Annotated in this window: 54 protein-coding genes, 2 tRNA genes and 2 pseudogenes (2 of these 58 running past the window's edge); 37 read left to right on the top strand and 21 right to left on the bottom strand. The window is 58.3% G+C overall.

All coding sequences use genetic code 11. From position 1 onward, the window contains the following. Together glnL and ntrC are read left to right on the top strand one after the other, a co-directional pair. Nucleotides 1-1026: the 3' portion of a nitrogen regulation protein NR(II) gene (glnL, locus tag PSH96_RS01770; protein WP_056860661.1), read on the top strand. It extends 60 nt beyond the left edge of the window; 1026 of the gene's 1086 nt are visible here — the last part of the coding sequence; its start codon lies beyond the left edge, outside the window; it ends in the stop codon at nt 1024-1026. Continuing rightward, on the top strand, nt 1023-2459 hold the full coding sequence (gene ntrC / locus PSH96_RS01765; RefSeq protein WP_017138632.1) for a nitrogen regulation protein NR(I): 1437 nt from the start codon (nt 1023-1025) through the stop codon (nt 2457-2459). Before glnL ends, ntrC begins: the two co-directional genes overlap by 4 nt. Before the next feature lie 617 nt (nt 2460-3076). Here ntrC and PSH96_RS01760 read toward each other — a convergent pair. After that, entirely contained in the window at nt 3077-3517 is a 441-nt protein-coding gene (locus tag PSH96_RS01760) for a hypothetical protein (RefSeq protein WP_305457094.1), read from the bottom strand. Between PSH96_RS01760 and PSH96_RS01755 the strand changes: the two genes are divergently transcribed. Next, nucleotides 3516-3971 carry a tRNA (cytidine(34)-2'-O)-methyltransferase gene (locus tag PSH96_RS01755; protein WP_065930799.1) on the top strand — a complete coding sequence of 152 codons (456 nt, stop codon included), beginning with the start codon at nt 3516-3518 and terminating at the stop codon, nt 3969-3971. The two genes, PSH96_RS01760 and PSH96_RS01755, sit on opposite strands and share 2 nt — an antisense overlap. A gap of 149 nt (nt 3972-4120) precedes the next feature. On the opposite strand, the gene secB is transcribed toward PSH96_RS01755, so the two are convergent. Genes secB through PSH96_RS01740 form a run of 3 tightly spaced genes read right to left on the bottom strand, consistent with a single transcriptional unit; the run spans nt 4121 to nt 5312 of the window. Beyond that, nucleotides 4121-4600 carry a protein-export chaperone SecB gene (gene secB, locus PSH96_RS01750; RefSeq protein ID WP_012721755.1) on the bottom strand — a complete coding sequence of 160 codons (480 nt, stop codon included), beginning with the start codon at nt 4598-4600 and terminating at the stop codon, nt 4121-4123. Between the two features lie 42 nt (nt 4601-4642). Further along, nucleotides 4643-4897, bottom strand: a complete 255-nt coding sequence (grxC, locus tag PSH96_RS01745; protein WP_056860663.1) for a glutaredoxin 3 — start codon at nt 4895-4897, stop codon at nt 4643-4645. Between the two features lies 1 nt (nt 4898). Next, complete coding sequence (locus PSH96_RS01740) at nt 4899-5312, bottom strand: rhodanese-like domain-containing protein (RefSeq protein WP_017138635.1); 414 nt, start codon at nt 5310-5312, stop codon at nt 4899-4901. A 151-nt stretch (nt 5313-5463) separates the two neighbouring features. Between PSH96_RS01740 and gpmI the strand changes: the two genes are divergently transcribed. Then, complete coding sequence (gene gpmI, locus PSH96_RS01735) at nt 5464-6990, top strand: 2,3-bisphosphoglycerate-independent phosphoglycerate mutase (protein WP_305457093.1); 1527 nt, start codon at nt 5464-5466, stop codon at nt 6988-6990. Nucleotides 6991-7206: 216 nt separating this feature from the next. Here gpmI and PSH96_RS01730 read toward each other — a convergent pair whose 3' ends face one another. Continuing rightward, a complete protein-coding gene (locus tag PSH96_RS01730; RefSeq protein WP_305457092.1) occupies nt 7207-7503 on the bottom strand; it encodes a PBECR2 nuclease fold domain-containing protein in 297 nt (98 codons plus the stop codon). 458 nt (nt 7504-7961) lie between these two features. Here PSH96_RS01730 and PSH96_RS01725 point away from each other — a divergent pair, with 458 nt between their 5' ends. From PSH96_RS01725 to PSH96_RS01710, 4 genes are all read left to right on the top strand, one after another. Further along, complete coding sequence (locus PSH96_RS01725) at nt 7962-9257, top strand: murein hydrolase activator EnvC (protein ID WP_065930802.1); 1296 nt, start codon at nt 7962-7964, stop codon at nt 9255-9257. Nucleotides 9258-9287: 30 nt separating this feature from the next. Beyond that, the gene (locus PSH96_RS01720; RefSeq protein ID WP_305457091.1) at nt 9288-10595 is read left to right on the top strand and encodes a S41 family peptidase; all 1308 of its coding nucleotides are present in this window, start codon (nt 9288-9290) and stop codon (nt 10593-10595) included. 1 nt (nt 10596) lies between these two features. Beyond that, nucleotides 10597-11382: a divergent polysaccharide deacetylase family protein gene (locus PSH96_RS01715; RefSeq protein ID WP_305457090.1), complete on the top strand. Its 786-nt coding sequence runs from the start codon at nt 10597-10599 to the stop codon at nt 11380-11382. Between the two features lie 63 nt (nt 11383-11445). Continuing rightward, a complete protein-coding gene (locus tag PSH96_RS01710; RefSeq protein WP_305457089.1) occupies nt 11446-12735 on the top strand; it encodes a Vps62-related protein in 1290 nt (429 codons plus the stop codon). Here PSH96_RS01710 and PSH96_RS01705 read toward each other — a convergent pair. The 6 genes from PSH96_RS01705 to hisB all read right to left on the bottom strand — a co-directional run bounded on the left by PSH96_RS01705 (nt 12688) and on the right by hisB (nt 16555). Then, a complete protein-coding gene (locus PSH96_RS01705; protein ID WP_305457088.1) occupies nt 12688-13443 on the bottom strand; it encodes an ABC transporter substrate-binding protein in 756 nt (251 codons plus the stop codon). The genes PSH96_RS01710 and PSH96_RS01705 overlap by 48 nt on opposite strands. Before the next feature lie 66 nt (nt 13444-13509). Beyond that, nucleotides 13510-14280 (bottom strand): imidazole glycerol phosphate synthase subunit HisF, encoded by a 771-nt coding sequence (hisF, locus tag PSH96_RS01700; RefSeq protein WP_017138643.1) that lies wholly within the window; start codon nt 14278-14280, stop codon nt 13510-13512. Between the two features lie 9 nt (nt 14281-14289). Continuing rightward, nucleotides 14290-15027 (bottom strand): 1-(5-phosphoribosyl)-5-[(5-phosphoribosylamino)methylideneamino]imidazole-4-carboxamide isomerase, encoded by a 738-nt coding sequence (gene hisA / locus PSH96_RS01695; protein ID WP_008435688.1) that lies wholly within the window; start codon nt 15025-15027, stop codon nt 14290-14292. 39 nt (nt 15028-15066) lie between these two features. After that, nucleotides 15067-15324, bottom strand: a complete 258-nt coding sequence (locus PSH96_RS01690) for a DUF2164 domain-containing protein (RefSeq protein ID WP_305457087.1) — start codon at nt 15322-15324, stop codon at nt 15067-15069. Further along, complete coding sequence (gene hisH, locus PSH96_RS01685; RefSeq protein ID WP_069786763.1) at nt 15324-15962, bottom strand: imidazole glycerol phosphate synthase subunit HisH; 639 nt, start codon at nt 15960-15962, stop codon at nt 15324-15326. Before hisH ends, PSH96_RS01690 begins: the two co-directional genes overlap by 1 nt. Next, on the bottom strand, nt 15962-16555 hold the full coding sequence (hisB, locus tag PSH96_RS01680) for an imidazoleglycerol-phosphate dehydratase HisB (protein ID WP_017138645.1): 594 nt from the start codon (nt 16553-16555) through the stop codon (nt 15962-15964). The genes hisH and hisB overlap by 1 nt, the downstream gene beginning before the upstream one ends. A gap of 220 nt (nt 16556-16775) precedes the next feature. Here hisB and PSH96_RS01675 point away from each other — a divergent pair, with 220 nt between their 5' ends. Then, complete coding sequence (locus PSH96_RS01675; protein ID WP_305457086.1) at nt 16776-18032, top strand: MASE1 domain-containing protein; 1257 nt, start codon at nt 16776-16778, stop codon at nt 18030-18032. A gap of 43 nt (nt 18033-18075) precedes the next feature. After that, the gene (locus PSH96_RS01670; protein ID WP_305457085.1) at nt 18076-19416 is read left to right on the top strand and encodes an HdeD family acid-resistance protein; all 1341 of its coding nucleotides are present in this window, start codon (nt 18076-18078) and stop codon (nt 19414-19416) included. Nucleotides 19417-19467: 51 nt separating this feature from the next. On the opposite strand, the gene PSH96_RS01665 is transcribed toward PSH96_RS01670, so the two are convergent. Next, nucleotides 19468-21129: an OFA family MFS transporter gene (locus PSH96_RS01665; protein WP_065930809.1), complete on the bottom strand. Its 1662-nt coding sequence runs from the start codon at nt 21127-21129 to the stop codon at nt 19468-19470. A gap of 326 nt (nt 21130-21455) precedes the next feature. Here PSH96_RS01665 and PSH96_RS01660 point away from each other — a divergent pair, with 326 nt between their 5' ends. From PSH96_RS01660 to PSH96_RS01640, 5 genes are all read left to right on the top strand, one after another. Then, on the top strand, nt 21456-23672 hold the full coding sequence (locus PSH96_RS01660) for an AsmA family protein (RefSeq protein ID WP_305457084.1): 2217 nt from the start codon (nt 21456-21458) through the stop codon (nt 23670-23672). Then, nucleotides 23669-24736, top strand: coding sequence for an A/G-specific adenine glycosylase (mutY, locus tag PSH96_RS01655; RefSeq protein ID WP_056860675.1), 1068 nt, complete (start codon nt 23669-23671; stop codon nt 24734-24736). Before PSH96_RS01660 ends, mutY begins: the two co-directional genes overlap by 4 nt. Continuing rightward, nucleotides 24733-25005 (top strand): oxidative damage protection protein, encoded by a 273-nt coding sequence (locus PSH96_RS01650; RefSeq protein WP_305457083.1) that lies wholly within the window; start codon nt 24733-24735, stop codon nt 25003-25005. The genes mutY and PSH96_RS01650 overlap by 4 nt, the downstream gene beginning before the upstream one ends. A gap of 103 nt (nt 25006-25108) precedes the next feature. Then, a tRNA-Phe gene (locus PSH96_RS01645) sits at nt 25109-25184 on the top strand. 166 nt (nt 25185-25350) lie between these two features. Further along, nucleotides 25351-26025, top strand: coding sequence for a hypothetical protein (locus tag PSH96_RS01640; RefSeq protein WP_305457082.1), 675 nt, complete (start codon nt 25351-25353; stop codon nt 26023-26025). Nucleotides 26026-26033: 8 nt separating this feature from the next. Here the strand turns inward: PSH96_RS01640 and PSH96_RS01635 are convergent, their stop codons facing one another. Next, on the bottom strand, nt 26034-27641 hold the full coding sequence (locus PSH96_RS01635; protein WP_305457081.1) for a glycosyltransferase family 39 protein: 1608 nt from the start codon (nt 27639-27641) through the stop codon (nt 26034-26036). An 88-nt stretch (nt 27642-27729) separates the two neighbouring features. After that, nucleotides 27730-28695: an arsenic resistance protein gene (locus PSH96_RS01630; RefSeq protein WP_305457080.1), complete on the bottom strand. Its 966-nt coding sequence runs from the start codon at nt 28693-28695 to the stop codon at nt 27730-27732. A gap of 169 nt (nt 28696-28864) precedes the next feature. Between PSH96_RS01630 and PSH96_RS01625 the strand changes: the two genes are divergently transcribed. The 3 genes from PSH96_RS01625 (at nt 28865) to PSH96_RS01615 (ending at nt 31421) form a co-directional block, all read left to right on the top strand. Next, nucleotides 28865-29779: an alpha/beta fold hydrolase gene (locus tag PSH96_RS01625; RefSeq protein WP_305457079.1), complete on the top strand. Its 915-nt coding sequence runs from the start codon at nt 28865-28867 to the stop codon at nt 29777-29779. Between the two features lie 109 nt (nt 29780-29888). Then, nucleotides 29889-30986, top strand: a complete 1098-nt coding sequence (locus tag PSH96_RS01620) for a YhcG family protein (protein ID WP_305457078.1) — start codon at nt 29889-29891, stop codon at nt 30984-30986. Nucleotides 30987-31007: 21 nt separating this feature from the next. Next, on the top strand, nt 31008-31421 hold the full coding sequence (locus PSH96_RS01615) for a hypothetical protein (RefSeq protein WP_138817268.1): 414 nt from the start codon (nt 31008-31010) through the stop codon (nt 31419-31421). Between the two features lie 689 nt (nt 31422-32110). Here PSH96_RS01615 and gabP read toward each other — a convergent pair. After that, on the bottom strand, nt 32111-33502 hold the full coding sequence (gene gabP, locus PSH96_RS01610; RefSeq protein ID WP_056860683.1) for a GABA permease: 1392 nt from the start codon (nt 33500-33502) through the stop codon (nt 32111-32113). Nucleotides 33503-34056: 554 nt separating this feature from the next. On the opposite strand from gabP, the gene PSH96_RS01605 reads away from it, so the two are divergent. From PSH96_RS01605 to PSH96_RS01585, 5 genes are all read left to right on the top strand, one after another. Continuing rightward, nucleotides 34057-34830, top strand: a complete 774-nt coding sequence (locus PSH96_RS01605; RefSeq protein WP_017138656.1) for an ABC transporter ATP-binding protein — start codon at nt 34057-34059, stop codon at nt 34828-34830. Nucleotides 34831-34843: 13 nt separating this feature from the next. Further along, a complete protein-coding gene (locus PSH96_RS01600; protein ID WP_305457077.1) occupies nt 34844-35596 on the top strand; it encodes an ABC transporter substrate-binding protein in 753 nt (250 codons plus the stop codon). A gap of 81 nt (nt 35597-35677) precedes the next feature. After that, complete coding sequence (locus tag PSH96_RS01595) at nt 35678-36373, top strand: ABC transporter permease (protein ID WP_053253867.1); 696 nt, start codon at nt 35678-35680, stop codon at nt 36371-36373. A gap of 38 nt (nt 36374-36411) precedes the next feature. Further along, nucleotides 36412-37101, top strand: coding sequence for an ABC transporter permease (locus PSH96_RS01590; protein ID WP_026013808.1), 690 nt, complete (start codon nt 36412-36414; stop codon nt 37099-37101). Then, entirely contained in the window at nt 37082-38269 is a 1188-nt protein-coding gene (locus PSH96_RS01585; protein WP_305457076.1) for a methyltransferase, read from the top strand. Before PSH96_RS01590 ends, PSH96_RS01585 begins: the two co-directional genes overlap by 20 nt. 241 nt (nt 38270-38510) lie before the next feature. On the opposite strand, the gene bcsQ (PSH96_RS01580) is transcribed toward PSH96_RS01585, so the two are convergent. Further along, complete coding sequence (gene bcsQ, locus PSH96_RS01580; protein WP_305457075.1) at nt 38511-39410, bottom strand: cellulose biosynthesis protein BcsQ; 900 nt, start codon at nt 39408-39410, stop codon at nt 38511-38513. A 167-nt stretch (nt 39411-39577) separates the two neighbouring features. Beyond that, nucleotides 39578-40525: a cellulose biosynthesis protein BcsQ gene (gene bcsQ, locus PSH96_RS01575; RefSeq protein WP_305457074.1), complete on the bottom strand. Its 948-nt coding sequence runs from the start codon at nt 40523-40525 to the stop codon at nt 39578-39580. A 342-nt stretch (nt 40526-40867) separates the two neighbouring features. Here bcsQ (PSH96_RS01575) and PSH96_RS01570 point away from each other — a divergent pair, with 342 nt between their 5' ends. The 5 genes and pseudogenes from PSH96_RS01570 (at nt 40868) to PSH96_RS01550 (ending at nt 44955) form a co-directional block, all read left to right on the top strand. Then, on the top strand, nt 40868-41101 hold the full coding sequence (locus tag PSH96_RS01570; protein WP_305457073.1) for a DUF2790 domain-containing protein: 234 nt from the start codon (nt 40868-40870) through the stop codon (nt 41099-41101). A 127-nt stretch (nt 41102-41228) separates the two neighbouring features. Next, nucleotides 41229-41304, top strand: a tRNA-Thr gene (locus PSH96_RS01565). Nucleotides 41305-41468: 164 nt separating this feature from the next. After that, nucleotides 41469-42796, top strand: a pseudogene (locus PSH96_RS01560) (tyrosine-type recombinase/integrase). 906 nt (nt 42797-43702) lie between these two features. Beyond that, the gene (locus PSH96_RS01555; RefSeq protein WP_305457071.1) at nt 43703-44683 is read left to right on the top strand and encodes an integrase domain-containing protein; all 981 of its coding nucleotides are present in this window, start codon (nt 43703-43705) and stop codon (nt 44681-44683) included. After that, the gene (locus PSH96_RS01550; protein WP_223511008.1) at nt 44680-44955 is read left to right on the top strand and encodes a hypothetical protein; all 276 of its coding nucleotides are present in this window, start codon (nt 44680-44682) and stop codon (nt 44953-44955) included. Before PSH96_RS01555 ends, PSH96_RS01550 begins: the two co-directional genes overlap by 4 nt. On the opposite strand, the gene PSH96_RS01545 is transcribed toward PSH96_RS01550, so the two are convergent. Beyond that, the gene (locus tag PSH96_RS01545) at nt 44952-45254 is read right to left on the bottom strand and encodes a hypothetical protein (RefSeq protein ID WP_305457069.1); all 303 of its coding nucleotides are present in this window, start codon (nt 45252-45254) and stop codon (nt 44952-44954) included. The two genes, PSH96_RS01550 and PSH96_RS01545, sit on opposite strands and share 4 nt — an antisense overlap. A 491-nt stretch (nt 45255-45745) precedes the next feature. On the opposite strand from PSH96_RS01545, the gene PSH96_RS01540 reads away from it, so the two are divergent. The 7 genes from PSH96_RS01540 to PSH96_RS01510 all read left to right on the top strand — a co-directional run bounded on the left by PSH96_RS01540 (nt 45746) and on the right by PSH96_RS01510 (nt 54504). Continuing rightward, nucleotides 45746-47554 (top strand): hypothetical protein, encoded by a 1809-nt coding sequence (locus PSH96_RS01540; RefSeq protein ID WP_305457068.1) that lies wholly within the window; start codon nt 45746-45748, stop codon nt 47552-47554. A gap of 235 nt (nt 47555-47789) precedes the next feature. Then, a complete protein-coding gene (locus PSH96_RS01535) occupies nt 47790-49172 on the top strand; it encodes a radical SAM protein (protein ID WP_305457066.1) in 1383 nt (460 codons plus the stop codon). Further along, a complete protein-coding gene (locus PSH96_RS01530; protein ID WP_169857496.1) occupies nt 49169-49774 on the top strand; it encodes a 3'-5' exonuclease in 606 nt (201 codons plus the stop codon). Before PSH96_RS01535 ends, PSH96_RS01530 begins: the two co-directional genes overlap by 4 nt. Beyond that, the gene (locus PSH96_RS01525) at nt 49774-50343 is read left to right on the top strand and encodes an AAA family ATPase (protein WP_305457064.1); all 570 of its coding nucleotides are present in this window, start codon (nt 49774-49776) and stop codon (nt 50341-50343) included. The genes PSH96_RS01530 and PSH96_RS01525 overlap by 1 nt, the downstream gene beginning before the upstream one ends. 1233 nt (nt 50344-51576) lie before the next feature. Further along, nucleotides 51577-52011: a hypothetical protein gene (locus PSH96_RS01520; RefSeq protein ID WP_305457063.1), complete on the top strand. Its 435-nt coding sequence runs from the start codon at nt 51577-51579 to the stop codon at nt 52009-52011. Next, nucleotides 52008-53468, top strand: coding sequence for an ATPase domain-containing protein (locus tag PSH96_RS01515; protein WP_305457062.1), 1461 nt, complete (start codon nt 52008-52010; stop codon nt 53466-53468). The genes PSH96_RS01520 and PSH96_RS01515 overlap by 4 nt, the downstream gene beginning before the upstream one ends. A gap of 10 nt (nt 53469-53478) precedes the next feature. Next, entirely contained in the window at nt 53479-54504 is a 1026-nt protein-coding gene (locus tag PSH96_RS01510) for a HAMP domain-containing sensor histidine kinase (protein ID WP_305457061.1), read from the top strand. A gap of 310 nt (nt 54505-54814) precedes the next feature. Here PSH96_RS01510 and PSH96_RS01505 read toward each other — a convergent pair. After that, nucleotides 54815-55068 (bottom strand): annotated as a pseudogene (locus tag PSH96_RS01505) (transposase); the annotation flags it as partial. A 21-nt stretch (nt 55069-55089) separates the two neighbouring features. On the opposite strand from PSH96_RS01505, the gene PSH96_RS01500 reads away from it, so the two are divergent. Beyond that, nucleotides 55090-55728, top strand: coding sequence for a cupin domain-containing protein (locus PSH96_RS01500; RefSeq protein WP_305457060.1), 639 nt, complete (start codon nt 55090-55092; stop codon nt 55726-55728). Between the two features lie 75 nt (nt 55729-55803). Continuing rightward, nucleotides 55804-55938 carry a hypothetical protein gene (locus PSH96_RS01495; protein WP_305457059.1) on the top strand — a complete coding sequence of 45 codons (135 nt, stop codon included), beginning with the start codon at nt 55804-55806 and terminating at the stop codon, nt 55936-55938. Nucleotides 55939-55956: 18 nt separating this feature from the next. On the opposite strand, the gene PSH96_RS01490 is transcribed toward PSH96_RS01495, so the two are convergent. Continuing rightward, on the bottom strand, nt 55957-56658 hold the full coding sequence (locus PSH96_RS01490) for an SDR family NAD(P)-dependent oxidoreductase (RefSeq protein WP_305457058.1): 702 nt from the start codon (nt 56656-56658) through the stop codon (nt 55957-55959). After that, a protein-coding gene (locus tag PSH96_RS01485) for a 4-oxalocrotonate tautomerase family protein (protein WP_056860696.1) crosses the window boundary here: on the bottom strand, nt 56655-56776 show its 3' portion. The gene runs 100 nt beyond the window's last position; 122 of the gene's 222 nt are visible here — the last part of the coding sequence; its start codon lies beyond the right edge, outside the window — the gene reads right to left on this strand; the stop codon is at nt 56655-56657. The genes PSH96_RS01490 and PSH96_RS01485 overlap by 4 nt, the downstream gene beginning before the upstream one ends.

Below are 56776 nucleotides of genomic sequence, written 5' to 3'. Positions count from 1 at the left end.
CTGCTCAATGACGACTTGCGTCTTGAGTACATGAACCCGGCGGCGGAGATGCTCCTGGCCATCAGTGGTCAGCGCAGCCATGGGCAGTTCATCAGCGAATTGTTCACCGAGTCGGCCGAGGCCTTGAGTTCGTTGCGCCAGGCCGTGGAGCAGGCGCACCCGTTCACCAAGCGCGAAGCGATGCTCACCGCCCTCACCGGCCAGACCCTGACCGTCGACTACGCCGTGACCCCGATCCTGAGCAACGGCGCGACCCTGCTGTTGCTCGAAGTGCACCCGCGTGACCGCCTGCTGCGCATCACCAAAGAAGAAGCGCAGCTGTCGAAACAGGAAACCAGCAAAATGCTAGTGCGCGGCCTGGCCCACGAGATCAAAAACCCCCTCGGCGGCATTCGCGGCGCGGCGCAGTTGCTGGCCCGCGAGCTGCCGGAGGAGCACCTCAAGGACTACACCAACGTCATCATCGAGGAGGCCGACCGCCTGCGTAACCTGGTGGACCGCATGCTCGGCTCCAACAAGTTGCCGTCCCTGGCGATGACCAACGTGCACGAGGTGCTGGAGCGCGTGTGCCAGCTGGTCGAGGCCGAAAGCCAGGGCTGCATCACCCTGGTGCGCGACTACGACCCAAGCATTCCCGACGTATTGATCGACCGCGAGCAGATGATTCAGGCGGTGCTCAATATCGTGCGCAACGCCATGCAGGCCATCAGCAGCCAGAACGAGCTGCGCCTGGGCCGCATCAGCCTGCGCACCCGCGCCCTGCGCCAGTTCACCATCGGCCATGTGCGCCATCGCCTGGTCACCAAGGTCGAGATCATCGACAACGGCCCGGGCATCCCTGCGGAACTGCAGGAAACCATCTTCTTTCCCATGGTCAGCGGCCGCCCGGACGGTACCGGGCTGGGCCTGGCCATTACTCAGAACATCATCAGCCAGCACCAGGGTCTGATCGAATGTGAAAGCCATCCCGGCCACACCACGTTCTCGATCTTTCTGCCTCTGGAACAAGGAGCCCCATCGACATGAGCCGTAGTGAAACTGTCTGGATCGTCGATGACGACCGTTCTATCCGCTGGGTCCTCGAGAAAGCCTTGCAACAGGAAGGCATGACCACCCAGAGCTTCGACAGCGCCGACGGGGTGATGAGCCGCCTGGCCCGCCAGCAGCCGGACGTGATCATCTCCGACATTCGCATGCCGGGCGCCAGTGGCCTGGACTTGCTGGCGCGCATCCGTGAGCAGCACCCGCGCTTGCCGGTGATCATCATGACCGCGCACTCGGACCTGGACAGCGCTGTCGCGTCTTATCAGGGCGGCGCCTTTGAATACCTGCCCAAGCCGTTCGATGTGGACGAGGCGGTGGCGCTGGTCAAGCGCGCCAACCAGCACGCCCAGGAACAACAAAGCCAGGAAGCCCCGCCGGCCCTGACCCGCACCCCGGAAATCATCGGTGAAGCACCGGCGATGCAGGAAGTGTTTCGCGCCATCGGGCGTTTGAGCCACTCCAACATCACCGTATTGATCAACGGCGAGTCGGGCACCGGTAAAGAGTTGGTGGCCCACGCGCTGCACCGTCACAGCCCACGGGCGGCTTCGCCGTTTATCGCGCTGAACATGGCGGCGATTCCGAAGGACCTGATGGAGTCCGAGCTGTTCGGCCATGAGAAAGGCGCGTTCACCGGCGCGGCCAACCTGCGTCGCGGGCGCTTTGAACAGGCTGACGGCGGCACGCTGTTCCTGGATGAAATCGGCGATATGCCGGCTGACACTCAGACGCGCTTGTTGCGTGTATTGGCAGATGGCGAGTTCTACCGCGTCGGCGGGCACACGCCGGTCAAGGTTGATGTGCGCATCATTGCGGCGACCCATCAGAACCTCGAAACCCTGGTACACGCGGGCAAATTCCGTGAGGACTTGTTTCACCGTTTGAACGTGATTCGTATCCACATCCCTCGGATGTCGGACCGCCGCGAAGACATCCCGACCCTGGCCCGCCACTTCCTCAGCCGCGCCGCGCAAGAATTGGCGGTGGAGCCGAAGCTGCTTAAGAGCGAGACTGAGGAATACCTCAAGAACCTGCCGTGGCCAGGCAACGTGCGTCAGCTGGAGAACACCTGCCGCTGGATCACGGTGATGGCGTCCGGGCGTGAAGTGCACATCAGCGACCTGCCGCCGGAGCTGTTGAGCCTGCCGCAGGATTCGGCACCGGTGACCAACTGGGAACAGGCGCTGCGTCAATGGGCCGACCAGGCCTTGGCACGCGGCCAGTCGAACCTGCTGGACAGCGCGGTGCCGGCGTTCGAGCGCATCATGATCGAAACCGCCCTGAAGCATACCGCCGGCCGCCGTCGCGATGCCGCGGTGTTGCTGGGTTGGGGCCGTAACACCTTGACGCGCAAGATCAAGGAGTTGGGGATGAAGGTCGATGGTGGGGATGATGACGAGGGTGATGAAGCTTAAATCTCAAAACCACTGAAGAACCCATGGGAGCTGGCTTGCCTGCGATAGCGTCACCGCGGTGTACCTGACACCCCGAGGTGCCTGCATCGCGGGCAAGCCCGGCTCCCACATTTATTTTGTGTCAGGCCAAACGACTGTGCACCGCTTCAATGCACCATGAACTAGCATCGCGCACATCCAGCCAGCCTGAAACACCCGCCGAATCAAGAAAATATTAAATCGCAAAAACACCAAAGCCCCGTATTCCGGGGCTTTGCGCTTTCTGGCGTAATTTTTTGGCACACATTGCAACTTCTGGCACGCGCCCTGCAATAACCCTTACATCACCCAGTTTCGGGGACCTTGGTACAGGCAGGCCGAGAATCCCCTCTTTACACCCGGGGTGCTTGATGCGGATCGCGTCGCGCCCCACACCCGTTTCGGGAACCTCGGTACAGGCAGGCCGGGGATTCCCTCTTTAACACTGAAGCCTTGCAAGGCTTCACCCCGTTTTGGGAGCCCTGGTACAGGCAGGCCGGGAACTCCCTTCTTTACACCTGGGGCTTATGCGGCACCGCGCCCCTAGCCCCACACCCGTTTTGGGAACCTTGGTACAGGCAGGCCGGGGATTCCCTCTTTTATTGCTCGCGCAGATGGATCTGCAGCCGCCAGCGGCCATCGGCCTTCTCGCCTTTCCACTCCCCACGCAACGGCCGAGCCGCCACCAGGTTCAGCAGCAAGCCGCCGTCGGTTTTGCGAACACGCCAGTTCACGTCCTTGTCGTTGACCTTGAGTTGGCCGCTGGCAGCCTTGCCTTGCGCGTCGAACAGCACTGCTACGGTGCCGTCGACGTGTTCGCCGTGCAGTTTGGGCTCGCTGTTGAACCACACCACCACGCCGTCTGCCGCTGTTTCTACTTGCTGCAGTTCGACCGGATCCGGCGTGGTCAGGCGGCCGATCATCAGCCCGATCATCAAACCAACAATTGCCAATGAGCCCATCACCCGTGGCAATAGCTTCGGCCTTGGGTCGTCTTCAGGGGTAGAATGCAGCGCATCTTTGCCTTCGGAGCCGTGCATGTTTCACGTCATCCTTTTTCAACCAGAAATTCCGCCGAATACCGGCAACGTTATCAGGCTGTGCGCCAACAGTGGCTGCCACCTGCATTTGATCGAGCCGCTGGGCTTTGACATGGACGACAAACGCCTGCGCCGCGCCGGGCTGGACTACCACGAGTACGCCACGCTCAAGCGCCACGCCGACCTCGCCAGCTGCCTGGAGAGCCTGGGCCACCCACGGCTGTTCGCGTTCACCACCAAGGGCTCACGGCCGTTTCATGATGCCAGCTTTGCCGAAGGCGACGCCTTCCTGTTCGGCCCGGAAAGCCGTGGCCTGCCGGCGGAGGTGCTTGATGCCCTGCCTGAGGGCCATCGTCTGCGCCTGCCGATGCGCGAGGGTTGCCGCAGCTTGAACCTGTCCAACACCGTGGCCGTTGCCGTCTATGAAGGCTGGCGCCAGCTCGGCTTTAAGTAACGCATAAACAAAATGTGGGAGCAGACCTGTGTGGGCGCTGGCTTGCCTGCGATGCAGTCACCTCGGTGTATCAGTGATACTGAGGTGATGCTATCGCAGGCAAGCCAGCTCCCACACAAGCCCGCTCCCACATTTTTTATCGCGTCAACTTACTGAACAGTCGACGAACCTTCCTGTTGCATGCGCTGCAGCTCTTGCGCGTACAGGGCATCGAAGTTCACCGGCGCCAGCATCAGTGCCGGGAACGAGCCACGGGTGACCAGGCTGTCCAGGGTCTCACGGGCATACGGGAACAGGATGTTCGGGCAGAACGCGCCCAGGGTGTGGCTCATGGACGCTTCGTCCAGGCCCTGGATCAGGAAGATACCGGCCTGTTGCACTTCAGCGATGAAGGCTACTTCTTCGCCGTTCTTAACAGTCACGGACAAGGTCAGCACGACTTCGTGGAAGTCGCCTTCCAGAGCCTTTTGACGGGTGTTCAAGTCCAGCGCAACGCTTGGGGTCCATTCCTGACGGAAGATGGCCGGGCTTTTCGGCGCTTCGAACGACAGGTCACGCACGTAGATCCGCTGCAGGGAAAACTGTGGGCCTTGAGCTTCTGCTGCTTCGGTGTTCTGTTGGTCAGTCATCGCAGATCCTTCTTGATCTTGGGGTCTTTTAGGGTTTAGGAGTCAGACGAGCAGCAGCGCATCGAGTTTACCGGCGCGCTCCAGAGCGAACAGGTCATCGCACCCACCGACATGCTTGTCGCCGATCCAGATCTGCGGCACGGACGTGCGTCCCGCTTTCTTGGTCATTTCGGCGCGCACCTGGGGTTTGCCGTCGACCTTGATCTCTTCGAAAGCAACACCCTTCTTCTCAAGCAGGGCCTTGGCTCGCATGCAGTAAGGGCACCAATCGCTGGAGTAAACGACAACCTGGCTCATATCACTTCACCAGCGGCAGGTTATCGGCCTTCCAGCTGCCGATACCGCCGGACAGTTTGGCGGCGGTGAAACCGGCTTTGAGCATCTCGCGGGCATGGGTGCCGGCGTGCTGGCCTTGGGCGTCGACCAGAATAATGGTCTTGGCCTTGTGTTTTTCCAGCTCGGGCAAGCGGGCGATCAGCTTGTCCTGTGGAATGTTCAGGGCGCCGACGATATGGCCGGCGGCGAAATCCTTGGCCGGGCGAATATCCACGACAACGGCCTCATCCTTGTTGACCAGCGCGGTCAGCTCCGACGTGCTCAGGCTGCGGCCACCGCGACTCATTTCATGAGCGATCAGCAGCGCCAGCAGGATGACGAAGGCACCCGCGAGCAGGTAGTGGGCAGTGGCAAATGCAATCAGGTGATCAACCATCAAGGAGGTTCCAGGGCGTTAAAATGGCGGTAAGTATACACAGCCGTCAGGGGCGGCCAACCCCCGTAAAGCGGTGACGTGGTCGGAACTTCGCTTTAGACTGCTACTCCCTTTTCAATTGTCTTCCTTTATTAGCGCCGCGAGAGGATCTATGACTACTACGCCTAAACCTTTGGTCCTGATAATTCTCGATGGCTTTGGACACAGTGAAAGCCACCACGACAACGCCGTGTACTCGGCCAAGAAGCCGGTACTCGACCGCCTGACCGCCACCGTACCCAATGGCCTGATCTCCGGCTCAGGCATGGATGTGGGCTTGCCGGACGGGCAAATGGGCAACTCGGAAGTCGGCCACATGAACCTCGGCGCCGGACGAGTGGTATACCAAGACTTCACCCGTGTGACCAAAGCGATCCGTGATGGCGAGTTCTTCGAGAACCCGACCATCTGCGCGGCGGTGGATAAAGCCGTTGCCGCCGGCAAAGCCGTGCACTTCATGGGCCTGTTGTCCGACGGCGGTGTACACAGCCACCAGGACCACCTGGTTGCCATGGCCGAACTGGCCTTCAAGCGCGGCGCCGAGAAAATCTACCTGCACGCCTTCCTCGACGGCCGCGATACGCCGCCGAAAAGCGCGCAATCGTCCATCGAACTGCTCGACGCCACCTTCGCCGCCCTCGGCAAGGGCCGCATCGCCAGCCTGGTCGGCCGTTACTTTGCGATGGACCGTGACAACCGTTGGGACCGTGTCGCCCAGGCTTACAACCTGATCGCTGAAGGCCAGGGCGAATTTCACGCCGCCACCGCCCAGGAAGGCCTGCAAGCCGCCTATGCGCGTGGCGAGAGCGACGAGTTCGTCAAAGCCACCTCCATCGGCGAGCCGGTCAAAGTCGAAGACGGCGACGCCCTGGTGTTCATGAACTTCCGCGCCGACCGCGCGCGCGAGCTGAGCCATGTGTTCGTCGATAGCGGCTTTAAAGACTTCGAACGCGCGCGCCAGCCGAAAGCCGAGTTCGTCATGCTCACCCAATACGCCGCCAACATCCCGGCCCCTTCGGCATTCGCGCCGGGCAGCCTGGAAAACGTGCTGGGCGACTATTTGGCGAAAAACGGCAAGACTCAGCTGCGCATTGCCGAAACCGAAAAATACGCCCACGTGACCTTCTTCTTCTCCGGTGGCCGCGAAGAGCCGTTCCCGGGCGAAGAACGCATCCTGATCCCATCGCCAAAAGTCGCTACCTACGACCTGCAGCCGGAGATGAGCGCGCCGGAAGTCACCGACAAGATCGTCGATGCCATCGAACACCAGCGTTACGACGTGATCGTGGTCAACTACGCCAACGGTGACATGGTCGGCCACAGCGGCAACCTGGAAGCGGCCGTTAAAGCCGTGGAATGCCTGGACCTGTGCGTCGGCCGCATCGTTGACGCCCTGGAGAAAGTCGGCGGCGAAGCGCTGATCACCGCCGACCACGGCAACTGCGAGCAGATGTCCGACGAATCCACCGGGCAAGCCCACACCGCCCACACCACAGAGCCGGTGCCGTTCATCTATGTCGGCAAGCGCGACCTGAAGGTGCGTGAAGGCGGCGTACTGGCGGACGTGGCGCCGACCATGCTGAAGCTGATGGGGTTGGAGAAGCCGAAAGAGATGACCGGTACTTCGATTCTGGTCTGAAACAGTTCGGGGGTTGCTCAAAGCGAGTAGCCCGTCAATAATGAACGTGAGCGCGAAACCAGTTGCCTCCAGCGGCGATAACTGGCGTAGGAACCCCGTTGATGGCTGGACATCAGCGTAGGGTGAGACCTCCACACCCCTGCTTGAGGGTGTGTATATGAATATCAAGCGCTCTAATTTAGGGCAGTTCGAGAGAACTGCCCTTTTCTTTGCCTGTTATAAAAGTTGGTAGCGTTTGTAAAGCAGCTCCCCATGGCGATGCTTATTCAGCGCCTTGGCATCGGTCTGCATGAAATTCCACAACACATTGCCTGCCTGGATATTCACCACCACCAGCATTTGTCGCTTGGTTTCATAAGCACCGATGAACGCCAGCCGAGCCGAACCGTCGCTATAAGCGACCCGCCAGATCTCCAGAGGCCCTGTCAGCGTATCCAGCGCGAATTTTACATATCGCTCTCTGGCGTCCTGCCGTTTTTCAACGATGTGCCGCAGCGTCGTGCGCTGGATCAACACCCTGCCCAGAGGGGAATCTATACAAACCTGAGGGCATGCCGAATCAGTAATCCCCAGATTTGAAGCTACGATATCGACAGCATCGGCATGTCTTTGCCCGCCAACACCTCCTCAAGTGCGCAAGAACGTAGAGCCCGATCAAGGCTACGTAGGTCGGGCAATCCGTAATCGAGCCAGGTTTGCTGGCCTTTTGACTCATGAATACCGGACATTGCCGATCGCGCCAACTACCTGACTAGAGGGCTCGAGAGTCTATTCTCAGCAGCAAAAACCAGTACAGGTGGAGCGTTTCAAAGCGTTTCTTCGATATTGGTTTACCACCAAACCGCCCAATTAAATCGCCCCTGAACGGCTTTTTATGACGAACGCCTCAAAGCAGTTGGCGTTGAGACGTTTTTTTTGCGGCGCTTGGCGGGCATACTAGGCCGTCCCTTTCCCTGGTGTCGCCCGCCTCTATGCTTCGCGCCTTGATTACCCTCGCTCTAGTCTGCCTGCTCCAACCGGCGTTTGCCGATGAGCGCGCACAAACCCAACAACAGTTGGACGCTACGCGTCAGGACATTACCGAGCTGAAAAAACTGCTCGGCAAGCTCCAGGAAGAAAAATCCGGGGTGCAGAAAGACCTGCGCGGCACGGAAACCGAGATGGGCAAGCTCGAGAAGCAGGTCCAGGAGCTACAAAAAGAATTAAAGAAGAGCGAGTCGGAACTGGAGCGACTCGACGCTGAGAAAAAAAAACTCCAGAGCGCACGCGTTGAACAGCAACGCCTGATCGCGATCCAGGCCCGCGCCGCCTACCAGAGCGGCCGCCAGGAATACCTCAAGCTGCTGCTCAACCAGCAGAACCCCGAGAAATTCGCGCGCACCCTCACCTATTACGACTACCTGAGCAAGGCGCGCCTGGCGCAATTGAAGGGTTTTAATGAAACCCTGCGCCAGCTGGCCAATGTCGAGCAGGAAATCGCCGACCAGCAGTCGCAATTGCTTGATCAGAAAACCGCCCTCGACACCCAGCGCGACCAGTTGGACAAGGTGCGCAAAGAGCGCCAGCAAGCCCTGGCCAAGCTCAATAACGATGTAAAGGCCCGCGACGCCAAGCTCCAGGCCCGCGAGCAAGACCAGGCTGACCTGGGTAAAGTGCTCAAAACCATCGAAGAAACCCTGGCTCGCCAGGCACGTGAGGCTGAAGAAGCGCGGCAAAAAGCGCTGATCGCCCAGCAGGAAGCGGAAAAAAAGCGCCAGCGTGAAGCCGAGCTGGCCGCCACCACCGACGCGCCGGCGCCGCGTAAACCGGCGCGCGCAGCGCCTGGGCCGCTGGTTTCCAGCTCCGGCGAGAACTTCGGAGGCCCTTTTGCTTCAGCCCGCGGAAAACTTCCATGGCCAGTTGATGGTCGACTACTGGCGCGCTTTGGTGAAACCCGTGGCGATGACACCCGCGCCAAGTGGGACGGGGTGATGATCAGCGCCGCCGCCGGCAGCCAGGTCCACGCCGTTCACGGTGGGCGTGTGGTGTTCGCCGATTGGCTGCGCGGCGCCGGTTTGTTGGTGATTCTTGACCACGGCAATGGCTATTTGAGCCTTTACGGCCACAATCAGACATTACTCAAGTCGGCAGGTGATGTTGTAAAAGCCGGTGAATCCATCTCCACTGTCGGTAACAGTGGCGGCCAGGACACCCCGGCGCTGTACTTCGCTATTCGTCAGCAGGGCCGCCCGAGCGACCCTGCACAATGGTGCCGTTCCCAAGGATAGGGCTGCACCTACATTAGGAGTTCGTTCGACATGCTGCATTTGTCCCGCCTCACTTCGCTGGCCCTGACGATCGCCCTGGTGATCGGCGCGCCTCTGGCTTTTGCCGACCAGGCTGCACCCGCCGCCACCGCTGCGACCACCAAGGCGCCGCTGCCGCTGGACGAGCTGCGTACCTTTGCCGAGGTCATGGACCGGATCAAGGCAGCCTATGTCGAACCCGTAGACGACAAGACCCTGCTGGAAAATGCCATCAAGGGCATGCTTAGCAACCTCGACCCGCACTCCGCTTACCTGGGGCCGGAAGACTTTGCCGAGCTGCAGGAAAGCACCAGCGGTGAGTTCGGCGGCCTGGGCATCGAAGTCGGCTCCGAAGATGGCCAGATCAAAGTGGTCTCGCCGATCGATGACACCCCTGCGTCCAAGGCGGGCATTCAGGCCGGTGACTTGATCGTGAAGATCAACGGCCAGCCGACCCGTGGCCAGTCCATGACCGAAGCCGTCGACAAGATGCGCGGAAAGCTCGGCCAGAAAATCACCCTGACCCTGGTACGCGACGGCGGCAACCCGTTTGACGTGACCCTGGCCCGCGCGACCATCACGGTCAAGAGCGTGAAGAGCCAGCTGCTGGAGTCAGGCTACGGTTACATCCGTATCACCCAGTTCCAGGTCAAGACCGGCGACGAAGTGGCCAAGGCCCTGGCCAAGCTGCGTAAAGACAACGGCAAGAAGCTCAACGGCATCGTGCTCGACCTGCGTAACAACCCAGGCGGCGTACTGCAGTCGGCGGTTGAAGTGGTCGACCACTTCATCAGCAAAGGCCTGATCGTGTACACCAAGGGCCGTATCGCCAACTCCGAGTTGCGCTTCTCGGCCACCGGTAACGACCTGAGCGAAGGCGTGCCACTGGCCGTGCTGATCAACGGCGGCAGCGCCTCGGCGTCGGAAATTGTCGCCGGTGCCCTGCAAGACCAGAAGCGCGGCGTGCTGATGGGCACCACCAGCTTCGGCAAAGGCTCGGTGCAAACCGTATTGCCGCTGAACAACGACCGCGCACTGAAGATCACCACGGCGCTGTACTACACGCCGAACGGTCGCTCGATCCAGGCCCAGGGCATCGTGCCGGACATCGAGGTGCGCAGGGCCAAGATCACCAACGAGGTCGACAGCGAGTACTACAAAGAGGCCGACCTGCAAGGTCACTTGGGCAATGGCAACGGCGGCGCCGACCAGCCGACCGGCAGTGGCGCCAAAGCCAAGCCGATGCCGCAGGACGACGACTACCAACTGGCCCAGGCGCTCAGCCTGCTTAAAGGCCTGAGCATTACGCGCAGCCGTTGATATGCGTTTTGCCCTGATCATCGCTCTGCTGTGCAGCCTGGCAGGCGTCGCCCACGCGACGCCTGCCGGTGAGCCGCAAAAAGCCTACCTGACCCTCATCATCGACGACCTGGGGCAAAACCTGCCCCGGGACCGTCGCGTGCTGGCCCTGCCTGGGCCGGTGACCACGGCGATCATGCCCGACACGCCCCACGCCGCCGAATTCGCCCGTGAAGCGCACAAGGCCGGTAAGGTCGTGATCCTGCACATGCCCATGGACCCGGCCACCGGCCCGTTCGCCTGGCACCCCGAGCTGCCCATCGAAGAACTTGGCAAGCGCCTGGACGCCGCCTTCAAGGCCGTGCCCTACACCGCCGGCATCAACAACCATATGGGCAGCCGCATGACCGCCCAGCCAGCGGCGATGGCGTGGCTGATGGCCGAGCTGCAACGGCGCAACAAGTTCTTTGTCGACAGTCGCACCAGCGCACAGACCGTCGCCGCCGCCGAGGCGCAGAAGATCGGCCTGGCGCATGTGTCGCGGGATGTGTTCCTGGATGACGAACGCACCGAGGCGGCGATTGCCACCCAATTGCAAACCGCGATCAAGCTGGCGCACAAACAGGGCTCAGTGGTGATGATCGGCCACCCTTACCCGCAAACGCTGGCGGTTCTGGAGCGTGAGTTGCCCAAGCTCAAGGCCCAGGGCATCGACTGGATTGATATCAAGTTGATGATCAGTGTGCGCAGCAACCAAGCCATGGCGGCACACGGCAAAAACGGGACCTATCTTCCGGCGCGTAGATAGTTACCGCTCGGCACCGAGTGCACTGCTCGATAGTTGATGCTCCCATCAACTGGAGAGCCCTCCATGAAGCCTCTGCAATTTAATGACCTGCTCATCAGCTTTACCAGCGAGTTTCTGCCGCTGTGGAACGACAAAGGGTCGGACGCGCATAAAGCCGTCGGCCTCTGGCGGCCGAGCACCGCCTCCGATGCCCTGAGACCGTTTTTTACCTTGGGTGATATTGCGGTGAACCACTATCGCAATATCAACCACGCCAACGTTGTCGCCGTGGTCAGCGACGCGAACAAGGTCGATGGCACGGCCCTGCGTGCGCCCGTCGACTATCAATTGGTGTGGCAGGATGAAGGCTCCGGAGCGCTGAGCAATGCATCTATCTGGCGCCCGCTGCCACCAGAAGGCTATGTGGCGATGGGGCTGGTGTACGGCGTGGACTACGACAAACCCTCACGCCATGCCGTGCGGTGTGTGCGAGAAGACCTGGTGATGGCCGCTCAAGCGGGCGAATTGATCTGGGACGATAAAGGCAGCGGCGCCGCCAGCGATTTGAGCCTCTGGTCGGTGACACCTCCCAATGCACCCGCCGGCGAAATATACCTGGCCCCCGGCACCTTCATCGGCACTGGCAACTATGCCAGGCCAAGCCTTGAGGCCTATTCGCTGCGCCTGACATTGACCGCGCAACTGCACGACCTGCCACCGCCGACCCTCAGCGGGTACGAACGCCCGGAGCCTGCTGAAACCGCCCACACGCCCCAGGCGTGCGAGCTGCCCTGGTTCTGTGTCAAAGACCCGGAATTGACCGTGGTTGAACAGTTTCAGTCGTCGCCGACCTATCGCCTGGAGCGCGCCGACCGCCACCTTTGTGTAGGTTTTGGGCACAACATCGAAGCGACCCGTCAGCCGTTCATGTGGACGGCTGCAAAAGGTGAAATAGGTGGGACTGCCAAGGCTCTGGCGGCCAACACCAGCATCGACCTGGGCAAAGAGTGGCCAGTCGGCGAACACGTCGTCGAGTTGAATTTTTCGGCGCACCTGGATCGCGACTTCACCCACACGCAACGATCAGCCAAAGGCTGGGACCAGGCTTCGTCGCTGGAAATCATCACTTATGTTCCGCCGAATAAAGCCGTTGCGGCGTACCTTGTACAAAGCGAATACCGCCTGCTGCGACAAGACGGTAGCCAGGTTTCAAGCACCGCCAGCTATACCAATGGTGACAACATCTACATGAGCGATTATCCAAACGCCGAGCCACTGCCTGACGAACCACCTCCAGCGGCGCAAACGCATCAAGCGCAGCCTGAGCTAGAGGTACCGGGCCATGATCTGATCGACCCCACCCTCATCCCGTAACTGGTCGAGTGCCGCCTGAAGCTTGGCCACCACCTCATCCGGCACGTCTTTATTCAGCGCCAGGTACAACTGGGCACTGTTGAAGCGCAGCACGGTTTTCAGTTGGGTCACCCCCACCTGGCGAGCCAGATAACGGCCCGCCGGGTCGCCGGTGGCCCACAGGTCGATCTGGCCATCCACCAGTTTTTGCGCATTGTCCTGATCACGCAGCGCAACGATGGGCTTAAGGCCCTGCTTTTCCAGGGTCTCGGCTATGGCGTCACCTTTGTAGGCGCCGACCTTGTATCGATGAGCCTGTTCAAGGTCGGTCAGCTCAATCTTGCTGTCGGCCTTGGCCAGCATCACCCAATCATCCGGGCCGATGGGGCCGACCCATTTGAACAGGGCTTCGCGGTCCGGCAAACGCGCCGTCACAAAAACGCCATAACCGGGCTTTTCCAGGGCGAGCTTGTAGATGCGCTCCCAAGGAAAACGCAGAGTCAGATTGTAGGAAATGCCCGCACGCTTGAACGTCTCGCGCACGATATCGACGGCGATGCCCTCGATGTTTTCTTCCTTGGCGAAGTTCTTGCCGTTTTTCGCCATGTTGTAAGGCGGGAAGTTTTCCGTCAGCAACACCAGGGAGGCGTCGGACGGTTCTTCGGCGTGAGCCGAGCCCGTCAACAGAATGGACGTACTGGCGAGAGCAAGCAGAAGGGTCTTGAACATGAAGGCTACCGGAATCCATGGCAAGCGCAGAGAGTGCCCCGCGCCTGCCAGGGTGTCCAGCAGCGTTTAGCGAACGACGATACCGCGCGCGGCCATATAGGCTTTGGCCTCAGGCACGGTGTATTCGCCAAAGTGGAAAATGCTCGCCGCCAGCACTGCGCTGGCGTGGCCTTCGATCACGCCGTCGGCCAGGTGCTGCAGGTTGCCGACACCGCCGGAGGCGATCACTGGAATGCCCAGCGCATCGCTGATGGCGCGGGTCACGCCCAGGTCGAAACCGTTTTTCATGCCGTCCTGGTCCATGCTGGTCAGCAGGATTTCACCGGCGCCCAGGGCTTCCATCTTCATCGCCCATTCCACCGCGTCCAGGCCGGTCGGCTTGCGACCGCCGTGGGTGAAGATCTCCCAGCGCGGGGTTTCGCCCGGCCCGGACACCTTCTTGGCGTCGATGGCGACCACGATGCATTGCGAGCCGAAGTGCTGCGCGGCTTCGCCGACGAACTCCGGGTTGAACACGGCAGCGGTGTTGATCGAGACCTTGTCCGCACCGGCGTTGAGCAGGTTGCGGATGTCTTGCACGGTGCGCACGCCACCGCCCACGGTCAGCGGGATAAACACCTGGCTGGCCATGCGCTCGACGGTATGCAACGTGGTGTCGCGGCCGTCGACGCTGGCGGTGATGTCGAGAAAGGTAATCTCGTCGGCACCTTGCTCATCATAGCGACGGGCGATTTCCACCGGGTCACCGGCGTCGCGGATGTTCTCGAACTTGACGCCCTTGACCACGCGACCGTTGTCGACGTCCAGGCAAGGGATGATGCGTTTGGCCAGCGCCATGGTCAGTCCTCAGCCGTTGTAGGCGTCGCAGTAAGCCTGGGCTTCGGCGACGTCCAAAGTACCTTCGTAGATCGCGCGGCCGGTGATGGCGCCGATGATGCCGGGCGCCTTGGCGTCCAGCAGCGACTTGATGTCACCCAGGTTGTGAATGCCACCGGAGGCGATCACCGGGATCCTGGTCGCGGCGGCCAGCGCTGCGGTGAACGGCACGTTGCAGCCCTGCATCATGCCGTCTTTGGCGATGTCGGTATAAACAATGGCGGACACGCCGTCGGCTTCGAATTGCTTGGCCAGGTCGATGACCTGCACGGTGCTGATTTCAGCCCAACCGTCGGTGGCGACAAAGCCGTCTTTGGCATCCAGGCCCACGATGACTTTGCCCGGAAACGCACGGCAGGCTTCTGCCACAAACGCCGGGTCTTTCACCGCTTTGGTGCCGATGATCACATAGCTCACGCCAGCCTTGACGTAGTGCTCGATGGTTTCCAGGGAGCGAATGCCGCCGCCGATCTGGATCGGCAGATTCGGGTAGCGCTTGGCGATGGCGGTCACCACTTCGCCATTGACTGGCTGGCCTTCGAAGGCGCCGTTCAGGTCCACCAGATGCAGACGACGGCAGCCACCTTCTACCCATTTGGCAGCCATGCTCACCGGGTCATCGGAGAACACGGTGGAGTCTTCCATGCGGCCTTGGCGCAGGCGTACACAAGCGCCGTCCTTGAGATCGATAGCGGGGATAATCAGCATCTGGCAAACCTTATTCGATATTCAGCAATGCTTGGGAAATCAGGGTTTCTCAAGCGACCACAGGTCGCTTTCGATGCTTTCGAACCTTTCTTTAAGGAGCGTCTGCGTGTCGAAAATCGCCCTGTTGTAATAGTGCGGCGCCACTTCGGTGGTGAACAACTCAAGAATCTCGGCGACCTCGAACGAGCCCAACTTAAGCTCGAAACGGTCGTCCATGAAACGCTTGATCTTGTCGGTCGCCTCACGCTCCTGTTCGGGCGTGAGGTTCAAGATCGGCGGCTTCGGCTTCTTGGCCATTACCAGCGACCATCCCACGCGGCGAAGTTCTGCAGCAATTGCAGGCCATGGGTATGGCTCTTCTCCGGGTGGAACTGCACGGCAAAGCGCGAACCGTCGGCCAGCGCAGCGGCGAAGTCGACGCCGTAATGCCCGCCGCCCACCACGTGGCGCGGGTTACCGGCATTGATGTAGTAGCTGTGCACAAAGTAGAAACGCGCCAGGTCCGGAATGTCGTGCCACAGTGGGTGTTCGACGGTCTGGCTGACTTCGTTCCAACCCATATGCGGCACCTTCAAGTGCTCGCCGTCTTCGTGCAGGTCTTTACCGAAGAACTTCACCTGGCCGGGGAACAGGCCGATGCAGTCGACGCCGCCGTTCTCTTCACTGCTGTCGAGCAAGGCTTGCATGCCCACGCAGATGCCGAGGAACGGGCGGTCCTGGCTGACTTCGCGCACCAGGCTGTCAAAGCCCAGACGGCGGATCTCGGCCATGCAATCGCGAATCGCGCCGACACCGGGGAACACCACGCGGTCGGCTTCGCGAATCACGTTGGCATCGCTGGTGATCAGCACCTTGCCGGCGCCTACGTGCTCGAGCGCCTTGGCCACCGAGTGCAGGTTACCCATGCCGTAATCGATAACCGCGACCGTCTGCATTACAGAACGCCCTTGGTCGACGGCATTTGCCCGGCCATGCGGTCATCCAGCTCTACGGCCATGCGCAGTGCGCGGCCGAAAGCCTTGAACACGGTTTCGATCTGGTGGTGGGTGTTGGTGCCGCGCAGGTTGTCGATGTGCAGGCTGACGAGCGCGTGGTTGACGAAGCCCTGGAAAAATTCCTGGAACAGGTCGACATCGAAGCCGCCCACGGTAGCGCGGGTATACGGCACATGCATCTGCAGGCCTGGGCGGCCGGAGAAGTCGATGACCACACGCGACAGCGCTTCGTCCAGCGGGACATAGGCATGGCCGTAGCGACGGATGCCTTTTTTGTCGCCGATGGCCTTGGCAAATGCCTGGCCGAGGGTGATGCCTACGTCTTCCACCGTGTGGTGGTCGTCGATATGCAGGTCGCCCTTGCTGACGATATCCAGGTCGATCAGCCCGTGGCGGGCGATCTGGTCCAGCATGTGCTCAAGAAAAGGTACACCGATATCAAATCGGGCCTTTCCGGTGCCATCCAGGTTGATCGAGGCTTTGATCTGGGTTTCCAGAGTGTCGCGCTCGACGGATACCTTACGTTCGGCCATCACCAGCTCCGCAAAATCATTGGGCGAAAAAGGCAGCCATTATAGGGGCGCGGGCGCCAAACAGAAACATCGAAGGGCATAAGACTGATGGAGTGTCGGGGATAGACATGTGCATACAAGTGGCCGCCCCAGGATGGTGCGCTCAGCGCATTTACCCGATGCCGCCGGCGGCTTCGCGGTAATATGAGCGCAATGTTTAAAACCTAATGAATATTCAACAATGACGATACCGACAGTCTTACAGCGCAGCGGCGTCCTCCTCCTGTGGGCGGTGACCTACTACGTGACCGGCGTCATGTCGCTGGCCTTCGAAGATCCCGTCTCGCAGATGGCGATTATCTGGTTCCCGGCGGGCATTTCCGTGTCGGCGTTCCTCAGCTCGCGACGCGCTCACTGGCCGATGTTGTTTGCGGTGTTTCTGGTCGCACGGGTGCTGCTGGATGAGCACGGCTGGCAACATCTACCGGCCGCCGTGGCGCTTTCAGCGATGGCACTGGCAGGCTCTGTTGCGATTGCCTGGCTGGTTCGGCGCTTCGCTCGGCGCGGCGACGAACTGCATGCCATTTTGCTGTGGTTGCTGGCAACCGTAGGCGTTTGCTGCGTCCTGGCATTGATCAGGAAAGGCTGGCTGATGCTGGCCGGGGAAGTATCACCGCACACGTTCATGACCAACTGGATGTCCGGCATGAGCGGCGTGTTCTTCTCAACCGTCGTGGTGATGAATGTACTGAACAGCAACCTGCGCGACTTTCCTGCTCGCACGCGCACGAGACTGGCCGGCGGGGTATGGTTGCTGCTGCTGGCATTGAACACCTGGTACGTTTTCGGGGCGTCCCCGCTCTGGCTCATCAACAGGCTGGGCACCGACGCGGGCGCAGCGGCGTATTTCATCCTGGCCTGCCTGCCCATCGCCCTTACGCTCGCCGTTTGCATAACGTGGCGCAGCCCTGGCGGCTCAATCGCGCTACTGGTGCTGGGCGGTATCGTGGTCAATTTCACCGACCAGAAAACCGGGCCGTTTTATGTGCACGGCCTGCAGGAAGGCGAGCCCTTGCTGCTTGCGCAAAGTTACCTGTCCATCACGGCATTACTGGTGCTGGTAATACGCTTGATGAGGCAATCCGCTCAACCTTACGACCTGGAAACCGGGCGCTTGGCGGGCAGCGGTGTGATGTACCAACTGCACCCGGGAACCGGGGAAATTCTCTGGGACGACAACCTTGAAACGCTGCTGGACGTGAGTGCCCAGCCCCTGCGCACCGTGCAGCAGGTCCTGGAGCGTGTACACCCAGAGGACCGCGACAGTCTCAAACGCCACTGGTCGCCGGAAACCCATACCCGCGCCGCGTCATTGGCCTTTCGCATCGACAAGGGCAATGGTGAATGGCTGACCCTGTATGACCAAAGCCCCGGCGCCCTGCGTGATGCCCATGGCCAAGTGATTGTCGGCAACTGGCAAAGCGGCCGCTACTCCTGAACCTTCGCCTGTGACAGCCTGCTTTTCCCTGTAGGGGTACTTAATGATTCAGATTGCTTTACTGCTGTTCGGCGTTGAGTTCGTGCGATCCAAATTCTGGATTCTCGGCCTGGTGGGTATCCTGTGGGGCTCGCTGGGCCTGGGCGTGATGTACGACGGCCTGGACGGTGCACTGTACTTTCCGATGCGCGCATTCGGTTTGATGTTGCTGCTGGAAAGCATTGTCACCCTCAGCGTGGCTGCCAGCGGCGTAGGCGCTCAGCGGGCCGTGCTGTATTTCAAGGGTGGCATTTTCTTCTTCGTCGCCGTGTTGATTCTCGCGAACAACGTCTATAGCCACCTGTTGCTGGCGATCATCTTTGGCCTGACCTACTTCGTGATTGGCTTGCTGACCATTAGCTCGGCCTGGGTCGTCAGGTTCCCGCACTGGCGATCGTCGTTGATCAGCGGCGGCGCTCAGTTGGCGTTCGCGGGGTTGCTGGTCAGTCCTTACCCCATCGCCCTCAGTGCAACGGTGTCGTTTTTCCTCGGTGCATTGATGATCGTCAGCGGCTTCAACACGGTGCGCATTGCGCATCGCGTGAGGCGATTGCGCAACGGCACTTCAACGTTTGAGCTGCTTGTACCAAGGGATTTACTGTCAGACTTCAAGAAGCTGCCACCGCAAAAACCGCTGGAGCCGCGCCTGGAGCAAGAGCCTGACTTGCAGGACCCATTGATCGTGCATATCTGGACGCCGGAAGGCACCGCCGGCGCAACGACAATTCCTCGCCCGATCATCAATCGCTACATTGCGGCGGTGGATGCACAAGGCGTGATTTCAACCGGGCACGCAGCGCTTGAGCTGTCGCCCTCGGTGTACCTGAGCCTGTACCCGGTCGCGGACATCGATCGCTCACCGGCCGAGTTCTTCCGCATCCTCAAGGCCACGCGCAATAACGACGTGCCAGGCACATTCCAGCCGGACTACGCCACTGAAGTGGCCAACTGGTGCGACTCGGACCGCAAGATTATTTTTCACCAGTACAGCCGCAAAGCGCTGATCGAGTTCTCGAATAACTATCGCCAACAGGCCACCTACAACCTGACCTACCGCAACTGTTCCAGCAGCGTGGCCTTTGCGTTGGAAGCATCGATGGATGGCGTGTTGTCGGAACGGTCCCGGCGCTGGCGCTCGGTCCTGCAGACCTTGCTCATGCCTGAGTTGTGGATTGCCGCGCAAGTGCGCAAGCGCGCCATGACCATGGCGTGGACACCCGGCCTGGTCATGGACTATGCACGTGCCTTGCGGGTGATTGTTCATCCGGTGCCGCGCCCATGGTTTCAACGCATTCCATGGCGCGGCGCTTCAGCCAGGACCTTGCCTGACAAGAAGCAGGACTAAGTTGCCCGACGCCCACTCACCTTGCATGAGAGGGCACCGGGAAACCGGGTATCAGTGGAACAGTACCGCCGTCTTTTGCAGGGTCACCCACACACCCCACGCCAACGGAATACCTACCACCAGCCAGGCGGCAATCGCCATCGGCACAGTACCAGGGGCCGCTTTCCACTCCAGCGAAGTGCTGGCATCGGCGCCTTTGTCATGGCCCAGTGCCTGTTCGGCAGCCAGTTCGGCGTCGGTCATGAAGTACTTGTCGGCCACCGGCCGCACCAGCAGGTTGCAGAGGAAACCCAGCACCAGCAGGCCCGCAAGGATGTACAAGGTGATGTCGTAGGCCGCAGCGCGCGGTACGCCGATGCTCAGCTGATACTCACGCAGGTAGTTCACCAGCACCGGGCCCAACACGCCCGCCGCAGCCCATGCGGTCAACAGGCGACCGTGGATCGCGCCGACCATTTGGGTGCCGAACAGGTCGGCCAGGTACGCAGGCACAGTCGCAAAACCGCCGCCGTACATCGACAGGATGATGCAGAACGCCGCCACAAACAGCGCCACGTTGCCCAGGTGCCCCAGGTTCGGGATCAGCGCGTACAGGGCAAAGCCCAGGGCGAAGAACACGAAGTAGGTGTTTTTACGGCCCAGGTAGTCGGAGAACGACGCCCAGAAGAACCGGCCACCGATGTTGAACAGGCTCAACAGACCGGTGAAACCTGCAGCGATGGCCGCAATGGAGGCCAGTTGACCTGCGTCCAGCTGGCCAAACGGCACATCCACACCCAGCAACTTGCCACCGAACACTTCCTGCAACAGCGGCGACGCCATGCCGAGGATGCCGATACCGGCAGACACGTTAAGGCACAACACCAGCCATACCAGGCGGAATTGCGGGGTTTTCCACGCTACATTCACGTGCACGTGGCGGTGGGTGATCATCGCGTTGCTGGCTTTTTTCGCCGGGGCGGTCCAGCCCTCAGGCTTCCAGCCGGTCGGCGGAACGCGGTACGACAGTGCGCCACCAATCATGAACACGAAGTAGATGACGGCCATGACCACAAAGCTCTGCCACACGCCCACGCTGGTTGGCGAAGCGAAATGGCCCATCAGCGCTGCGGCCAACGGTGCACCCACCATGGCGCCACCGCCGAAGCCCATGATCGCCATGCCGGTGGCCATGCCGCGCTTGTCCGGGAACCACTTGATCAGGGTCGACACCGGCGAGATGTAGCCCAGGCCCAGGCCGATACCGCCAATCACACCGGAGCCGATCCACATCAGCCAGATCTGGTGGGTATAAATCCCCAGCGCAGAAATCAACAGGCCGCCGCACCAGCACAACGCCGAGACAACACCGGCTTTACGTGGCCCGGCATGTTCCAGCCAGCCACCCCAGATGGCCGCCGAGCAGCCCAGGAAGATGAAGAACAGGGTGTAGATCCAGCCCAGCATGGAGATGGGCCAGTCGCACTGGGACGAGAAGACTTGCGCGATAAAGCTCATGTCCGGCGCGCAGGCGACCGGCGCGGTGATACCCAGAGCCTTGGACAGCGGCAGCCAGAACACCGAGAACCCGTAGGCCATGCCGATGCAGAGGTGGATGGCCAGGGCGGCCGGTGGAACCAGCCAGCGGTTGAAGCCGGGCTTGGCGATAATGCGTTCCTTGGACAGGAACGCGGGCTGTGCGGCAGTACTACCGGCCGCAGTGCTAGTGCTCATTGGTGTTTCCCCCAGTTATTAGTATGTGTCCGTCAGGCACTCTCTCCCTCGACCTTGCACGCAGAGCGTTGGCCGTTGTTGTTGAGTAAAGCTCCTTTTAAGCGCGACTTTGTGTCGCAGACGACAGACGAACCCGCGAAGATTAGCACCAGTGGATGACAGAAAAACCAAACTGACATCACCTTTTTTACTCAAACTGATTTGTTTGACAGCAAAATCCGATTTTGCCGGTGCTAGATACAATGTAACGATGCGTGAACTGACGCAGGCCTTCGGGCGTTATACTCTGCGGCTAAATTTTGAAATCGACATACAAGGACTCGCCCATGAAAGCGTTCGGCAAAATCCTGGGTCTGGTACTCCTCGGGCTGTTGCTGATCATTGTGGCCCTGGGCTTTGCCCTGACCCACCTCTTCGATCCCAACGACTACAAAGACGAGATTCGCCAGATTGCCCGCGACAAGGCCCACATCGAGCTGACGCTCAATGGCGATATCGGCTGGAGCCTGTTCCCCTGGCTGGGCCTTGAGCTGCATGAAGCCAGCGTGGCGACCATGACCAACCCGACCCAACCGTTCGCCGACTTGCAGATGCTCGGCCTGTCGGTGCGCGTGCTGCCGCTGCTGCGCCGCGAAGTGCAGATGAGCGATGTGCGTGTCGAAGGCCTCAACCTGCGCCTTAACCGTGACAAGCAAGGCCACGGCAACTGGGAAGACATCGGCAAGAACGTGCCGGATGCGACCGAAACCGCCAGCGCCCCTGCCCCAACGCAAGCTGCGGCCGAGCCCGAACCGGAAAAGCCGCCCAAGCCGATCCGCCTGGACATCGACAGCCTGACCATCAACAACGCCCGCGTTGAATACAACGATGAGCAGACCGGCAAACAGTTCAGCGCCGAAAGTATCCAGCTGAGCGCCGGCGCCGTGCATGAAGGCGCGAGCATTCCACTCAAGCTCACCGCCTTCCTGGGCAGCAACCAGCCACTGATGCGCGTCAAAACCGAACTGAACGGCAACCTGCGCATCCAGCGTGCCCTGCAACGCTACCAGTTCGAAGACATGAAACTCAGCGGCGAAGCCACCGGCGAACCGCTGCAAGGCAAGACCGTGACCTTCTCCACCCAGGGCCAATTGCTGGTGGACCTGGCGGCCAACATCGCCGAATGGACCAACCTCAAGCTCTCCGCCAACCAACTGCGCGCCTTGGGCGAACTGAAGGTCAATGACCTGAACAAAACCCCGCAAGTCAGCGGCGCACTGTCGATTGCCCAGTTTGACCTGGCCAAGTTCCTCGACAGCGTCGGCCACCCGCTGCCGCCCATGGCTGACGGCAGCCTGAGCAAAGTCGAGCTGGTCAGCAGCCTCAAGGGCACCCCGACCAGCGTGGCGCTGGAAGACCTGAACCTGAAACTCGACGGCAGCACCTTCACCGGTCGTATCGCCGTGGATGACTTCGCCAAGCAAGCCCTGCGCGTACAGCTCAAGGGCGACACCTTCAACGCCGACAACTACCTGCCGGCCAAGTCCGAATCGGCCAAAGGCGCAACCGCCGCCCGCCAGGCCGAAGTGCAGAACAGCGAAGCCGGCGCCATGGCTGCCGGCGGCACCACACCATTGCCGCAAGCCCCGACCAAAGGCGCGTGGAGCACCGACAAGCTGCTGCCACTGACCCGCCTGCGCGCCCTGGACGTAAACGCCGACCTGGCCTTTGGGCAACTGACCTTAAGCAAGCTGCCAATCCAGAATGCAGCGCTCAAGGCCTCCGGCGCCGATGGCCAGCTCAAGCTCGACACCTTGAGCGGCGGCCTCTACAACGGCACCTTCCAGGCCAACGGCACACTCGATGTGCGTCAGGACATCCCGCTGCTGGCGCTGCAAACCCACATCAAACAAGTGCCGGTTGAACGCATCCTGCAAGCCCAGGGACAAAACCCGCCGGTCAAAGGCCAAGTCACTCTCGACAGCAACCTCAACGGCCGTGGCAACAGCCAAAAGGCGCTGATCGACAGCCTCAACGGTACCGCCAGCTTTGTGATCACTAACGGCGCGCTGCTCAACGCCAACATTGAACAGCAACTGTGTACCGGCATTGCCTTGCTCAACCGCAAGACCCTGAGCACCACGCCACAGGGCAAGGACACACCGTTCCAGGAACTGCGCGGCACGCTTAACTTGCGTAACGGCGTGGCGAGTAACCCGGACCTCAAAGTGCGCATCCCGGGCCTGGCGGTCAACGGCAACGGTGATGTCGACCTGCGCGTGCTGGGCATGGACTACCGCGTCGGCATCATCGTCGAAGGCGACCAGCGCGACGTGCCGGACCCGGCCTGCCAGGTGGGCGCCAACTTCCAGAACATCGAAGTACCGCTGCGCTGCCGTGGCCCGCTGGAACTGGGCGCCAAGGCCTGCCGCCTGGACAAGGACGGCTTGACCCAGGTCGCCATCAAAGCCGCCGGCAACAAGCTCAGCGATAAGATCGAAGAGAAGCTCGACAAGGTTAATCCGCAGCTTAAAGACGCCCTTAAAGGCCTGTTCAAACGATGAGAAACGAGCAGTTTTCACAGGCGGTGCTGGACTGGTACGACCGCCACGGTCGCCATGACCTGCCCTGGCAACAGGGCATCACGCCTTACCGGGTGTGGGTCTCGGAGATCATGTTGCAACAGACCCAGGTAAGCACGGTGCTCAACTACTTCGACCGGTTCATGGCTTCCTTGCCGACGGTCGAAGCCCTGGCCGCCGCGCCGGAAGATGAAGTGCTGCACCTGTGGACGGGCCTGGGTTATTACACCCGTGCACGTAACCTGCAGAAGACTGCCAAAATCGTGGTCGCTGAATACGGCGGCGAATTTCCCAAGGATGTGGAAAAACTCACTGAGCTGCCCGGCATTGGCCTCTCAACCGCCGGCGCCATCGCCAGCTTGAGCATGGGCCTGCGCGCGCCGATCCTCGACGGCAACGTCAAGCGCGTGCTGGCGCGCTTTACTGCGCAAGAAGGCTACCCCGGCGAACCCAAGGTCGCGAAACAGCTCTGGGCCACCGCTGAGCGCTTTACGCCACACGACCGCGTCAACGCCTACACCCAGGCAATGATGGACATGGGCGCCACGCTCTGCACGCGCAGCAAGCCTAGCTGCCTGCTGTGCCCGCTGGAAAAAGGCTGCGAAGCCCACATGCTCGGCCTGGAGACGCGTTACCCGATCCCCAAGCCGCGCAAGACCATCCCGCAAAAGCGCACGCTGATGCCACTGCTGGCCAACGCCGAGGGTGCGATTCTGCTTTACCGCCGCCCGTCCACGGGCCTGTGGGGCGGTTTGTGGAGCTTGCCGGAACTCGATGACCTGGAAGACCTGGAACACCTCGCCAACCAGCACGCGCTGGCACTGGGCGAACAACAGGCACTGCCGGGGCTGATCCACACCTTCAGCCACTTCCAGCTGGCCATCGAGCCCTGGCTGGTGCAGGTCGAGGAATCCGCCCATCACGTGGCCGAGGCCGACTGGCTCTGGTATAACCTCGCCACCCCGCCGCGCCTGGGCCTTGCCGCCCCGGTGAAAAAACTGCTGAAGCGCGCGGCCGACGTATTGAACGCAGGAGTTTCGTCATGACCCGCACCGTAATGTGCCGCAAGTACAAAGAAGAACTGCCAGGCCTGGAACGGCCTCCGTACCCAGGCGCCAAGGGCCAGGATATTTTCGAACATATCTCTGCCCAAGCCTGGAGCGACTGGCTGAAACACCAGACCCTGCTGATCAACGAAAAACGCCTGAACATGATGAACGCCGAAGACCGTAAATACCTGGCGGGCGAAATGGACAAGTTCTTTTCCGGCGAGGATTACGCCAAGGCCGACGGTTACGTGCCGCCTGCTCAATAATTGATCAAAAACCGGGGCCGGCACGTAAGCGACGGTAATAATTAAATATTTTTTGAAAACTTGCTTGACGACCCCCTGAAAAACCCGTTTAATGCGCCCCGTTGCCCAGATAGCTCAGTCGGTAGAGCAGGGGATTGAAAATCCCCGTGTCGGCGGTTCGATTCCGTCTCTGGGCACCACTAATACCGAAAAACCCCAAGCGAAGATGATTCCTTGGGGTTTTTTATTGCCTGCGATTTAGTGGCCGCGGGCCAATGCCCCGCCCGATCCACACCCGAGGGTTATTTATCCCGCTGCTCGATCGTTTAGCTGTTACTGAATTTTCTGTTGCAAGGTAGTTATTTGATGAACCGGTACTTGTTCTGCGCGCTGTTGCTGCTGACGGCGTTGCTCAGTGGCTGCGCCACACAAATGGATGTCTCGATCAACGCAACGCCGGATCCGGACTATCACTTTGATCGACAGGCGCTGGTGCTGGTGACCACGTCCGTGGGCGGCAGCGCGCAAAACACGCTCAATGCCCGCTACTACCTGCGGGACATGGTCAGCGCCATGAAGGACCAGGGCTTTCGCGAGGTGTACACCGATGCCAGCCTGCCCAAGAACCATGGGCCGATCAAAATGACCATCATCCTGGATGTCGACAGCAAGCAGGTCACTTACCGCTACACCGCCACCGATTACGGCCAGGTGCCCACCAGCACCACCACCGAGTGCAAGAAGAACAAAAAGAAAGCCGACCAGCTGATCTGCACCAGCAAGCCAAACACCACCTACGGCCCGGTGGGCACTTCGGAGCGCACCGGCTACACCACGCTCACCACCTTCACCGCCACCGCGCGTGACGAAGCAAGCCGGCGCGCGGTGTACGTGTTGCGGGTGATGTCCTACAACGAAGACTGCCAGGCCGCCAAGATCGAAGCCTTCCTGGTCGAACAGGGCCTGCAGAACCTCAACTTCCAGGACCGCGTGCAGCGCAACTACACCGTGACGATGCCCGAGGGCTACCAGTGCAAGTAGGCGCCTGCCTACTTCAGTAGAAACACCATCAGCGGGTTGTCGTTAAGCCGCCCTTCGAAGTTTGGTGCCTGCTGCTCCATCGGCGTGCCCTTGAGCAGCGCTGCTTCTTTGCGCGGCACCAGCACCCAGGATGGACGCGGCAGGGTGGCGAGCTTCTCGGGCTCGTTACCGGCGACGAACAGCGGCTGCTCATCGTGCGTCAGGTTCATCATGTAGCGGATTGCCCAGGTGTCGCGGCCAAGGTCGACAAACACCAATGGCCCCGGCTGCGACGCGCGCAATGCCTCTACCTGGCTGACAAACTTGCGGGTGTCGTATTGCAGGTCTTTTGCCGGGTCGATCACCACCACCAGCAGCACCCATTGCGCCGCCAAGGCGATCACACTCAGCCACACCAGGCGCAACGGGCGACGCCAGGCCATCAGCGCCGCCACTTGCAGCACGACCCACACGCCGATCAACGGCGGCAGCGACACATCGGGCCAGTAACCGTGCTTCTGCCAGGTGTGCCGACAGATAAACAACACCACCACGCACAACGCCGGTAGCGCCACGACAAGCCATTCGTAGCAGCGGCGCACGCCGACGAACCAGTTTTGCGCCTGGAGCAGCCCATAGGCCGCGACAGCGGCAAACATCGGCACCATCGGCAGAATGTAGTAGGCGCGCTTGAAGTGCGGCACCGACAGCCCGAGCAGGATCATCAGGCCACAGGCTGCCAAGCGCACCACCATTTGCACATCTTCGTTGGCCCAGCGCTCGGACGAGCGATGGCGCAGCGCGATCATCGCCGCCAACGCCAATGGCACCACCGGGAAATAGCGGTACAAACTCAGCTTGAAGTAGAAGTAAAACGGCTCGCCGGACTCGTCGAGGCGCCCACTGACCTGCATCCTGAACACCTCGTCGGCAAAGGCATCGCCACCGCTGACCCGCGCCAGCTTCATCAACGCCCACCAGCAGGCCCCGAGCAACGCCAATCCGACAAAGCCGTGGATCAGCACCTGCTTGACCCGCTCACCCGGCCGGCCCAGCGCCCAGTAAACGCACACCACGCCGCAGACCTCGATAAGGCCCAAGGGCCCACGAATCGCGAAGGCCAGCACAAACAACGGGAATACGGCCAACTGTCGAAGCCGTGAGCCGAGACGCTCGCCCGTGTGCAGCAGGTAGAAGCTGCCTACGCATAACAGCGCGACCATCAGGTCCAGGCAGACCGAGCGCGATTTATCGAGCAATTGGGTGGTAAGCAGCGTGAGCAGCACCGTCAGCAATGCCCAAGGTCGACTGAACGGCGCCAGCAGGCGATAGACCAGGGCGATCATGCCCGCCGCCGCGAGGGCCGTCGGCAGCACGTTGGCCAGGTGGTTCGGCGCACCGAACAGGCGAGCAAACACAAAGCTGAAAAAGGTCGCAGTGCCGGGGTAATCCGGGTACGGCTGGCCGTAGGTGGTAGGGAAAAGACTCGCGCCATGGCGAAACATTTCCTGCATGAACAACGCCCAGCGCCCGTCAAAGCCTTGGGGTTGCTCGTCCCAGATGCCCAAGGTGAACAGCAATAAAGCGATCAGAAACACGCCCAGCGACTCCAGGCGATAACGGCTGCGGTGGTCCATCGAATGTCCTTTCAGGTGGGGAACGCCGACTCCATGGTGCCGACTCCACCCCTGAATAACGCCTGAACAAATCCGAGTATTTATGCACCTATCGACCGGCGCGCCACACCAGCGCGGGAATCAGCCGGATGTAGAGCAGCTCGCCCACCAGCTCAAGCAGGGTTTGCACAATCACCGCCGTTGCGGCCAACCCGCGCACATCTTCAGGCAGCGCCAACGCCAGTGGCAGCACCACCAACGAGTTGCGCGTCGAAGCACTGAAGGCCACCGCCCGCGCGGTAACCGCAGGCAACGCAAACAGCCGCGCAGCCAGCGCGCCCATCAGCGGCGCCAGCAACAGGAAGCCGAGGTACACCGGAATCACCGGCAGCAACAACGCGATATCGCGCACCACCGAATTGATCTGCGAGCCGATCACCACAAACAACACCAGCGCCATTGCCGGCACCGGCAGCCAGGCCCAGGCGTTGTTCCAAAGCTTGATAGTGCTTGAGCGCCGTGCCAGGGAGGTGGTCAACACCGCCAGGACCATCGGCAGCACAATCAGCAACAGGAACGCCTCGACAAAAGGCCCCACCGCCACCACCACGGCGGACTGCGCGCCCAACATCAAACCCAAGTACACCGGCAATAGCACCAGTTGCAGCAGCAACAACACCGGCGTCGCCGCCAGCATCAGCCGCGAGTCACCCTTGCCGATATGGGTAAACACCACCACATAGTCGATACACGGTGTGAGCAACACCAGCAACGCGCCCACCAGCAACACCGGGTGCTCCACCAGGCCTCGGGTCAATGCCCACACCAGCACGGGCACCAGAATGAAATTGGCCAGCAGCAATGCGCCGATGAAGCGTTTGTTGCCTAGCCCCTGGCGCAGGTGCAGAAACGGAATTTGCAGGAACATGGCGTACATCAGCACTGCAATGGCGGGCGTGACCAAAACGCCAAGCCCTTGGGCTGACAAGGGGGCGAACACGCCAAATGCGGCCGCCAGGAGCACGGCGACGAAGTAGATCGGGACCTGGTTGTGTTCGAGGGTGTCGCGGGTCATGGGCTGACTCTGGCTGATCATTTGATCGCAAGCCTAAGCACCGGGAGCGCCGAGGTCGAGCATCGCGACATTTCCTGCGCCCATCACGCGCCAAATTTGTTAGTTTCGGCTTCTTATAAAAGCGCGCGGCCCCAAGCCCACCCCAAAAGCGCAAGTATCGAGCCGACCCATGAACCTGCCCACCCGCCCTGCCCCACAAACATTCTGCGAGCCAGCTGCCGACGGCTACCCAATCGGCGGCTTCACCTGGCGCCATCTGCGCACCGACTTCGAACGCCCGGTCGTCATCATCAACGCCGCCACCTCGGTCCGCTGCCGCCACTATTCACGCTTCGCCGACTACCTGTTTGCCAACGGCTTCGACGTGATCACCTACGACTATCGCGGCATCGGCGAATCCCGCAGCGGCGCGTTGAGAGGCTTCAAGGCATCCTGGTCAGATTGGGGTGTGCTGGATTTCGAGGCGATGCTGCAGCGCGCACAGCGGGAGTTTCCGGGGCAGCCGATTGATGTGGTCGGCCACAGTTTCGGTGGGTGCGCGGCAGGGCTCGGCGCTTGCGGCGCAGTGATTCGGCGCATCGTGACGGTTGGCGCGCAGTTTGCGTACTGGCGCGATTACGCGGCGAGCGGTCGCTGGCGCATGTTTGCCAAATGGCATGTGGTGATGCCGCTGGTGACGGCCCTGTGCGGCTATTTCCCCGGCAAGCGCATGGGCTGGCTGGAGGACACGCCGGCAGGCGTGGTGCGCGACTGGAGCATGCCGACGCCGCGTTATGAAACGCGCCCCAGCGGGCGCGGCCTAGGTGAACTGCCATTTGCCCGTGTGAACGCGCAGTTGCTGGCTATCAGCATCACCGACGACCCTTTTGGGACTGTGGCGGCTATTGAGCGACTGCTGGGCTATTTTGAAAACTGCGCGCGCACTCACCTGAGAATCGCGCCCGAGGACATCGGCGAAAAAGCCGTCGGGCATTTCGCTTTTTTTCGCAGTGAATATCAGGACCGGTTGTGGCCGATTGCGCTGGAATGGCTGCAAAAAGGCAAACTGACCGCCAATACTCCAGGTCAGCAGGTGACGGGTTAAACAACCCACTCAAAAGCTCCGTATTTCCTACGCCATCGCACCTTTCCATCGACGTGTTTCTGGCGGTATTACCTGAGATTCTTCTTCGCCCAACGACTGCGAAGAACTCATGAAAATACCGCCAGCACCTTGCGCCGATGACCCGCAGCTGAGTCCTTTGCTCGCCAGCCTGATCAAACTCATCCATGCGGCGCGCCAACAAGCTCTACGTTCCGTGGATGCCATTCAGGTGCTGACCTGCTGGCAAATTGGGCGCCACATTGTCGAATTTGAACAGCAAGGAAGTACTCGCGCCAAATATGGCAAAAAACTGCTGCGAACCCTGGCCAACGAGCTGACCGGCCGCTATGGAAAAGGGTTTGATGCAACAAACCTTCGACACATGCGGGGCTTTTTTCTTGCATTCCCAAAATACGACGCACTGCGTCGCGAATTAAGCTGGACTCACTACCGCACTCTACTGCGAGTCGAAAACGCGAATGCAAAAGAGTGGTACATGAACGAGTCCGCCACCCAAAACTGGACCACTCGAGCCCTGGAGCGCCAAATCGGCACGCTTTACTATGAACGCTTACTCGCCAGCCAAGATCGCAGCGCAGTCAAAGAAGAAGCAGCTGCCAAAATTAACTGCCTGAAACAAAGCCCAAGAGAGTTTGTTCGCGACCCCGTACTTCTGGAGTTCCTAGGGCTGCCCAACCCTAGGCTGCTCTTGGAAAGCGATATCGAGCATGCACTGATTAAACAGCTGCAAAGCTTTCTGCTTGAGCTAGGTAAAGGATTCGCCTTTGTCGCCCGTCAGCAACGAATCAGCACCGAAAGCAAGGACTACTACCTTGACTTAGTGTTCTACAACTACCTGCTCAAGTGCTTTGTAATTTTCGATATAAAACGCGGAGAGCTGACTCATCAGGACATTGGCCAGATGGACATGTATGTGCGCATGTACGACGATTTGAAACGCAGCCCCGAAGATGGCCCCACAGTGGGAATTATTCTCTGCTCACACAAAGATGCCTCTGTTGTGCGTTACTCCGTACTCGAAGGCCACGAACAGTTATTCGCCAGTAAGTACAAACTAGTGCTACCTAGCGAGGAGGAGCTGCGTGCCGAACTGGAGTTACTGACAGAACGCACGCTCACAGGCGAAGCATCACAGAAGCTCTTGGGATTTTCCCCAACCTGCGCTTCAATACCCCACACCGATTAAGTACCCAAGGACGTTGAGCCCATGGCCTCGCCGAACAAGCAGCAAAAACGTGCCCACCGGGCCAAGGCCAAGGCCAAGCAAAACCGCACCCAGCGCGCCGTCGCGACCAAGCCGGATGCATTCGCTGGCGACGACAGCCGCATTGACCTTGAGTCGGTGGATTTGACCGAGTTGTTCGTCGAGATGCGCGCCGCGGGCGAGACCAGCCAGCAGGCGTTGTGTGCGGCATTCCTGGCGCACCCACTGTTGGCCGTGGTGCTGGAGCAGGAAGGTGAGGAAGACGCGACAGATTTTATCCTGGCGGCGCTGATCGAGTATCGCCAGTGGGCGACGGATACCGAGGATGAAGCCGCGGCGCTGGCGTGGATTGAATCCCCGCAGTTCCAGGCCGATTACGTGGCGGCATCCCAGGCGCTGGCCAACGCCCAGGACTGAGACACAACAAAATGTGGGAGCGGGCTTGCTCGCGATGGCGGCGTGTCAGACGAGGAATTTATCGACTGCCAGCCCGTCATCGCGGGCAAGCCCGGCTCCCACAGGGTTCAGGGTTTTTGGCTGATTCAGCTGACTGACACAAAACAACTGTGGGAGCGGGCTTGCTCGCGAAAGCGGCGTGTCAGACGAGGATTTTATCGACTGCCAGCCCGTCATCGCGGGTAAGCCCGGCTCCCACAGGGTTCAGCGTTCCTGGCTAATTCAGCTAACTGACACAAAACAACTGTGGGAGCGGGCTTGCTCGGGAAAGCGGCGTGTCAGACGAGGAATTTATCGACTGCCAGCCCGTCATCGCGGGCAAGCCCGGCTCCCACAGGGTTCAGCGTTCCTGGCTGATTCAGCTGACTGACACAAAACAACTGTGGGAGCGGGCTTGCTCGCGAAAGCGGTGTGTCAGACGAGGAATTTATCGGCTGCCAGCCCGTCATCGCGGGCAAGCCCGGCTCCCACAGTTTTCAGTGTGCCTGGCTGACTCATCTGACTGACACAAAACAACTGTGGGAGCGGGCTTGCCCGCGAATGCGGTGGATCAGCCAGCACATCTGGCGACTGACACACCGCTTTCGCGAGCAAGCCCGCTCCCACACTTTTTTTGAACTGCGGCGCATAGGGCACCGCAGTTCATCACATCAATTGAGCACCGCAGCGCCTACCTTCTGGGCCTTGCGACGGCTTGCCACAAACAGCCCCGCCAACACCACCAGCAAGCTCAGAATGCCGGTCGCGATGATCTCGACGCGGTGGGCTTCCTGGAACAGCATGATGGTCAACGTGCCGACGATGAACACCATCACCGCGTAGGTCAGGCCGGGGAACAGCCACATCTTGAACACAATCTTCTCACCCGCTGCCGTGCGTTTCTGGCGCATGCGCAGTTGCGACACGGCAATCACCAGGTACACCAGCAGCGCAATGGCGCCGGAGCTGGCCAGCAGGAATTCGAACACTGCAGCCGGGGCCACATAGTTGGCGAATACCGCCAGGAACGCAGCGCCGGTCGACAGCAACACTGCCCAGTAAGGCGTACCACTTTTGTTGGTGCGCTTGGCTACGGCCGGTGCATCACCGCGACGGCCCAGGGAGAACAGCATGCGCGAGGCGGTGTAGAGCGCCGAGTTGAGGCAGCTGGTCACGGCAACCAATACCACCAGGTCAACGATCAGCTTGGCATTCGGGATGCCCATGCGCTCAAGCACAGTCTGGTAGGAACCTACCGCCGCCAGGGTCGGATCGTTCCATGGCACCAGGGATACCACGATGAAGATCGACAGCAGGTAGAACAAACCAATCCGCCAGATCACCGAGTTGGTGGCCTTGGTGATTTGCTGGCCAGGGTTCTTCGATTCGGCCGCCGCGATGGTGACGATCTCGGTACCCATGAACGAGAACATGGTGGTCAGGATCGCCGCCAATACCGCGCCCATGCCGTTAGGCATGAAGCCTTGGGTGTCAAACAGGTGCGAAACACCGCTGACCTGGCTGGTCGGCAGGAAGCCGAAGATCGCCGCGAGGCCAAGGATCACAAAAGCCACAATCGCCACGACTTTGATCAGCGCAAACCAGAACTCGAACTCGCCGTAGTTCTTCACGCTGAACAGGTTGGTGGCCGTGAGCAGCAAGGTGATGATCAGGGTAAACGCCCAGATCGCCACATCGGGGAACCAGGCATTCAGGATGGTCGCGGCGGCGTTGGCTTCCAGTGGAATTACCAACACCCAGAACCACCAGTACAGCCAGCCGATGGTGAAACCGGCCCAGTGACCGATTGCACGGTCGGCATAGGTGGAGAACGAACCGGTGTCCGGGGAGGCCACGGCCATTTCGGCGAGCATGCGCATCACCAACACCACCAGCGTGCCCGCAGCAGCGTACGCCAGCAGTACGGCGGGGCCGGCGGCTGCAATCGCGTGGCCGGAGCCGACAAACAAACCGGCACCAATAACGCCGGCAATCGACAGCATGGTGACGTGACGCGGTTTGAGCCCCTGTTCGAGGTCATTGGAGCTTTGCGTACTACTCATTGACACACCTTTGCGAGGAATTGCGAAAACGGTCCGCCCGGCCTGCACGCTTTCTCGTGAAAAGAATCCAACGGGGCGTTCTTTATTTTTTACGCAAGATTTGCGCCAAAATGTTACGAAACCGCGGTTGACGCGGGCTGTAGGACAATTCATTAGCTCACGCAAGTCGTTGAGAACTATGGCATTGCGCTATAGCGTTACCGTGCGACCCACTTGAGGGACGAAAATATGCACCAAAAACACACACAAAAAGTACGTGACGCTCCATAAAAGGGCTGATAAGGACCGTTTGCCCGGTTAACCCTTCCAACACCCGGCCAAAGCTGGCACCATCGCGCCCTTTTTTACGCGAAGCCTGTGGATTTATCGGGTTCAAACGTCTGTAGGTTGTTGATAGCGCGACACACTGCTGTGCCGATGCGACACCCTGCCGCAGACCACCCGTTAACCGTCCGCAGCGCTGTTGGCTGCCATCCGAACGCTATGCTAGCTTGGCGCCTCGCCAGGAAGGCGGCCCAACAGCAAGAATGCACTGAACACAATGAGGACCGCACATGGCTGAGGCCGCGCCCGCGCTTGAAATCCGCAACTTGCATAAACGCTATGGTGAGCTGGAGGTACTTAAAGGTATCTCGCTGACCGCCCGCGACGGCGACGTGATCTCGATCCTGGGTTCTTCCGGTTCCGGCAAGTCCACCTTTTTGCGTTGCATCAACCTGCTGGAAAACCCGCATCAGGGCCAGATCCTGGTGGCCGGTGAAGAGCTCAAGCTCAAGGCCGCGAAAAACGGCGAGCTGATGGCGGCCGACGGCAAACAGATCAACCGCCTGCGCAGCGAAATCGGTTTTGTGTTTCAAAACTTTAACCTGTGGCCGCACATGAGCATCCTCGACAACATCATCGAGGCACCCCGCCGTGTGCTCGGCCAGAGCAAGGCCGAGGCGATCGAAGTAGCCGAAGCCTTGCTGGCCAAGGTCGGCATCAGCGACAAGCGCCACGCCTACCCGGCGCAACTGTCCGGCGGCCAGCAACAACGGGCAGCCATTGCACGCACCCTGGCGATGCAGCCCAAGGTCATCCTGTTCGACGAGCCGACATCGGCGCTTGACCCGGAAATGGTCCAGGAAGTACTTAATGTGATCCGCGCGCTGGCCGAAGAAGGCCGCACCATGCTGCTGGTCACCCATGAAATGGGCTTTGCCCGTCAGGTTTCCAGTGAAGTGGTGTTCCTGCACCAGGGCCTGGTCGAAGAGCAAGGATCGCCACAGCAGGTGTTTGAAAACCCGCTTTCGGCGCGCTGCAAACAATTCATGTCCAGCAACCGCTAACGGAGCAACATGCATGCAGAACTATAAAAAATTCCTTCTGGCCGCGGCCGTTTCGATGGCGTTCAGCGCCACGGCCATGGCAGAGACCTTGACCATGGGGATCGAAGCGGCCTACCCGCCCTTCAACAATAAAGACGCCAGCGGCAACGTTGTGGGCTTCGACAAAGACATCGGTGACGCCCTGTGCGCCAAGATGAAAGTCGAGAAGTGCGAAGTGTATGTGTCCGACTGGGACGGCATCATCCCGGCCCTGAACGCCAAGAAGTTCGACTTCCTGATTTCTTCGCTGTCGATCACCGATGAGCGCAAGCAAGCCGTCGACTTCACCGACCCGTACTACTCCAACAAGCTGCAATTCATCGCACCTAAAGCCACAGCCGACTTCAAGCCCGACGCGGATTACCTGAAGGGCAAGACCATCGGTGCACAGCGCGCGACACTGGCCGGCACTTACCTGGAAGACAAGCTGCCGGACACCAAGGCCAGCCTCTACGACACCCAGGAAAACGCCTACCTCGACCTGACTTCCGGCCGCCTCGACGGCATCCTGGCCGACAAGTACGTGCAGTATGAATGGCTCAAGAGCGATGCCGGCAAGCCTTATGAATTCAAAGGCGACCCGGTGGTAGAAAGCGACAAGATCGGTATCGCCGTACGCAAGGGCGACCCGCTGCGCGAGCGCCTGAACAAAGCCCTGGCAGAGATCAAGGCAGACGGCACCTACAAGAAGATCAACGACAAGTACTTCCCGTTCAGCATCGAATGATCTGAACGGCCTGACCGGCGCGCTTCTATTGGTTAGTAGCGCGCCGGCTTTCAGCAATGCCTGCCGCGATATGAAAACACCATGAATTTCGATCTCTACGGATTCGGCCCGGCGCTTGCCGCTGGCGCGCTGATGACCGTCAAACTGGCGCTCACGGCCCTGTGCCTGGGGCTGGTGCTCGGCCTTGCCGGCGCCTTGGCCAAGACTTCACCGTACAAGCCGCTGCAATGGCTGGGCGGTGCTTACTCGACCATCGTTCGGGGCATTCCCGAGCTGTTGTGGGTGCTGCTGATTTACTTCGGCACCGTCAACCTGATGCGTGCCCTGGGCGAGTTTTTTGGTAACCCCGACCTGTCTCTCAGTGCCTTTGCTGCCGGGGTTATCGCCCTGGGCCTGTGCTTTGGCGCCTACGCCACGGAAGTGTTCCGCGGCGCGATTCTCGCCATTCCCAAGGGCCACCGCGAAGCCGGTGTGGCGCTGGGCCTGTCGAAGTTTCGAATTTTCACCCGCTTGATCATGCCGCAGATGTGGCGCATCGCCCTGCCGGGCCTGGGCAACCTGTTCATGATCCTGATGAAAGACACCGCGCTGGTGTCGGTGATCGGCCTGGAAGAAATCATGCGTCACGCACAGATCGGCGTGACCGTGACCAAGCAGCCCTTCACCTTCTTTATGGTGGCAGCCTTTATGTACCTGGGCCTCACCGTGCTGGCCATGACCGGCATGCACTTCCTGGAAAAACGCGCCGCCCGCGGCTTTGCAAGGAGCACCCAATGAGCGGTGACTACAGCTGGCTGTCGCACTTCGACCTGGGCCTGAACTGGGCCGTGATCATCAAGTGGCTGCCCAAACTGGCCCAGGGTGCAACCCTGACCCTGGAACTGGTGGCCATTGCGGTGATCGCCGGTTTGCTGCTGGCGATTCCGCTGGGTATCGCGCGTTCCTCGCGCCGCTGGTACGTGAGCGCCCTGCCCTACGCCTACATTTTCTTCTTCCGTGGCACGCCGCTGCTGGTGCAATTGTTCCTGGTTTATTACGGCCTGGCGCAGTTCGATGCCGTGCGTGAGAGCTTCATGTGGCCGTACCTGCGCGATCCGTTCTGGTGTGCCACGGCCACCATGACCTTGCACACCGCCGCCTATATCGCCGAGATCCTGCGCGGTGCTATCCAGGCCATCCCGCCGGGTGAGATCGAAGCGGCGCGCGCCCTGGGCATGTCCAAGCCCAAGACGCTGTTCTACATCATCCTGCCGCGTGCCTCGCGCATCGGCCTGCCGGCGTACAGCAACGAAGTGATCCTGATGCTCAAGGCCAGCGCCCTGGCCAGCACCGTCACCCTGCTGGAACTGACCGGCATGGCGCGCACCATCATTGCCCGCACCTACCTGCCGGTGGAGATCTTCTTCGCGGCCGGGCTGTTCTACCTGCTGATGGCCTACATCCTGGTGCGGGGTTTTAAACTGCTCGAACGCTGGCTGCGCGTCGATGCTTGCCAGGGACGTTGAAGCACGTTTTGCGGCGCTGGATGCGTTTCTAATCGAGCACCAAGGGCTGTGGCGACCACGGCCCTTTACGCACCTGCACTTACCCTGGGAACACCAGCACCCCGATCTGGCCCAGTGGCTGCGCCAGCGCTCGCTGGCCGATGCCGAAGCCTGTCACAACTACCCGTATGAACTGCTGGCGCCCGCGCCTTTTCCCCAGCTGGCATTTCAGGCCGCGCAGCTCAGCGCTGTGGATAAGCTACCCGCACGCACCCTGGAGCCTGCCCGCCATCGCCTGAACGTGGATGTGCCCGGGCGCAAATGGCAACAAATCGAGGCGTTCGGCGCCGCGCTGAATTTTGCTGCAACACCCCAGCATTGGCTGGACTGGTGCGCCGGCAAAGGCCACCTCGGCCGCCGCTTGCTGCAACCCGGCCAACAACTGACCTGCCTTGAATACGACCCGGCGCTGATCGCCTCGGGCCAGGCCTTGAGCGACCATCACGGCCTGGCCGTGACCCATCGCCTGCAAGACGTGATGGCCGATGTGGCGATCAGTGCCGAACACACGCCCGTCGCCTTGCATGCCTGCGGCGATCTGCATGTGCGGCTGTTGCACGTAGCCAGTGCGGCGGGCTGCAAACGTCTAGCGCTGGCACCTTGCTGCTATAACCGCATCGGCGCCGAGCGCTATCAAGCCTTGTCGACCGCCGGGCGTGCCTCGCAACTACAGCTTTCGGTCGATGACCTGGGGTTACCCCTGAGCGAAACCGTCACCGCCGGCAATCGCGTGCGCCAGCAAGGGGACACGTCCATGGCCCGGCGCCTGGGTTTCGACCAGCTGCAACGCCAACTGCGTGGCGGCGATGCGTACCTGCCCACGCCGTCCCTGCCCGCCAGTTGGCTGGATAAACCCTTCGCTGATTACTGCCAGGAACTCGCCCGCCTCAAGAATATACCCACAGGTGAACAGGATTGGGCGGCGCTGGAGGCACACGGCTGGCGACGCTTGGCCGAGGTGCGCAACCTGGAGTTGGTCAGAGGGTTGTTTCGGCGGCCGCTGGAACTGTGGCTGGTCCTGGATCGGGCGTTGTTTTTGAAAGAACAGGGCTACAAGGTTGAGATAGGCACCTTCTGCGAACCCACGCTAACGCCGCGCAACTTGATGGTGCTGGCCGAGCGCGATTAAAGGGCAAAATTTCCTACACGCGCCCTGTGGATAACTCTGTTGATGAATTCTTTACAGAGCCTGTAGCTATCAGCACTACAGACCAAAACCCACCCTGGTCATTTTTTGTTCACAAAATAAAACGCACACAAAACAGGCAGTTGCAGCGTGTTGAGAACGGCTCCACAAAGTGGCTGTTTCGTGACAGGCCCAACCAACCGATTGTGCATAAGCATTTGGCGCTAAGTGCATAAAGCGCGATTTATGCGGTTCTTTTAGGTGCCTTCAGCACGCGGCAAATTTCGTTGATATCGTCGCCGGCCAGCCGCTTTGTGGCGTTATCCAACGGGTCGGCCGCAAACGCCAGCGCTTCGTTGATCGCCATATCGCGGTGCACCTCCAGCGGCGCTTTGCCCAGGCGCTGTTTAAACGCTTCCAGCATGTCCAGGCTGAAGGCGCTGCTCTCATCCACTTGGTTGACCACCACATGCACTACCGGCGGGCGGGCGCCGGCAAGGTGTGGCGCGAGCAAACCCTCCAAATGGTCGAGGGTGCCCAGGCACGCGGCGTCTGCCTGGGCGATAACCAGCACCACGTCGGCCACGTTAAGCGCTTGATGGAAGTACACGTTGTTACCGGCGGGCGTATCGATGATCACCGTCTGCCGCTCGCTCAAGCCCAGCGCCGCCAGGCGCTGCGCCAACCAGTTGGGCTCGTGCTTGAGCCAGCGTTCGAGGTTCTCCTGTTGCTCGACGTCGATATCGCCAAAGGTTATGACCTGGCAACCGGCAAAGCCAAGCTGCTGCAGCGTGTTCCACTGCCCATGCTCCAGGCTGGTACGGCCGATACCTGGCAAGGTGTTACTGACGCCGAAGTGATGGTGCAAGGCATTCTGCGGGTCCAGGTCCAGCGCCACCACTGATTCACCATGGCGCTGCAAACCGCTGCTCAACGCCGTGGCCAGGGTGCTGCGGCCTACGCCGCCATTGATCGACACCAACGCCACCACTTTGGGGCACAGCGCTGCGAGATGAGTCGATTGGGGATGGTTGTTTTCGTTTGCGGGCACGCTGCCGAAAAAGTGCATGCGTGCATTGATGCCGTCGGCATCGTGGCTGACGTTCTTGCCGAACAACGTCAACAGCTCTTCGCTAAGGCTCATGGGCAGTTCCTCACGACGCAGCTAAATACGTGAAGGTCGGCAAGCAGGCACTTACCGCAGGTCTTATTATGGGCGTCTTAGTGAAGCATTCTGTGACAGACGCGGGAAAGTGTCATTATTTTGCTGTTTTTGCTGATCATTTTTTAGACAAGCGGTAAATGGTCAATTTAATGGCCATTGCTCGACAGATGCATTCGAACGCTCAGCGCCCGGCATAACGCACTCACATCCTGGGAACCGCCGCTATTCAACGCAGGGTCAAACGGGTCGCGCCCATAGGCCTGCGCCTCACTGACCGAAACGTCACGCTGGACGGTGCCGAGTACCGCATCGCCCAGGCGCAGCTTGAACACTCCGGCCATGTCCTCGCTAAAAGACTGGCCAGCGTCGACCTGGTTGATCACGTAAAACCGCAGGGGTGGCGCCTCCCCCGCAAGGTACGGCGCGAGCACCTCATCCATCTTGGCCAAACGCCGAAACGAAGCGGCATCCGGCTGCACCACCACCAGCACCACATCGGCCACCGACATCGCCTGGCTCAGGTACACCGTATTACCCGCCGGCACATCGATCACCACCGTGTCGCGCCTACTTAGCCCCAGCCCGGCCAAGCGCTTTGCGAGAAACGCCTGATCCTGGCCGAGCCAGCGATTGAGGCTTTGCTGCTGCACAGCATCGGTCTCGCCAAAAGTCACCAGCTGGCAGCCGGCAAACCCGCGCTTGGGCAACGCCTGCCAGGTTTGATTAAGCAGGCTGGTGGCGCCCAGGCCGGGCACATTAAAGCCTGGGCACAAGTGATGGCGCAGCGCGTTTTGCGGGTCCAACTCCAACGCCAGCGCCGGGTAGCCCTGGCGCTGCAAACCACTGGCAAGCGCAGCCGCCAACGTGCTGCGCCCGACACCGCCGGTGGCGGAAACCACCACTACGACCTTGGGTGCCACCGCATCCATATACACCACGCCATCCGGCCCCTCTACCGCCTCATGACGATAGGGCGCAGCGCCCTGATTCAACTGATCCAACAACTGCTGAAAAGGCACCGCCACCTGCGACTCACGCAAACAAGGCTCAGCCAGCGCGGCGTATAGCTTGGTGATGTGATCTGCACGCCCCACCGGCTGCTCCTCCCTGTCGGGCCAATGATAACTGGGCCGCATTGTGTGATATCACAGTGATGGTGTCAGTATTCTGGTGTTTGTATCCAAAACTTTTCAGATGAGCGGCATGGCGCCATTTTTATGGCTCCTCTTTTGCCACGAGATATACATATATAAAACAACGTATTAGGCGAGCACTGTATGTTTGTTAACCAATGCAAGCTCGCCGTTCGTATCAACAAGTACATAGATCCTCACGCCATACACAACGAAACAAAACCCGCATTCCGCGACACAGCCCGGATACCTCCCAGGCATTCAATGGCCTCACCCCACCATTGCACCTCAGAGGCCATCACCATGAACACCAACAACTGGAAAACCCTAATCGCCGCCAGCCTGCTTGGCTTGACCTTCACCGCCCATGCCGAGGCAAGTCATAAACCGGATATCCAGCGCGTGCTCTCGACCACCGAAGACACCCGCTCGGGATGCGGCGTGGTGAACGCGCGCATGACCTACCTGAACTCTAAAGGCGATACGCAGGTGTTGGCGTACATGAAATTTACGGACCAGTGTGGCGACGGCAATTGAGTCGGATTTGAGGCTGTCGAGGGTAGGAAAAAGCAGCGAGCGTAAAAAAACCTTGGTATCTGCAAAAATAGTCAGAATTCAGGGGTTTACAGAAGCTTGGCAATCGCTATAATCGTCGCCCTAACACGCCGGTATAGCTCAGTTGGTAGAGCAACTGACTTGTAATCAGTAGGTCCCGGGTTCGACTCCTGGTGCCGGCACCACATTAGGCTCCATTGCATTCTACTGAATGCTCTAGAAGCCCCGAAAACCCGCCCTTTGGCGGGTTTTTTCGTTCCAGGCCCCTCTGTCGGGATCCAACAAAATCCCCCTTCCCCGAGGGTATGTTAGGGGTACTGCGATTTCCCGATCAGGAGCGCGTACCCCTATGCCACGTCTAGCTATCCCTCTCAGCGACCTGCAATGCCGCACGGCCAAAACCCGCGAACGCGCCTACAAACTGTTCGACGGCGGAGGCATGTACCTTTTCGTCAAACCCAATGGCGTGAAGACCTGGCGCTTGAAGTACACCAAGCCCAGCGGCAAGGAAGGCACGCTCATCATCGGAAATTACCCCATCGTTACCCTTCCCGTCGCACGACGTAAGCGAGACGAAGCCAAGCGTTGCTGCTAGACAACCTCGATCCAATGGAAGAAAAGAAGAAGGCCAAGATCGTAGCCCAGCGGGCGGCACTGCTTTTCGAAACCGTTACCCAGGAGTGGCACGCCGACATGTCCCGCCGCTGGACCGAAGGACACGCAAAAACCGTGATGAGCCGACTGCGTACCCACGTCTTCCCGCTGATCGGCCAACGACCCATCGCCGAACTCGATACCCACGACCTGCTAGAGATCACCCAGCGCATCAAGGAACGCGGCACCATGGATGTGGCGTTAAGGGTACAGAACTACTTATCCACCATCATGCGCGGAGCCAAAAGGGCTCGACAGATCACCATGAATCCTGCACTGGATCTGGCAGGCTCAATTCACGCGCCGCGCACAGTCCATCGCCCGGCCCTATCCCTCAACCGCCTACCCGAACTGCTACACCGTATCGATAACTACAACGGCCGCGAGCTAACGCGCCTTGCTGTGCTGCTGACTTTGCATGTATTCGTCCGCTCCAGCGAACTGCGCTTCGCTCGATGGAGTGAGTTCGACTTCCAACGCGCCATGTGGGAAATCCCCGATACGCGCGCACCGATTGAAGGGGTACGCAACTCCACGCGTGGGACCAAGATGAACGGCGACATTCAAATGGTTCCGCTGTCGCCGCAGGTCATCGAAATACTGGAGCGCCTGCGCAGCCTCAGTCGCTTTTCAGAGTTGGTGCTACCGGGCGACCACAAGTACTGGAAGCCCATGTCCGAGAACACGGTGAACACCATGCTCCGCAACGTCGGCTATGACACCAGCAAGGACGTGTGCGGCCACGGCTTCAGGACCATGGCCTGTAGCGCCCTGCTGGAGTCCGGGTTATGGACCGACGCAGCCATCGAAAGACAAATGAGCCACAAGGAACGCAACCGCGTGCGCGCCGCGTATATCCACAAGGCCGAATTCCTCGAACAGCGCAGGCTGATCATGGCGTGGTGGAGCAACTACATCGACGCCAACCGCCATGGTCATGTGACGCCCCACGAATTCGCTCACCCGGTCGGCGACAACATTACCGCCCTACAAAATAGCCGTGGCGCATCCAAACGTGGGTAAGCCAATGAGATCACCGCAGTCCACCCTTCCACGCGGGTCCATCCAAGCAGGGCTGCAAAGCCGCCCAGCTTGGATGGACCTCATCTAAAAAATCTAAAGCCCACGCAAACTTTCTGTGGAAAACCATAGATTTCCACCGGTGGATAATTTCATCCACAGCCGCAGAATTCCCGAAAATTCGAGCCTTGACCCAAATTATCCACAGGCGTAGAAAAGATCGGGCAAAGCGCTGTCTTTGACAGCAACCCAGGTAGCCAGAACCTTTAAGGCTACGCCACACCGTGGTGGTTCTCCCAAAGTGCGATTAGCGTCCGGCGGCTCGCACGGTCACAGCGATGTGATGGATGCCTACCTTTACCAGTGTGCCCACTGCGGCAACTCATTCCCTTTCGTAGCTGCCCTGCAGCAACCTATCCGCTTGGCCATTTCACTGTGCCAACCTGCGCCTGTCTCTTTCTCCCGGAAAGAGACGGGCGCTCCTACCGCTGCTGCAGCCCAACTCGTACAGGGCTTTGCGGCATCTCCCCTCGTGACAATCGGCGAGACAAACACCGAAGTCACCGGCAACAGCGATGCAGATGATGGTGCTGCAGCCCACGGAATGGACCGCACCTGACTGACAGTCAGGCATGCCCCGGTCATCGCATCACTGCCTTCACCCGACTCAGGATCTCGCGGTGCTGATCTCGTCAACCAGTGCAGCCTCCACCCGCCTACTTCCTCGGAAGTGCTCAGGAGGCCAGATCATGAGATGCCCAAGCTCCCGGTCGTAAAAAGCCGCCAGTCCCGCGTTAGTGGACAACCCTCACAGGTCGCAGGGGCCTTGATCCCTGATAACACTCAACATTCTTGGCGGGATGACGTGGGGAAAGTTTTAAAAGTTTTGGCTTCGAGAAGAGTTTGATCATGGCATTGGTAGGTAGGCGGGATGGGCGCAATTTTGGCTATGGCCGGCAACTGAGCTATGCCGGGCCGCAGGCATTGCGCGACCTATTTGGTGGCGGGCATTACGGCACGGTCAAAGCACACAGTGATCGCCGGCAGGCGTTTGTATGCTGGTGTCGGTCGGAGGAAGGGCCGGGGTTTAACGATGCGCGGCAGATTAATTGGCAGACCTTGCTGGACTACGCCGGACATCTGCGCCAACAAGTTGAACAAGGTGAGCTGGCCATCGCCACTGCGCAAAACCGGTTGTCCAGTGTGAATCGGACCATGGCCGCGCTTCGCGGTGATCAGTATGTGAAAGTGCCGAGCCCGAGTAAGGCGCTGGGAATGCGGCGCACCAGTGTTCGTCGTTCAGCGCCGCAAGGCCAAGATCGCGAACAGGTGAAGCGGATCGTCGACGTGCTTTGCGAAAACCAGCAGCCGCGCGCCGCGGCCATCGCTCAGTTAGCGCGAGCCACCGGTATGCGCTTGCGCGAGGCGATTTTGGCCGACCTTCCCCGTCTAAAACGTGAAACCAAGCAATTCGGCAAGATCAACATCCAGGACGGCACCAAAGGTGGCCGTTCAGGCGCGTCAGCACCTCGTTGGATTACGGTAGATGATCATATTCGTGACGCACTGAGGTTTACCGAACAGGTCTCGCCCGACGGTAGCCGCAACCTGCTTGCACCGAACGAACGCTACCTCGATTTCTTGCAGGGAATCGTCCGCCCCGCACGGGATATCCTCCATAAGCACGACCTCAAAGGCTTCCACGAATTGCGGGCAGCCTACGCGTGCGAACGCTATGAGCAAATCACTCGACATCTTGCGCCCATCTACGGCGGCAACTGCTACCAGCTCGACCGACGCCTTGATCAGGAGGCCCGAGTGCAAGTCAGCTATGAGCTGGGGCACGGCCGTATCGACGTGGTGTCGGCTTACATTGGGGGTCGAGCATGAGCATGGCATTCGATATGGAGCTGTTCCTGTCAGGCGTCCTGACCGGGTCGCATACCACACGCCAACGCCACCTTCGTCAGGCGAAGGCTATCCAAACAGCAATCGCTGAGCGCTGGCAACGCGATAATCCATGGACTTGGCGGAGAAAACACCTTGTGTGGTTTTTGAATCACCACCTAAGCCAGCGTACTGAATCGACTCGCTATTACTATTTGCTGACCATTCAATTACTCATTTATCGCCTAGGAAAATCCTGGCAGTTCAACCGCTAAGCGAATACTGCCAAATCACCGACCAAGGTCTCACCGTACGAATAGGGGTTTCGTTTGGTGTAGCTGCTGTTCAGATACAGTCGACCCAGCAACCCTTCAGCCGCCGACACACGCTCCAGCGCTATAGAGTAATCAGGTTTGGCGCCATATCTTTCTACACAATCAATCGTCCGAATCAAACCGACAGACAACCAACTTATTGGAATGCCGTTCTGAATAATCGATACAACGAAAGGCAGTTTGAAATTGTGATTGTGTTGCAGACTCTGACAGTGATCGAGGCCACCTTGAATGAACATATCAAGCGGATGTTCCTCACCGTTGTGGCTGACTAAATGGGCTTAGGACTTCCAGGAGTAAATGCCCGCGCCCAATATCTCAATAGGTCGAACAGGTTCAACGCCGCGCTCCCCAAAGTCTATTCCTTGTGAATGGGGAGCACATCGCCGATGGACATCGGATGACCAGCAACTAGGGGGAGCTCTCTAGCGGGGCGTTCAACGTTCAAGCGATACACGTGATTGAGGCGCTACGAGCGAAGTAGAGATAATGATTCTTGATTGCAACTAAATCTGGATCCGATAGCAGAAAGAAATATCAATCTGCATGACGAAAAACCCGAGACCCCGCTATACAGTGCAATCACTTTGCCATACTCTCGTCCCTAAGGTGTACATCAGGTTTAGCCAGATCTAGTTGAAAAGTTATGAGTAAAAAATTTTAAATAACATAGAACTAGAAATCTGTCGATTTTTAAATTATTAGGTCGTAGTTTGCAGGGAGAGCTAAAATGCGAGAAACATCAACAGCTATTAATAGTGTATATGAAGACGCGAAAGACTTTCTGATTATTGGGCTAACTGGCCGCACAGGTTCAGGATGTACTACAGCCGCTCAAAAATTATGCGGCATTGAGTTTGATGTTCCAACCGATGCTTATGAGGGCCTCAGTCGTAACGAATTAAAAAAACATCAGATAATAAAAAAATACATTGATGGAACAGACTGGCTACCTTTTTACAAAATCGAAGCCAGTAGCTTGATTACCTATCAGTTGTTGCAGCTTTCAAGCTCTGATTTTGTAGCTTATTTTTCCAGTGCGACATTTAAAAACCCTCTCGGCAAGAAAGAGGCATCAAATCTTTTTTCGGCATTCGAGGTAACTCGCAAAAAAAAACCCATCACGGGGAACAAACAAAATATTCAAGAGCGTGAAGTTGAAGACTTTTTTGAGTTTTACTACATCGACCTCCCCGAGTTAACAAAGCGAATACAAACGCAATTAGGCAGAGCAAAATTTACTCAGTTCTATCAGCGAGCCGGCGATAACATAAGAGCTTCGGGCAGGGCCAATGATCCAACCTTTGATCCTGAAGAGCTTTTCAATTTCCCAAAGCATCTGAACTTTTTAATTAAATTAGCGCATAAAAAAGCACGGCTAGACAATAAGCCTTGCAGAATTGTGGTCGATGCAATAAGAAATCCTTATGAGGCATTTTATTTAAAAAGACGCTACGCTAACTTTTACCTCGTCTCAATAAATACATCTAATGCCGAGCGCTTACGCAGTCTCAGAGAATACAGAAAGCTTACGGACAATGAAATTAAAGCTCTGGATGATAAAGAGTATCCAGAGAAAATTTCTGGCGCCAAAAAATTTGTAGCCCAGAATATTCAAGCGTGCATTGAAGTTTCCGACATACATATCCATAATTCAAAAAATAGCGAATATACTCATAATGACCTAGTAAGCCAATTAGCTTGGTACGTCACGCTCATGATGCATCCTGGCCTTGTAATGCCCACATCCATTGAAAACTGCATGCAAATTGCATACACCGCCAAGCAGAGCTCTGGTTGTATTTCAAGACAAGTAGGTGCTGTTGTTACAGATGAATCATATAGTGTAAAAGCAATAGGCTGGAACAGCACGCCTCAAGGGCAGCTACCTTGTTTGTTACGAAGTGCAGAAGACCTTATTCAAGGCCGAAATAAATCAGACTTTAGTGAATACGAGCTGAAGGATCCAACTTTTAGAAAAGCGCTCAATGCCAAATATTCAAACTTAATAGCAACAAACAAAACCTCAAATAGAAATTTTTCATTCTGCTTTAAAAGCATTCAAAATGAGATTGAAGGCGAGAAAAACCAAGTTCACACAAGAGCGCTTCACGCTGAAGAAAATGCCTTCTTGCAAATCTCCAAGCACGGAGGTCAGAAGTTGTCTGGGGGTGTGCTATTTACAACTGCCAGCCCATGTGAACTATGTGCAAAAAAAGCTTACCAACTTGGATTCAAAAAGATTGTATATATCGATCCTTACCCAGGCATTGCAACCAAACACATATTGTCAGCCGGGAAAAACAAACCCGAGCTTGAACTTTTTCGAGGCGCCGTAGGTCGCGCATTCTATCAACTGTATCAACCTTTAATGCCTTACAAAGATGAGATGGAACTGATTTTTGATATCCCAAGCTTTGACAATCCTGAAAAGCCCTCAAAATCTATTTTGATGCAAGAGAATGCGGCTCTTTTACAAGCTAATAAGGCATTGCAAGCGGAGATCGAATCGCTTCGATTGATAGCCTTAAGAAAATAGTTTTTGAATCATCTCTAGTCTCGTAGGCAGATTGAGTGGATGTTCGCAGCTGAATGTGGAATCTGCCGAACGGGTTTGCCGCTCTAGGTTGGCGCTGTAGTTGTCCGAGCGCGAAGAGATATCACGTGCAGTGGTGGCGGGAAGCTCGATCCGTTCGATAACCACACTACTTGGCGAGCAATAAAATAGAGCTTTATATCGATATCCGCTAGTCGGCTTTTTATGGAGTCCATGCATGAAGAAAATCTACTTCGCACACAACACATGCCTTAACGCTTCTTACGATCTCAATGTTCTTCAGGCTGGGTTTGATCAAAAAGGCTTTGAAATAGTCACAAAGCCTGAGCATGCGGATGAGATCATCTACTCAGGTTGCTCTGTACGTGGTCGCTGGGTAGACGATGCAGTTCTTCAAATTGATGAGGCAAAAAGGCGCGCCCCTAACGCTAAAATTAGCGTTACCGGTTGCCTCGCAAACACTAGCGCTGACGTAGTGCTCAGCAAAACCTCTGTTCCGGACCTGACGTTCCGCCCTATGTCCGAGATTCTTAGTAGCTACACTGGCCTCCAGTTCTCGGAGGTCGATCAGCAGCTATCGCAAAACTCGAGTGATAGTTTCGAAAGTCACGGCGCAGACGGACTGAAGAATCTCCGTCAACGAGTAGGGGCCGCGAAGGCTTCTATCGTGGCAGATCTGCAAGAAGCTGACCGAAGCTACAATGGACAGGCGGAACGCATCTATCGACAGACAACAAAGGGGTTCGTGTTTTACGACGAACAAGACCCTTGCGAAATGATTACGGTTACGCGGAGCTGCCTTTACAAGTGCAGCTTCTGCAGTATCCCACAGGGACGGGGAGAGTTTGAGTCGGTTCCGTTACCAGACATTGTTGGGAAAGCTCGAAAAGCAATAGAAATGGGAAAACACCACCTTGTATTGATTGGAGACGAGATCGGCAACTACAAGGCATCCGAATCCAAGGCACGCTTCCCTGAGCTTGTGGAAAGCCTACTCACTCTCGACCCCGCAGTAACACTATCGATCAGGTACATAGAGCCGAAACCGTTCCTGAGGTACTCAGAGAAAATCCTTCAATGGAGCAAAGAGGGAAGAATTCGCCTGCTCTACATCTCGATTCAGAGCGGATCGGAGCGGATTCTTAAAGCTATGAACAGAGGCTACGACATAGCAAGACTGACCAAGGCATTGAAAGATTTTCGCCAAAACGCTCCTACCGTTCTCTATGGTAATTGGCTCATAGGCTTTCCCGGCGAAGAGCATGAGGATTTTCTGCAGACGGTAGCACTTACGAAAGAGCTCGAGTTTCACATCAATGTCGCCATTCCTTTTTCAGCTCGTGAAAACACGCCCGCCTTCGAGATGGATAACCACTTGGATGAAACCACTATAAACGAGCGCGTTCGTGCACTTACGGACGTAATTGCGAACATGAAGGCTTCTGCTATGGAGTCTGAGCTGAGCTTCCTTGATGCAGACTCGCGTGACCGCATACTCGAGCGAATCAGACAGGCCGAATGTGAGCAATATGTAGACGACCAGCAAATATCTGAACCGCGCCGAGTACATTCCTCCCTTATTGAGGTGCGGCAGCTATGAATAATCCGCACTGGGCACAGTGCCATTTCGTTGTAGTAGACGTTGAGGGTAATGGGCAATCCCCTCAGGAAATCATAGAGCTCGCAATCGTGCCTATCAGTGACAAGCAAATCGGCCGTCCGCGTTCTTGGCTGATCCGACCTCAGAAATCAGTGACTGAGCGTGCTACTCAGATACACGGTATTTCCGATGGCGATCTATCAGGTAGCCCTTCTCATGAGGAAGTGGCGGACGATATAAGAATGGAGTTGGGAACAAGTATTGTGGTGGGTCACAACGTCAGCATAGATACGCAACTGATGCGACGGCAGCTAGGGGACTGGCACCCCACTGCGATCCTTGACACGCTAAAGCTTGCAAGATATGTCCGACCTGGACAGGGCAGCTACTCGCTAGACGCGCTTATAAGTGCTTATAACCTCAAGATTGATCCATCACAGCGCCACCGCGCTAGCGGCGACGCTATGGTTACTGCAGAGCTTTTTCTCGCCCTAGCCATAGAGCTCGACCAAAACTCCCAGCTTGACCTGCTAGCCTTGGCTCAAATTGCAGGAAGCTCGGAAGATCCCTATATTCAATCTCAGCAGAGGAGCCTTTTCTGATGGCTTATTTTTTAGGTATTGCCGGCACGCACTCAACTGGAAAATCGACCTTTATTGAAGCGGTCGAAAGCCAGGCAAAAGCCAGGGGAATCTCGGTTCTAAAAATTAGCGACACAGCGACCAAATGCCAAGAGTCTGGCTTTCCTATTTTGGAGAACCATACGTTCGAGAGCACTCTCTGGATACTGGTTTCAGTGATAAAGGCCGAGCTGGAAGCTGGGCTGAACGCTGAGTTAGTGTTAGTTGATCGCCCCGTGCTAGATGCACTTGGATATCTAGAGGCCGCCCTTAAGGCCACAGGGCGAAGCATTTCCACTGAAGAGCGAAACTACTTGTATGGGTTAGCAAGGTTCCACACCGACCGATATGCGTTGCTACTGAAAACCAAGCTTGATGAAACGATCCCTCTTGGGGTAGGACGCGACTCCAATATGGAGTTTAGGCGGAGTGCTGGTCTAGAGATCGACCAGGTCTTCAAGCATCTCGATGTGCCGGCTCTCGACCCGCATACAGAGTCTACTCAGGAGCGCATTCAATCGATCTTCGACATGATTTCTGCTAAGTCGTGAATCGCGCCTAGTTTCGTAGCCACACGAACAATAGCTTCTGCCATGTCTCTACTTGGCTTGAGAGTCCGCTTTTGGCTCCAGCCTGTCGCCACGGGCAGCTTTTGGCAGAGGCTGAGTAAAAACGTTTTAGAGCAAGTTTGATAGTCAGAATCGGAACGAAAATCGCGTTTCTTCGCAAATTTTAGGTCTGCTGATTAATCAAACTCTGGCAGATTTTACGTAGCAACGCTGACTTCAAGATGGTGCCTGCGTTTTTACACAGGGTGGATTCTTGCCTATTCTCTACCGAGGGGATGATCAATAACGTCCGACTTAGGAGGTTTACCATTCTTTATGCCGCTCTGAATGGTTTACTTGCAAGCCCACATCGTGCTGACATTGACATCTCAAAAATCCCGGGCTCGATTCCACCGAACGCCATAACTAGCTGATTTATTTATAGTTACTTGTCGGGGTACGCCAAATTTTCCACCGACTTCCAGACCCACGGAAACCTAGTCCTGCCGAAAACTACCGTTCGTCTGGTGCCGCACCACATAGAACAACGACTTAGGCTCACCTCACGGTGGGCCTTTTTCGTTTTGGGCCTCTTCTAGTAGAAATTTTCCCCGTTCGTTCCCCGTTTCTTTAAAAGGCTGGTGATTCCACCCTCGTCAGTCATCCACGCAAAAAGCCATCTCAATCATCTATACCTCTTAAGATCACCACCCCGGATCAGGGTAGTGGTCATTCATGGGGTGTTTCCGTAGCGGGGTCATTCCAAGTCGGTTAGGCGCGCTTTGCCTCAGCCTGGGCGGGGTGCTTTCGTAGCCGTCGATAGCGATCAGTGAATGCGGCTGCTAGGCTCTGGGCTCTGTGTAAGTCCGACCACGGCGCATGCCAAGGGCAACCTTAGACAGCTCGTCGCTTTCTTGCAGGCGGAGTTTGGGGTCTCTAGGATCTGCCTCTACAAGGCCGATTTTGGGCGTTACGCTGAGATCGACCTTGAAACGTTGGCATTCCTTCCCATTTGAGTTCGGCGGCGATAGCGCGGTTTTTGTTTTTACACACTCTGGGCCAATAGCAGACGGTCAAGAAGGTCAGATATAAACCCAAAGCGGTCGTTCAAGCTGTTCACCAAACAGTCTTGCTTCGCCACCATTTACTATCGCATTCGTGATGTCGCGTCCATGGGGATCAATAATTCGCTTGTGGGTGTACCATCGGACTCTGCTCATCAGATATCAGTCAGCCATGTCCACGCTTAGCGAAGAGAGCCGCCGGATCGTAGCTACTCTGGCGCACCGTGTTGGTCCCCATGCTGACACTGCAAGCATTGCCGAGGCGATTGTTGCGATATTGCAGGCTCTGGACGCAGCCCTGACGCCCATTATTGGCCAACATGGGGTTGTCGCGCTTTACCGGCGCAGTCTGCACCTCTGCGTTTCCACCCATCCGCGCCTTGCCGGCACCTATGACAGTGTGCCGGCCACGATGGATCTGATTGCCCTCAAATCCGTGCTCGTCGAGCAGCAAGGCACCGAAGCGCTGTTTTTCGGTGAAGTGTTGCTGACCACTCTCTACGAGCTTCTGACCACGCTTATCGGGCCATCGCTCACCGCACGTTTGCTTCGTGGCGTGTGGGAACCTTCTTTGAGCGACACCCCCTCGCAGGAAAACTCGCCATGAGCACCAAAGTAACTATCAACCGCCTGGCCACCGGCGTGCCAGGACTGGACGAGGTGCTGGGCGGTGGATTGCCGGAATTTTCGTTCAACCTGATCGCCGGCCCGCCGGGTTGCGGCAAGACCACGCTGGCGCATCAGATGATGTTCGCCCTGGCGACGCCCGAGCGCCCGGCGCTGTTCTTTACCGTACTCGGTGAACCGCCGTTGAAGATGCTGCGTTACCAGCAGCAATTTGACTTCTTCGACAGCGAAGCGATCAACCAGTCGATCCGCTATATCAATTTGGCCGACGATACCCTGGCCGGTGATCTGGACGAGGTGCTGCGGCGCATCGTCAGCGAAGTCGAAACGCATTCGCCGGCGCTGGTGTTTGTCGATTCGTTCCGCTCCGTGGTGCTAGCCAGCCAGACCCAGGACAACCCGAACAACAACCTGCCACAGTTCGTTCAGCAACTGGGCATGTTGATGACGACCTGGCAGGCGACGACGTTCCTCATCGGAGAGTATTTCACTGAAACCGACACCAACCCGATTTTCACCGTGGCCGATGGCCTGATCTGGCTTCGTCAAAGCGTTCAGCGCAACTCCATGGTGCGCAAGCTGGAAATCATGAAGATGCGCGGCCAACCGACGTTGCCGGGCCTGCACACCTTCCGCATTGCGACTTCCGGGATCAAGGTTTTTGCACCCGTTATAGCCAGCCCGGTTGATGCGCCGTTGGAATTGCCAATCAAGCGCTTGAACATGGGGGTTGCGCGGCTCGACGAGATGCTCGGCGGCGGTCTGCCTCGGGGTTATTCGCTGCTGGTGGCCGGGCCTTCCGGGTCGGGCAAGAGTATCCTCGCGGCTACTTTCCTTGCGGAGGGCGCGCGCAATGGCGAAACTGGCGTGATCGCAGTGTTCGAACAACGGCCCAATCACTCGCAGAATGCGACTCTATCTGGTTTGATTGCGAGCGGGCAGGTCGGTCTGGTGGACAGTCGCGCTGCCGATCTGTCGATTGACGAAATTGTCCAGCTGTTGCTCGGCGAGATCATCCGGCTGAAAGCCACTCGCGTGGTCATTGATTCGCTGTCGGGCTTCGAACTGGCAGTGGCGCCGACCTTCCGCGAGGATTTTCGCGAGTCGTTGTCGCGCATGGTCACGGCGTTAACCAATTCCGGGGTCAGTGTATTGATGACCTCAGAGCTGGAAGATCGTTACACCGATCTGCGTTTTAGCCCTTACGGCACGGCGTTTCTGACCGATGCGATCATCGTCCAGCGCTATATTGAGGTAGAGAGCCGGTTGTTGCGCATCATGGCCGTGGTCAAGGTTCGCGCCAGTGCGCACTCTGATGAGTTACGTCAGTACTTCATTGATGATAACGGCCTACACATCGGTGACATGTTGCCGGAGCAAGAAGGTTTGCTCGGTGGTCGACCGACAAAGCAGCGCTTGAGCAAGGTCGACGGATGAGCGAAGAATAATGAGTGAGACAAGCGGCAAGAATGAACAGGCTATAGCCACTGCTGCACGCGAACTGTTCTTACTGGGCCGGAAGACGGTCGCGGCTCGCGCGGTACTCACGGCGCTGCATAAGAAACTCAGTGACGCTAACAGCCAGCTTGTTGATAGCTTGCAAGTCGAGCAACTTATTGAGGCCAATCAGCAACTCGTGCTGGCAATTTTATCGGCGCAGTCTGATGTTGAAGATCAGAAAAACGCTCAGGCAGAACAGCATCTGTACTTAGAGATGCGTGAAGCCAACGAGCAATTGGTTATAGCAGCGCTTAGCGCCCACGACTTACAGATTGCAGCTGAACAGGCACTGAAGCAGCAGCGCAACATCCTCTCTATAGTGGCCCACGAGCTGCGAAATCCACTGACGCCCATAAGCATGATTGCTGGCCGGATGGTGCGGGTTCCTCGCGAAGAGTTGCCACGCATGCAGATATTGATTGAAGGCCAAGTGCAGCAAATGTCCCGATTGGTGGAAGATTTACTCGACATTGCTCGCGCTACCACCGGTAAATTTCGCCTCAACTGCCAAGTTACCAATATGACTGACATCATTAATGAGGCCATAGAAATCTGTACTCCGGTCATGCTCGCTCACGGCTTAAATTTCAGCTCAGAACTATTGGAATCTCGTTTAGCGGTGAACGGCGATCCTGTACGGCTGACGCAGATTCTCGATAATCTGCTGGGTAACGCGGCCAAGTACACGCCGACTGGCGGCACGGTCACACTTGCAGTTTCCGTTGAAGCCAATCTGCTGGAAATTTGCATTCGGGATTCCGGCATTGGTATCACACCCAAAGCGCTGCCGTTCATCTTTGAGCCGTTTGTCCAGGATGTTCACGCAGTGGGTTTCAATGGCGCAGGCTTAGGCATTGGTCTGACGGTGGTGCGAGAGTTGGTTGAAGCCCATGGCGGAACAGTGACCGGCACAAGTGCGGGGGAAGGTAAGGGAAGCGAGTTCGTGGTGAAAATACCGCTGTTAAATCACTAGCTTTTCTAGAAGAGTGGTCAGGACGACACACAAGCGGTAATTAATGCGGCGGATGCTATCGGTAAGATCAAGTCCACATTTACCGGTGAGCAGTATCAAAAAGCGCTAGAAAGCCTCTATCAGTACTTTACCGAATCGTAAGCCTGTGGCGACGTATTTTCCAGCGCGAGCGCTGAGGTGACCAAACCGCCTCTGCGCTTACCTACCGGCTGCGCAATACCGATACTTCAGTACTTTCGAACGCCCAAATTAAAGGCGATGGTGTCCGCCTATTTTTGAACTGACCCCACAAAGTTGGACATTTACCCATCTATGCCTGAGCGGCCTGAGTTCTGTATTCAACAGGACTCAGGCCGTTTAGCTTCAGTCTGATACGCGAGTGATTGTAATACTGGATGTACTCGTCGATGCCAGCGTGAAGCTCATCAAGGTCGTTAAATTTATTCAGATAAAAAAACGCTGACTTCAATGTGCCGAAAAACTCTCCATGGCCGCATTGTCGTAGCAGTTACCCTTGCGCGACATGCTCGGCGTCACGGAGCTGTTTTTGAGAGCCCGCAGGTAAATGGGATCATTCATCCGGGAATGCAGTTGGAGGGGCTGGCCAAAGGCGATCTGTTGTCGCAGGTGCTGGCGCAGATTCGTCTGGCGGGTGATCGGGTGTATTCCTCTGCGTTGGCCGATCAGCAGCCGCTCGAGCTGGATGAAAACAGCGCGCATATCTGCGTGCTTCAGCAAGGTCAGTTGCAACTGGAGGCCGTCGGCCAGGCGCCGATGACGCTGCAACAGGGTGATGTGCTGTTGCTGCCTCACGACCCCACGTGCATCACGCTGACGGCGTGCGATGGGCCGGCCAGTGTGGTGGTGTGTCGGTTCTGGTTCGACGCGAGCAGTTTCCAGGCGATGCTGTTTGCCCTGCCCCGGCTTATCCATATTCGGCACACCGAAGCCGCCGCCTGGGCCGAAGGCATCCTGCATTTCATGTTGCTTGAAGCCCATGACACGCAGCCGGGCGGTGCGTTGATGATTTCACGCCTGATTGATCTGGTGGTGATTCGCATCCTGCGCACTTGGGTGCAGCAAGGGGCTGCATCGGGATGGTTGGGCGGGTTGTCGGATGCGCGTATCGCGCGGGCGCTCAGGGCTATTCATGCAACGCCGGGCCAGCAGTGGCGCATTGATACGCTGGCGGAGGTGGCCGGCATGTCGCGTTCCAATTTCTGAGAGCGGTTCAGCGCGTTGGTGGGGCGTTCGCCGTTGCGGTATTAGAATGAATGGCGGCTGACCCTGGCCAAAAGCATGCTGGCCAAGCAGGAAGGTCGCATCGGCGAGGTGGGTTTTGCGATTGGCTATGAGTCCGAGGCCGCGTTCAGTCGGGCCTATAAAGCCTTTTTCGGGCGCTCGCCACGGGATGATAACGCCCGGCCAGGTTAGGCCGGGCGTGGTGGTGTATCAGTGCCCGGCGCTTTGCCCGCCGTCCACATGCAGGATCTCACCGGTGACAAACCCGGCGCTCTCCAGGTAGGTGATCGCCTGGGCGATATCACTCACTTCGCCCATGCGCCCCACCGGGTGCAGTTGCCCCAGCGCCGCATGGGCGTCTTCGCCATGCATCGGCGTCTTGATGATGCCTGGGCTTACCGCGTTCACTCGAATGCCGCGTTTGGCGTATTCAATCGCCAGGGATTTGGTCGCGGCATTCAGCCCGCCTTTGGTGAGGCTGGCGAGTACCGAAGGCACGCCGTCGATGGCGTGATCGACCAGGCTGGTGGTGACATTAACGACGTGGCCGGCGCCGTGTTTTTCCATCTCGGCGATGGCCAGTTGGGTGATGTAGAAAAACCCGTTGAGGTTCACCGCCAGCACGTTGGCGTAATCGTCCTGGGTGTAGGCGGTGAAGGGTTTGGCGATGAAGATGCCGGCGTTGTTGATCAGGCTGTCGACACGCCCGAAGGTCGCCAGGGCTTCGCGGATGACGCGCTGGGCGGTGGCCGGGTCGGCGATGTCGCCGGGCACCGTGAGGATGTTCGGGTCGGTGGATGGCTGGATCGAACGCGAGGTGGCAACCACTCGGTAATCGAGGGCGCGGTAGGCTTGAACCACGGCGGCGCCGATGCCTTGGGAGGCGCCGGTGATGATCACGACTTTGCTCATTTTGTTTCTCCGGTAAGGGCTTGGGATGTGCGGTATTCGGTGGTGGTGATGCCGGCATAGCCCCAGTTATCGGTGTCGATTTCTTCGATGACGATGTGGGTCAGGTCCGGGCGCTTGT

Source organism: Pseudomonas sp. FP2338, from assembly GCF_030687515.1.
GTDB lineage: Bacteria > Pseudomonadota > Gammaproteobacteria > Pseudomonadales > Pseudomonadaceae > Aquipseudomonas > Aquipseudomonas salomonii.
This window is presented reverse-complemented; position numbering and strand designations above follow the sequence as displayed.

Coding starts and splice junctions, on each gene's coding strand:
- secB (WP_012721755.1), bottom strand. CDS start 4,600: ATGACTGACCAACAGAACACCGAAGCAGCAGAAGCTCAAGGCCCACAG.
- PSH96_RS01715 (WP_305457090.1), top strand. CDS start 10,597: ATGCGTTTTGCCCTGATCATCGCTCTGCTGTGCAGCCTGGCAGGCGTC.
- bcsQ (WP_305457075.1), bottom strand. CDS start 39,410: ATGAGCCTTAGCGAAGAGCTGTTGACGTTGTTCGGCAAGAACGTCAGC.
- PSH96_RS01550 (WP_223511008.1), top strand. CDS start 44,680: ATGAGCATGGCATTCGATATGGAGCTGTTCCTGTCAGGCGTCCTGACC.
- gpmI (WP_305457093.1), top strand. CDS start 5,464: ATGACTACTACGCCTAAACCTTTGGTCCTGATAATTCTCGATGGCTTT.
- PSH96_RS01640 (WP_305457082.1), top strand. CDS start 25,351: ATGAACCGGTACTTGTTCTGCGCGCTGTTGCTGCTGACGGCGTTGCTC.
- PSH96_RS01710 (WP_305457089.1), top strand. CDS start 11,446: ATGAAGCCTCTGCAATTTAATGACCTGCTCATCAGCTTTACCAGCGAG.
- PSH96_RS01500 (WP_305457060.1), top strand. CDS start 55,090: ATGCAGTTGGAGGGGCTGGCCAAAGGCGATCTGTTGTCGCAGGTGCTG.
- PSH96_RS01675 (WP_305457086.1), top strand. CDS start 16,776: ATGACGATACCGACAGTCTTACAGCGCAGCGGCGTCCTCCTCCTGTGG.
- PSH96_RS01600 (WP_305457077.1), top strand. CDS start 34,844: ATGCAGAACTATAAAAAATTCCTTCTGGCCGCGGCCGTTTCGATGGCG.
- PSH96_RS01615 (WP_138817268.1), top strand. CDS start 31,008: ATGGCCTCGCCGAACAAGCAGCAAAAACGTGCCCACCGGGCCAAGGCC.
- hisB (WP_017138645.1), bottom strand. CDS start 16,555: ATGGCCGAACGTAAGGTATCCGTCGAGCGCGACACTCTGGAAACCCAG.
- PSH96_RS01620 (WP_305457078.1), top strand. CDS start 29,889: ATGAAAATACCGCCAGCACCTTGCGCCGATGACCCGCAGCTGAGTCCT.
- hisA (WP_008435688.1), bottom strand. CDS start 15,027: ATGCTGATTATCCCCGCTATCGATCTCAAGGACGGCGCTTGTGTACGC.
- PSH96_RS01670 (WP_305457085.1), top strand. CDS start 18,076: ATGATTCAGATTGCTTTACTGCTGTTCGGCGTTGAGTTCGTGCGATCC.
- PSH96_RS01490 (WP_305457058.1), bottom strand. CDS start 56,658: ATGAGCAAAGTCGTGATCATCACCGGCGCCTCCCAAGGCATCGGCGCC.
- PSH96_RS01510 (WP_305457061.1), top strand. CDS start 53,479: ATGAGTGAGACAAGCGGCAAGAATGAACAGGCTATAGCCACTGCTGCA.
- PSH96_RS01595 (WP_053253867.1), top strand. CDS start 35,678: ATGAATTTCGATCTCTACGGATTCGGCCCGGCGCTTGCCGCTGGCGCG.
- mutY (WP_056860675.1), top strand. CDS start 23,669: ATGAGAAACGAGCAGTTTTCACAGGCGGTGCTGGACTGGTACGACCGC.
- PSH96_RS01520 (WP_305457063.1), top strand. CDS start 51,577: ATGTCCACGCTTAGCGAAGAGAGCCGCCGGATCGTAGCTACTCTGGCG.
- PSH96_RS01740 (WP_017138635.1), bottom strand. CDS start 5,312: ATGGTTGATCACCTGATTGCATTTGCCACTGCCCACTACCTGCTCGCG.
- PSH96_RS01625 (WP_305457079.1), top strand. CDS start 28,865: ATGAACCTGCCCACCCGCCCTGCCCCACAAACATTCTGCGAGCCAGCT.
- PSH96_RS01760 (WP_305457094.1), bottom strand. CDS start 3,517: ATGCACGGCTCCGAAGGCAAAGATGCGCTGCATTCTACCCCTGAAGAC.
- PSH96_RS01535 (WP_305457066.1), top strand. CDS start 47,790: ATGAAGAAAATCTACTTCGCACACAACACATGCCTTAACGCTTCTTAC.
- PSH96_RS01570 (WP_305457073.1), top strand. CDS start 40,868: ATGAACACCAACAACTGGAAAACCCTAATCGCCGCCAGCCTGCTTGGC.
- PSH96_RS01525 (WP_305457064.1), top strand. CDS start 49,774: ATGGCTTATTTTTTAGGTATTGCCGGCACGCACTCAACTGGAAAATCG.
- PSH96_RS01720 (WP_305457091.1), top strand. CDS start 9,288: ATGCTGCATTTGTCCCGCCTCACTTCGCTGGCCCTGACGATCGCCCTG.
- PSH96_RS01540 (WP_305457068.1), top strand. CDS start 45,746: ATGCGAGAAACATCAACAGCTATTAATAGTGTATATGAAGACGCGAAA.
- PSH96_RS01555 (WP_305457071.1), top strand. CDS start 43,703: ATGGCATTGGTAGGTAGGCGGGATGGGCGCAATTTTGGCTATGGCCGG.
- PSH96_RS01530 (WP_169857496.1), top strand. CDS start 49,169: ATGAATAATCCGCACTGGGCACAGTGCCATTTCGTTGTAGTAGACGTT.
- hisH (WP_069786763.1), bottom strand. CDS start 15,962: ATGCAGACGGTCGCGGTTATCGATTACGGCATGGGTAACCTGCACTCG.
- PSH96_RS01585 (WP_305457076.1), top strand. CDS start 37,082: ATGCTTGCCAGGGACGTTGAAGCACGTTTTGCGGCGCTGGATGCGTTT.
- PSH96_RS01495 (WP_305457059.1), top strand. CDS start 55,804: ATGCTGGCCAAGCAGGAAGGTCGCATCGGCGAGGTGGGTTTTGCGATT.
- PSH96_RS01665 (WP_065930809.1), bottom strand. CDS start 21,129: ATGAGCACTAGCACTGCGGCCGGTAGTACTGCCGCACAGCCCGCGTTC.
- ntrC (WP_017138632.1), top strand. CDS start 1,023: ATGAGCCGTAGTGAAACTGTCTGGATCGTCGATGACGACCGTTCTATC.
- hisF (WP_017138643.1), bottom strand. CDS start 14,280: ATGGCGCTGGCCAAACGCATCATCCCTTGCCTGGACGTCGACAACGGT.
- PSH96_RS01545 (WP_305457069.1), bottom strand. CDS start 45,254: ATGTTCATTCAAGGTGGCCTCGATCACTGTCAGAGTCTGCAACACAAT.
- PSH96_RS01705 (WP_305457088.1), bottom strand. CDS start 13,443: ATGTTCAAGACCCTTCTGCTTGCTCTCGCCAGTACGTCCATTCTGTTG.
- PSH96_RS01605 (WP_017138656.1), top strand. CDS start 34,057: ATGGCTGAGGCCGCGCCCGCGCTTGAAATCCGCAACTTGCATAAACGC.
- PSH96_RS01630 (WP_305457080.1), bottom strand. CDS start 28,695: ATGACCCGCGACACCCTCGAACACAACCAGGTCCCGATCTACTTCGTC.
- PSH96_RS01690 (WP_305457087.1), bottom strand. CDS start 15,324: ATGGCCAAGAAGCCGAAGCCGCCGATCTTGAACCTCACGCCCGAACAG.
- PSH96_RS01635 (WP_305457081.1), bottom strand. CDS start 27,641: ATGGACCACCGCAGCCGTTATCGCCTGGAGTCGCTGGGCGTGTTTCTG.
- PSH96_RS01515 (WP_305457062.1), top strand. CDS start 52,008: ATGAGCACCAAAGTAACTATCAACCGCCTGGCCACCGGCGTGCCAGGA.
- grxC (WP_056860663.1), bottom strand. CDS start 4,897: ATGAGCCAGGTTGTCGTTTACTCCAGCGATTGGTGCCCTTACTGCATG.
- PSH96_RS01650 (WP_305457083.1), top strand. CDS start 24,733: ATGACCCGCACCGTAATGTGCCGCAAGTACAAAGAAGAACTGCCAGGC.
- gabP (WP_056860683.1), bottom strand. CDS start 33,502: ATGAGTAGTACGCAAAGCTCCAATGACCTCGAACAGGGGCTCAAACCG.
- PSH96_RS01660 (WP_305457084.1), top strand. CDS start 21,456: ATGAAAGCGTTCGGCAAAATCCTGGGTCTGGTACTCCTCGGGCTGTTG.
- PSH96_RS01755 (WP_065930799.1), top strand. CDS start 3,516: ATGTTTCACGTCATCCTTTTTCAACCAGAAATTCCGCCGAATACCGGC.
- PSH96_RS01725 (WP_065930802.1), top strand. CDS start 7,962: ATGCTTCGCGCCTTGATTACCCTCGCTCTAGTCTGCCTGCTCCAACCG.